The organism is Actinoplanes sp. NPDC049802 (assembly GCF_040656595.1).
Lineage (GTDB): Bacteria > Actinomycetota > Actinomycetes > Mycobacteriales > Micromonosporaceae > Actinoplanes.
Genome location: NZ_JBFAMR010000002.1, coordinates 115,344 through 166,583 on the forward strand (window position 1 = coordinate 115,344; position 51,240 = coordinate 166,583).

45 protein-coding genes and 4 pseudogenes (1 of these 49 cut by a window edge) are annotated in these 51,240 nt (G+C 72.2%); 26 read left to right on the top strand and 23 right to left on the bottom strand.

Annotation, left to right across the window (positions count from 1 at the left end; translation table 11 throughout):
* From AB0I88_RS01965 to AB0I88_RS01995, 7 genes are all read left to right on the top strand, one after another.
* Window positions 1-221, top strand: partial view of a globin domain-containing protein gene (locus AB0I88_RS01965; protein WP_361017282.1) — the 3' portion only. It extends 985 nt beyond the left edge of the window; only the last 221 of its 1,206 coding nucleotides appear in the window; its start codon lies beyond the left edge, outside the window; the stop codon is at window positions 219-221.
* 36 nt (window positions 222-257) lie between these two features.
* Window positions 258-1,706: a PAS domain S-box protein gene (locus tag AB0I88_RS01970; RefSeq protein WP_361017283.1), complete on the top strand. Its 1,449-nt coding sequence runs from the start codon at window positions 258-260 to the stop codon at window positions 1,704-1,706.
* Window positions 1,703-3,391 carry a bifunctional diguanylate cyclase/phosphodiesterase gene (locus AB0I88_RS01975; protein ID WP_361017285.1) on the top strand — a complete coding sequence of 563 codons (1,689 nt, stop codon included), beginning with the start codon at window positions 1,703-1,705 and terminating at the stop codon, window positions 3,389-3,391. Before AB0I88_RS01970 ends, AB0I88_RS01975 begins: the two co-directional genes overlap by 4 nt.
* A 61-nt stretch (window positions 3,392-3,452) precedes the next feature.
* A complete protein-coding gene (locus AB0I88_RS01980; RefSeq protein ID WP_361017287.1) occupies window positions 3,453-3,842 on the top strand; it encodes a YbaB/EbfC family nucleoid-associated protein in 390 nt (129 codons plus the stop codon).
* Window positions 3,836-4,162 (top strand): hypothetical protein, encoded by a 327-nt coding sequence (locus tag AB0I88_RS01985; RefSeq protein WP_361017289.1) that lies wholly within the window; start codon window positions 3,836-3,838, stop codon window positions 4,160-4,162. Before AB0I88_RS01980 ends, AB0I88_RS01985 begins: the two co-directional genes overlap by 7 nt.
* On the top strand, window positions 4,159-5,169 hold the full coding sequence (locus AB0I88_RS01990) for a hypothetical protein (RefSeq protein WP_361017291.1): 1,011 nt from the start codon (window positions 4,159-4,161) through the stop codon (window positions 5,167-5,169). Before AB0I88_RS01985 ends, AB0I88_RS01990 begins: the two co-directional genes overlap by 4 nt.
* Before the next feature lie 11 nt (window positions 5,170-5,180).
* The gene (locus AB0I88_RS01995; protein ID WP_361017293.1) at window positions 5,181-5,765 is read left to right on the top strand and encodes a DUF6346 domain-containing protein; all 585 of its coding nucleotides are present in this window, start codon (window positions 5,181-5,183) and stop codon (window positions 5,763-5,765) included.
* Here the strand turns inward: AB0I88_RS01995 and AB0I88_RS02000 are convergent.
* Window positions 5,740-7,203, bottom strand: coding sequence for an NAD(P)/FAD-dependent oxidoreductase (locus tag AB0I88_RS02000; protein ID WP_361017295.1), 1,464 nt, complete (start codon window positions 7,201-7,203; stop codon window positions 5,740-5,742). The two genes, AB0I88_RS01995 and AB0I88_RS02000, sit on opposite strands and share 26 nt — an antisense overlap.
* Window positions 7,200-8,870 carry a GMC family oxidoreductase gene (locus tag AB0I88_RS02005; protein ID WP_361017297.1) on the bottom strand — a complete coding sequence of 557 codons (1,671 nt, stop codon included), beginning with the start codon at window positions 8,868-8,870 and terminating at the stop codon, window positions 7,200-7,202. The genes AB0I88_RS02000 and AB0I88_RS02005 overlap by 4 nt, the downstream gene beginning before the upstream one ends.
* Before the next feature lie 111 nt (window positions 8,871-8,981).
* Here AB0I88_RS02005 and AB0I88_RS02010 point away from each other — a divergent pair, with 111 nt between their 5' ends.
* The gene (locus tag AB0I88_RS02010; RefSeq protein WP_361017299.1) at window positions 8,982-9,842 is read left to right on the top strand and encodes an alpha/beta hydrolase; all 861 of its coding nucleotides are present in this window, start codon (window positions 8,982-8,984) and stop codon (window positions 9,840-9,842) included.
* Window positions 9,843-9,994: 152 nt separating this feature from the next.
* On the opposite strand, the gene AB0I88_RS02015 is transcribed toward AB0I88_RS02010, so the two are convergent.
* Complete coding sequence (locus AB0I88_RS02015; RefSeq protein ID WP_361017301.1) at window positions 9,995-11,221, bottom strand: cytochrome P450; 1,227 nt, start codon at window positions 11,219-11,221, stop codon at window positions 9,995-9,997.
* A 95-nt stretch (window positions 11,222-11,316) separates the two neighbouring features.
* Between AB0I88_RS02015 and AB0I88_RS02020 the strand changes: the two genes are divergently transcribed.
* On the top strand, window positions 11,317-12,414 hold the full coding sequence (locus tag AB0I88_RS02020) for a steroid 3-ketoacyl-CoA thiolase (RefSeq protein ID WP_361017303.1): 1,098 nt from the start codon (window positions 11,317-11,319) through the stop codon (window positions 12,412-12,414).
* 12 nt (window positions 12,415-12,426) lie between these two features.
* Window positions 12,427-12,594 (top strand): hypothetical protein, encoded by a 168-nt coding sequence (locus tag AB0I88_RS02025; RefSeq protein ID WP_361017305.1) that lies wholly within the window; start codon window positions 12,427-12,429, stop codon window positions 12,592-12,594.
* Window positions 12,595-12,627: 33 nt separating this feature from the next.
* Here the strand turns inward: AB0I88_RS02025 and AB0I88_RS02030 are convergent, their stop codons facing one another.
* The 3 genes from AB0I88_RS02030 to AB0I88_RS02040 form a co-directional block, all read right to left on the bottom strand.
* On the bottom strand, window positions 12,628-13,680 hold the full coding sequence (locus AB0I88_RS02030) for a DUF3068 domain-containing protein (RefSeq protein ID WP_361017307.1): 1,053 nt from the start codon (window positions 13,678-13,680) through the stop codon (window positions 12,628-12,630).
* A 75-nt stretch (window positions 13,681-13,755) separates the two neighbouring features.
* Window positions 13,756-14,526, bottom strand: a complete 771-nt coding sequence (locus tag AB0I88_RS02035) for an SDR family oxidoreductase (protein ID WP_361017309.1) — start codon at window positions 14,524-14,526, stop codon at window positions 13,756-13,758.
* Window positions 14,523-15,698, bottom strand: a complete 1,176-nt coding sequence (locus tag AB0I88_RS02040; protein ID WP_361017310.1) for an acyl-CoA dehydrogenase family protein — start codon at window positions 15,696-15,698, stop codon at window positions 14,523-14,525. Before AB0I88_RS02040 ends, AB0I88_RS02035 begins: the two co-directional genes overlap by 4 nt.
* Before the next feature lie 48 nt (window positions 15,699-15,746).
* Here AB0I88_RS02040 and AB0I88_RS02045 point away from each other — a divergent pair, with 48 nt between their 5' ends.
* From AB0I88_RS02045 to AB0I88_RS02070, 6 genes and pseudogenes are all read left to right on the top strand, one after another.
* Entirely contained in the window at window positions 15,747-17,246 is a 1,500-nt protein-coding gene (locus tag AB0I88_RS02045; RefSeq protein ID WP_361017312.1) for a FadD3 family acyl-CoA ligase, read from the top strand.
* Window positions 17,243-18,079: an enoyl-CoA hydratase gene (locus AB0I88_RS02050; RefSeq protein WP_361017314.1), complete on the top strand. Its 837-nt coding sequence runs from the start codon at window positions 17,243-17,245 to the stop codon at window positions 18,077-18,079. Before AB0I88_RS02045 ends, AB0I88_RS02050 begins: the two co-directional genes overlap by 4 nt.
* Window positions 18,076-19,215: an acyl-CoA dehydrogenase family protein gene (locus AB0I88_RS02055; protein WP_361017316.1), complete on the top strand. Its 1,140-nt coding sequence runs from the start codon at window positions 18,076-18,078 to the stop codon at window positions 19,213-19,215. The genes AB0I88_RS02050 and AB0I88_RS02055 overlap by 4 nt, the downstream gene beginning before the upstream one ends.
* Window positions 19,212-20,408 carry an acyl-CoA dehydrogenase family protein gene (locus tag AB0I88_RS02060; RefSeq protein ID WP_361017317.1) on the top strand — a complete coding sequence of 399 codons (1,197 nt, stop codon included), beginning with the start codon at window positions 19,212-19,214 and terminating at the stop codon, window positions 20,406-20,408. The genes AB0I88_RS02055 and AB0I88_RS02060 overlap by 4 nt, the downstream gene beginning before the upstream one ends.
* Window positions 20,409-21,380: an acyl-CoA dehydrogenase family protein gene (locus tag AB0I88_RS02065; protein ID WP_361017319.1), complete on the top strand. Its 972-nt coding sequence runs from the start codon at window positions 20,409-20,411 to the stop codon at window positions 21,378-21,380. It begins immediately after the preceding gene.
* 239 nt (window positions 21,381-21,619) lie between these two features.
* A pseudogene (locus AB0I88_RS02070) lies at window positions 21,620-22,438 on the top strand (serine/threonine-protein kinase); the annotation flags it as partial.
* A 1,254-nt stretch (window positions 22,439-23,692) separates the two neighbouring features.
* On the opposite strand, the gene AB0I88_RS02075 reads toward AB0I88_RS02070, so the two are convergent.
* The 6 genes from AB0I88_RS02075 to hsaA form a co-directional block, all read right to left on the bottom strand.
* Complete coding sequence (locus AB0I88_RS02075; protein ID WP_361017321.1) at window positions 23,693-24,235, bottom strand: Uma2 family endonuclease; 543 nt, start codon at window positions 24,233-24,235, stop codon at window positions 23,693-23,695.
* 150 nt (window positions 24,236-24,385) lie between these two features.
* Entirely contained in the window at window positions 24,386-24,967 is a 582-nt protein-coding gene (locus AB0I88_RS02080; RefSeq protein WP_361017323.1) for a Uma2 family endonuclease, read from the bottom strand.
* Between the two features lie 145 nt (window positions 24,968-25,112).
* Window positions 25,113-25,658, bottom strand: coding sequence for a 3-hydroxy-9,10-secoandrosta-1,3,5(10)-triene-9,17-dione monooxygenase reductase subunit (gene hsaB / locus AB0I88_RS02085; protein WP_361017325.1), 546 nt, complete (start codon window positions 25,656-25,658; stop codon window positions 25,113-25,115).
* A gap of 14 nt (window positions 25,659-25,672) precedes the next feature.
* Window positions 25,673-26,581, bottom strand: a complete 909-nt coding sequence (gene hsaC, locus AB0I88_RS02090; protein WP_361017327.1) for an iron-dependent extradiol dioxygenase HsaC — start codon at window positions 26,579-26,581, stop codon at window positions 25,673-25,675.
* A 72-nt stretch (window positions 26,582-26,653) separates the two neighbouring features.
* The gene (hsaD, locus tag AB0I88_RS02095; protein ID WP_361017329.1) at window positions 26,654-27,451 is read right to left on the bottom strand and encodes a 4,5:9,10-diseco-3-hydroxy-5,9,17-trioxoandrosta-1(10),2-diene-4-oate hydrolase; all 798 of its coding nucleotides are present in this window, start codon (window positions 27,449-27,451) and stop codon (window positions 26,654-26,656) included.
* Between the two features lie 4 nt (window positions 27,452-27,455).
* Entirely contained in the window at window positions 27,456-28,622 is a 1,167-nt protein-coding gene (gene hsaA, locus AB0I88_RS02100) for a 3-hydroxy-9,10-secoandrosta-1,3,5(10)-triene-9,17-dione monooxygenase oxygenase subunit (RefSeq protein ID WP_361017330.1), read from the bottom strand.
* 81 nt (window positions 28,623-28,703) lie between these two features.
* Between hsaA and AB0I88_RS02105 the strand changes: the two genes are divergently transcribed.
* The 3 genes from AB0I88_RS02105 to AB0I88_RS02115 are packed head-to-tail and all read left to right on the top strand — an operon-like array spanning window position 28,704 to window position 31,014.
* Window positions 28,704-29,828, top strand: coding sequence for a Rieske 2Fe-2S domain-containing protein (locus tag AB0I88_RS02105; protein WP_361017332.1), 1,125 nt, complete (start codon window positions 28,704-28,706; stop codon window positions 29,826-29,828).
* Window positions 29,825-30,088, top strand: a complete 264-nt coding sequence (locus AB0I88_RS02110; protein ID WP_361017334.1) for a hypothetical protein — start codon at window positions 29,825-29,827, stop codon at window positions 30,086-30,088. The genes AB0I88_RS02105 and AB0I88_RS02110 overlap by 4 nt, the downstream gene beginning before the upstream one ends.
* Window positions 30,088-31,014 (top strand): ferredoxin--NADP reductase, encoded by a 927-nt coding sequence (locus AB0I88_RS02115; RefSeq protein WP_361017336.1) that lies wholly within the window; start codon window positions 30,088-30,090, stop codon window positions 31,012-31,014. The genes AB0I88_RS02110 and AB0I88_RS02115 overlap by 1 nt, the downstream gene beginning before the upstream one ends.
* 102 nt (window positions 31,015-31,116) lie before the next feature.
* Here AB0I88_RS02115 and AB0I88_RS02120 read toward each other — a convergent pair whose 3' ends face one another.
* Both AB0I88_RS02120 and AB0I88_RS02125 read right to left on the bottom strand, forming a co-directional pair.
* On the bottom strand, window positions 31,117-31,920 hold the full coding sequence (locus AB0I88_RS02120; RefSeq protein WP_361017337.1) for a 2-keto-4-pentenoate hydratase: 804 nt from the start codon (window positions 31,918-31,920) through the stop codon (window positions 31,117-31,119).
* Window positions 31,921-32,101: 181 nt separating this feature from the next.
* Window positions 32,102-33,757: pseudogene (locus AB0I88_RS02125) on the bottom strand (FAD-dependent oxidoreductase); the annotation flags it as partial.
* Window positions 33,758-33,801: 44 nt separating this feature from the next.
* Here AB0I88_RS02125 and AB0I88_RS02130 point away from each other — a divergent pair.
* The 5 genes from AB0I88_RS02130 to AB0I88_RS02150 all read left to right on the top strand — a co-directional run bounded on the left by AB0I88_RS02130 (window position 33,802) and on the right by AB0I88_RS02150 (window position 40,136).
* A complete protein-coding gene (locus AB0I88_RS02130; protein ID WP_361017339.1) occupies window positions 33,802-35,376 on the top strand; it encodes an FAD-dependent oxidoreductase in 1,575 nt (524 codons plus the stop codon).
* Between the two features lie 303 nt (window positions 35,377-35,679).
* Window positions 35,680-37,041 carry a hypothetical protein gene (locus tag AB0I88_RS02135; protein ID WP_361017341.1) on the top strand — a complete coding sequence of 454 codons (1,362 nt, stop codon included), beginning with the start codon at window positions 35,680-35,682 and terminating at the stop codon, window positions 37,039-37,041.
* Window positions 37,038-38,012 (top strand): transporter substrate-binding domain-containing protein, encoded by a 975-nt coding sequence (locus AB0I88_RS02140; protein ID WP_361017343.1) that lies wholly within the window; start codon window positions 37,038-37,040, stop codon window positions 38,010-38,012. The genes AB0I88_RS02135 and AB0I88_RS02140 overlap by 4 nt, the downstream gene beginning before the upstream one ends.
* Before the next feature lie 87 nt (window positions 38,013-38,099).
* Window positions 38,100-38,633: a hypothetical protein gene (locus AB0I88_RS02145; RefSeq protein WP_361017345.1), complete on the top strand. Its 534-nt coding sequence runs from the start codon at window positions 38,100-38,102 to the stop codon at window positions 38,631-38,633.
* The gene (locus AB0I88_RS02150; protein WP_361017347.1) at window positions 38,634-40,136 is read left to right on the top strand and encodes an SPFH domain-containing protein; all 1,503 of its coding nucleotides are present in this window, start codon (window positions 38,634-38,636) and stop codon (window positions 40,134-40,136) included.
* 57 nt (window positions 40,137-40,193) lie between these two features.
* Here AB0I88_RS02150 and AB0I88_RS02155 read toward each other — a convergent pair whose 3' ends face one another.
* The 6 genes and pseudogenes from AB0I88_RS02155 to AB0I88_RS02180 all read right to left on the bottom strand — a co-directional run.
* Window positions 40,194-40,808, bottom strand: coding sequence for a hypothetical protein (locus AB0I88_RS02155; RefSeq protein WP_361017348.1), 615 nt, complete (start codon window positions 40,806-40,808; stop codon window positions 40,194-40,196).
* A gap of 44 nt (window positions 40,809-40,852) precedes the next feature.
* A complete protein-coding gene (locus AB0I88_RS02160) occupies window positions 40,853-42,001 on the bottom strand; it encodes a lipid-transfer protein (RefSeq protein WP_361017349.1) in 1,149 nt (382 codons plus the stop codon).
* A complete protein-coding gene (locus AB0I88_RS02165; RefSeq protein WP_361017531.1) occupies window positions 41,998-42,366 on the bottom strand; it encodes an acyl dehydratase in 369 nt (122 codons plus the stop codon). The genes AB0I88_RS02160 and AB0I88_RS02165 overlap by 4 nt, the downstream gene beginning before the upstream one ends.
* Window positions 42,358-43,200, bottom strand: a pseudogene (locus AB0I88_RS02170) (OB-fold domain-containing protein); the annotation flags it as partial. The gene AB0I88_RS02165 and the pseudogene AB0I88_RS02170, both read right to left, overlap by 9 nt.
* Before the next feature lie 7 nt (window positions 43,201-43,207).
* On the bottom strand, window positions 43,208-44,350 hold the full coding sequence (locus AB0I88_RS02175) for an acyl-CoA dehydrogenase family protein (RefSeq protein WP_361017533.1): 1,143 nt from the start codon (window positions 44,348-44,350) through the stop codon (window positions 43,208-43,210).
* Window positions 44,351-44,572: 222 nt separating this feature from the next.
* Window positions 44,573-45,520 (bottom strand): annotated as a pseudogene (locus AB0I88_RS02180) (acyl-CoA dehydrogenase family protein); the annotation flags it as partial.
* Between the two features lie 102 nt (window positions 45,521-45,622).
* Between AB0I88_RS02180 and kstR the strand changes: the two are divergent.
* Entirely contained in the window at window positions 45,623-46,255 is a 633-nt protein-coding gene (gene kstR, locus AB0I88_RS02185) for a cholesterol catabolism transcriptional regulator KstR (protein WP_361017351.1), read from the top strand.
* Between the two features lie 183 nt (window positions 46,256-46,438).
* Here kstR and AB0I88_RS02190 read toward each other — a convergent pair whose 3' ends face one another.
* Both AB0I88_RS02190 and kstD read right to left on the bottom strand, forming a co-directional pair.
* The gene (locus tag AB0I88_RS02190; protein ID WP_361017353.1) at window positions 46,439-46,870 is read right to left on the bottom strand and encodes an SRPBCC family protein; all 432 of its coding nucleotides are present in this window, start codon (window positions 46,868-46,870) and stop codon (window positions 46,439-46,441) included.
* Window positions 46,871-46,883: 13 nt separating this feature from the next.
* Window positions 46,884-48,527 (bottom strand): 3-oxosteroid 1-dehydrogenase, encoded by a 1,644-nt coding sequence (gene kstD, locus AB0I88_RS02195; RefSeq protein WP_361017354.1) that lies wholly within the window; start codon window positions 48,525-48,527, stop codon window positions 46,884-46,886.
* 111 nt (window positions 48,528-48,638) lie between these two features.
* On the opposite strand from kstD, the gene AB0I88_RS02200 reads away from it, so the two are divergent.
* The gene (locus AB0I88_RS02200) at window positions 48,639-49,331 is read left to right on the top strand and encodes a PaaI family thioesterase (protein WP_361017356.1); all 693 of its coding nucleotides are present in this window, start codon (window positions 48,639-48,641) and stop codon (window positions 49,329-49,331) included.
* Window positions 49,332-49,459: 128 nt separating this feature from the next.
* On the opposite strand, the gene AB0I88_RS02205 is transcribed toward AB0I88_RS02200, so the two are convergent.
* Window positions 49,460-50,713, bottom strand: a complete 1,254-nt coding sequence (locus AB0I88_RS02205; RefSeq protein ID WP_361017358.1) for a hypothetical protein — start codon at window positions 50,711-50,713, stop codon at window positions 49,460-49,462.
* Window positions 50,714-51,240 lie beyond the last annotated feature (527 nt).

Sequence of the window (51,240 nt, forward strand, 5' to 3'; positions counted from 1 at the left end):
TCCTCTGGTACGAGCAGGGCGGTCACCCCGGCGCGCACACCGGCCTGATCGACACCGACCTGATCCCCGTCCAGCCCGGCACCGACGTGTATCTGTGCGGCCCGGCGCCGTTCATGCAGACCGTCCGGGCCGGACTGCACCGGCGGGGCGTCGCCGACGAGCGGATCCGCTACGAGGTGTTCGGCTCCGAGCAGTGGCGCGCGGCGCCGGTCGCCGCCTGAACTCAAGTGCGCCGCCGGCGGGCCGATATGCGGGGCGTGCTCACCGTCGAAGCCCCTCAGATCAGCGCCCCGCCGGCGCCCGGCCCCCGGGACCGTGCCGTGGACGCCTCCGGCCTGGCCTATCTGCAGATCGACCGGGCCGGAGTGATCCGCGACTGGAACCGGGCCGCCGAGCGGCTCTTCGGCTGGACCCGCGACGAGATCGTCGGGCAGCGCCTGACCGAGACCATCATTCCGCCGGCGTTGCGCTCGGCACACAGCGCCGGGTTCGCCCGCCGGCTGGTCAACGGTGACAGCGACGGCCTCGGCCATGCGGTCGAGGTCCCGGCGCTGCACCGCGACGGCGCGGAACTGCGCCTGTCGATGACCGTCGACTCGCTCGGCGACGACGGGTTCTTCGCGTTCATCACCGACCAGACCGACGTGCACCGGGCACAACAGGAACTCCAGCGCAGCAACACCCTGATCACCGCGATCCTGCAGCACACCACCGCGATGATCTCGGCGAAGGACCTGGCCGGGCGCTACCTGTTCGTCAACGGCGAATACGAGCGGGTGTTCCAGGTGACCGCCGCCGACATGGTCGGCCGGGTCGAGGCCGACCTGGTGTCCGCGTCGGTGGCCGCGGTCGGGCGCGCCCACGACGAGGAGGTCGCCTCCACCGGCTCGGCGACGACCGTCCGCGAGGAGATCCCGTTCGGTGACGACATCCGCCAGTACGTGGTGACCCGGGTGCCGCTGACCGACCCGGACGGCTCCGTCTACGGCGTCTGCAACATCGCCATCGACGACACCGAACGGCGGCGCAGCGAGGACGCCATCGCCGCCGGCGAGCAGCGCTTCTGGAACACCGTCAACAACGCGCCCGGCATGCTCTACCAGTTCCGGGTGGAACCGACCGGGGAGGCGTCGTTCACCTTCGTCTCCGAAGGCTGCCGCGAGATCTACGGCATGGACGCGGCCGAGGTCATCGCGTCGTCGACCCAGATCACCGGCCTGATCGTCGAGGAGGACCGCGCGTCCTTCGTGGAGAGCATCACACTGTCGGCGCAAACCCTGGAACCGTGGGTCTGGCGCGGCAGCATCACCCGGCGCGACGGATCCCGGCGCTGGCTGTACGGCACCTCCCGCCCGCACCGGGAGGCCGACGGCGCCACCGTCTGGGACGGGATGCTGCTCGACCGCACCCGCGAACAGCACACCGAACACGACCTGGAGGCCGTCCGCACCGACCTGGAAGACCTCGTCGGACGGCTCGCCGTACTGTCACTCACCACGGCCGCCGAGCCCACCCCGGCCGCCGCCCTGACATCGCTGATCGTCCCCGCCGACCGGGCGGCGCTCACCGGCCTGTGGCTGCGGGCGCTGCGCGGCGAACGAGCCGACGCGCTGCTCACCGGCACCGGCGGCCGCCTGCTGGTCCGGCTGCGCCCGCACGGCCGCGAGATCACCGTCTCCTGCTTCCCGCTGAGCGGCCCGTCGTGACCGCGCCACGCACGCCCCGCAAACTCGGCGAGATCGGCATCCCGATGACCCCGCTCCCGGCGGGCACCACGGTCGCCGGCATCGAGGCCGCCCTCGCCGCGAACCACCTCGCCCCCGGCGTGATCGTCGCCTCCCCGTACGGGCACCGCCTGGTCAGCCGGGCGATGCTCGACCGGTGGCGGCGCGCGGCCACCGGCCCGCCGCCCGGCGAGTCCCCGTCACCAGACGGTCCACTGGAGCCCGTCGAGGTTCTGGAGCTGCCCGCCGGCACCGACATCGACGTCGCCGCCGAAGCCGCCCTGACCCGGCCGGCCGCCGACCGGGAGGAACCGGTGCTGGTCAGCTGGCCCGACGGCCGGTACGGCATCGCGCCGATCGTCGACCTGCTCGCCGCCATGGCCGGCCGGTTCGCGCGGCTGTCACGCACCGACCAGCTCACCGGGCTGCCCAACCGGGCCACCGTCCAGGCCGAGGGGCAGCGCCGCCTCGACGCCGGCGAACTGGTCGCCGTCATCCACCTCGGACTGGACCGGTTCCAGGACGCCAACGACGTGCTCGGCCACCACGGCGCCGACACCCTGCTGCACCGGGTCGCCACCGCGCTGGGCGCCGCCCGTGGACCCGGCAACCTGGCCGCCCGGCTCGACGGCGACCAGTTCGTGGTGCTGCTGTCCGACCTGCCGCCCGGGCAGACCACACAGACCGTGAGCCGTCGCCTGGCCGCCGGCATCCGCGGGCCGCACCCGGTCGACGGACTGCCGATCAGCGTCGAGGCAAGCATCGGCATCAGCCACGCCGACCACCACGACGTCACCGTCCTGATGCGCCGGGCCGCGGCCGCCATGCGCCGCGCCAAACACGAGCGCACCGGCGTCGTCGAATGGACGCCGGCTCTCGACACCAACCAGCGGGTCGACCTGCGGCAGCTCACCGAACTACGGACCGGGCTGCGCTCCGGCAACCTGCGGCTGCACTACCAGCCGCTGCACGACGCCACCACCCGGCGCATGCACGGCGCCGAGGCGCTGGTCCGCTGGCAGCACCCGCAACGCGGCCTGCTGCCGCCGGGCGTCTTCCTGCCCGACGCGGAACGCTCCGACGTCATCCTGGAACTGACCGACTGGGTCCTCGCCGAAGCGCTCCAGCAGGCGGCGACCTGGCAGGCGGCCGGTCTGCACCTGCCGGTGTCGGTCAACCTGCCGGCCGCCTACCTGGCCCAGGACCGGGCCGTGCCGACCATCCTCACCCTGCTCGACCTGCAACGGGTGCCGGCCACCATGCTGACCGTGGAGATCACCGAGACCGCGGTGCTGACCCGCCCGGAACAGGTGGCGTCCCAGCTCGCCGCGCTGCGCGCCCGCGGCATCCGGGTGGCCGTCGACGACTTCGGCACCGGCTACACGTCACTCGGGCTGCTTCCCCGGCTGCCCATCGACGAGCTGAAAATCGACCGGTCCTTCGTGATGCGGATGCACGACTCCCCCGCCCACGCCACGATCATCGACTCGGTGATCGCCATCGCCAAGGCCCTCGGCCTCACCGTCGTCGCCGAGGGCGTCGAGGACGAGCCCACCGCCACCGACCTGGCCGTCGCCGGCGTCGACCTGCTCCAGGGTTTCGGCCTGAACCGTCCCCACCCTCCCGACCTGATCCCCACCCTCCCCGGATTGCCCGCCCTGGTGTGAACCAGACCGAGCCCGCGGGCGTGTACCAGCATGACCGGTACGCCCCCACGGGAGGGAAGCCATGCCACAGGACCCGGAGGACCTGCTCGCCGACTGGCAGTGGCGGGTCCAGCGGCAAACCGAGGCCACCCATGATCTGAGCAGGCGGATGCAGCAGGTATCCGGCTCGGCGGAGTCCCGCGACGGCGACGTCGTCGTGACCGTCGATCACGCCGGAGGGCTGAGCAGCCTGACGCTGACCGACGAGGCGATGCGACTCGCCCCGCAGGAGCTGGCGCAGCTCATCATGGCGACGAGCAGGCGGGCTCAGGCCCGGCTCTCCGAGGAGATGGGCGAGCTGGTCAAGGGCATGTTCGGCTCCGACTCGGACACGACGTCGTTCATCACCGGCACCTACGCCGACCAGTTTCCGGCGCAGCCGTCCGATCCGCGAGAGGAGCGTGATTGGTGATGGCTGAGCCTCTACTCCACCTCGACACGGACGCGTTGACAGGTCACGCGAACAAGGTGGATTCTCACGCGGAGAGGCTTGCCGAGGTCGCAGGGGCCGCCTCCCACCTCGATCAGCAGGACGAGATCTACGGCGAGTGGCCCAGCATCCTGATTCTGCCGATGCTCAACATCGCCCAGGAGGATGCCGTCCAGGAGTTGCGTGACGGAGCCGACACGACTTCGAACCTCGCCGATCTCGTTCGTGCTCTCACGGTTGACGTCAACCTCACCGATGCGGAGGCGGCACAGGTTCTGCGCTTCCAGGAGGAACGGCGATGAGTGACACCTACGGTGGCCTTGTCGCTCCCGCTACCGACACGAAGTTCCATGAGGGAGCCGGCATCTTCGAATCGGTCAGCGGCGCAGTGGAGAGCGTGATCAAGGGCGACATCGCCGCCGCGGGCGGCAACACGCTCGCCGCTGCGCTGGCGGCCCTCGGAACCATCGTCGATCCGCTTCAGTCGCTGTTCGCGGCCGGCGTCGGCTGGGCCATGGAACACGTCCGCATCCTGCGGGAACCGCTTGACAGGCTGATGGGTGACCCCAAAGCCATCGAAGGACATGCGAACAGCTGGAAGAATATCGAGAGGCGCATCTATGAGGTGACGGATTCCTTCGTCACCGAGGTGAAGGACACCGCCGCGATCTGGGCCGCCGAGTCGGCTGCCGCCTACCGCAAGCTCGCTCGACACCATGCCGAAGCCATCCAGGCGATGGGAAGCATCGCGGACGGGCTCAGCAAGGCGACAACCGCTTTGGGCGCGGTGGTGGGCATCGCCCGGAACACCATTCGCGACATCATCGCTCAGGTCGTCGGCGCCGTCATCTCCAAACTGGTCCAGGCAGCCACCGCCGTGTTGATACCGAAAGCGCTTACGGAGGTCGCGATTCTGGTGGCCAACACAAGCACGAAGATCATGAATACCGTCCGGCAGCTGATGGCAAGGATTCATGAGATCGGCGAAGGCATATGGAAGCTACGGCATCTCATGGCGAAGCTCAGCAGGTTCAGGACGGATCAGGCCCGGCACAACGCGGATATCACGATCCTGATGGTTCACCGAGTCGAGGCGGCCAACACAGCCCGGCAGGGTTGGACCGGCCCGTTCAAAGCCTACGGTGTGCTCAGCCAGGGGGATGCCAGCGTCTACGGCCCTCTGCAACAAACCGTCATCAACACCGGACGGGCCGCCTCTCAGGCGAACACCTCACAGAACTCGGGATCGGCAGCCGACAACGTGCGAGAGGACGACCCGGAGCCGATCCCGATCGATCTTCCCGACTGAGGAGGTCAGTCATGGACTCCGACAAGGATCCGCTGGCGAAATACCGCGCCCGGATGGAGGAGGCCAAAGCGGAACTCGCACAGGCAGAGGCGGCGTCGAGAGCGGCGGCCGCAGATCCGGCCAAGGCAGTCACGGAACGCGAGGGTGGCTGGCTGAGCACAATTGCGTTCTTCGGTTGCGTCATCGCACTGGGACTGGCTCTTCTCGGTGTGAGCGCTACCTTCGTCAGGTTGTCAGGCCATGACTTCGACGACGCCCGGGTCACCGGGTGGGCGACCGTCAACCGCTGTGACCGACAGGGTCCGGTCACCAACCGCGGTTTCGGCTACTGGGAGACCTGCCGTTTCGCCGTCCGCTGGGACGATGGGACAGCCGACGACAGGCTGACGAGCGACGTATTGTTCGGGTCAACCGACATCGGCCGCGACGTCCGCGTCGGCCGCCTCAGTGAACGTGGGCCCAGTATGGAACTCGCTCGTCAGGACACCCCAGCGCGGCCCTGGCTTCACTGGATCGGCATCGCGATCGGGCTGGTCGGCATGTTGCCTCTATTCGTCGCCGGATTGATGATCAGCCTGGCGCTCGGCCGGAGGTGACGTCCAATGGATCAGGCAGGAAGTCGGAGCGGTTGAGGGTGGCGGTTCGGCGGCGGTACTCGGAGGCCCTGCCCGGCCAGTTGGTGACGACGCGGCCCGCGGCCGTGCGGTACCAGCTCTGGCACGCCGTCCACACCGAATCCGCCAGGCGCGACTGGATCTCGGAGTCGTAGGCGGCCGCGACCTCCGGCCGTACCTCCAGATGGTCGCCTGCGGCGACCCGCCGGACGGCCTGCGTTATCCACCTGGCCTGCGCCTCGTGGAAGTAGATGACCGAGGTGTTGCCGGTGTTCGTGTTCGGCCCGTAGACCAGGAACATGTCGGGGAACCCGGGGACCGCGAGGCCGAGGTACGCGTGCGCGCCGTCCCGCCACTCGTCGGCCAGGTCCACCCCGTCGCGCCCGGTCACGCGGATCGGTGCCAGGAACTCGGTGGCGGCGAACCCGGTGCCGTAGACCAGCACGTCGCAGGGGTGCTCGGTGCCGTCGGCGGTCCGGATCCCGGTCGGCGTCACCGCGATGATCTTCTCGGTGACCAGGTCGACGTCGGGGCGGGCCAGCGCCGGCAGCCAGCCGTTGGTGAACAGGATCCGTTTGCAGCCCAGCGGCTCGTCCGGGGTGACCTTGGCGCGCAGCTCCGGGTCGCGGACCTGCCAGCGGCGCTGCGCCCAGGAGTAGCCGCGGATCAGGGCGCTTACCGGGCGGTTGCCGGTCACCGCGGCGCCCGCCACGAGGGTGAGACCCCAGGTGGCGGCCCGGGAGAGTCGCATGAGAGCGGGGAACCGGCGGGAGGCGGCCTTGCGCAGGCGACCGTAGCGGCGGTCGGGTTTCGGCACCGTCCAGGGCGCGGTGCGCTGGAAGACGGTGATGTGGGCGGCCGTACCGGCGATCGCGGGGACCAGCTGGATGGCGCTCGCACCGGTGCCGACGACAGCCACCCGGCGGCCCTCGATCGGTACGTCCGGGCTCCAGTGCGCGGTGTGGACGGCCACGCCCGCGAAGCCGTCGGCGCCGGGCAGGGCCGGGATCGACGGGCGCGACAGTTGACCGACCGCGGGGATCAGCACGTCGGCGCGTACCGTCTCACCGCCTTTGATCGTGATCTCCCAGCCGCCGCCGGACCACGTCGCCGAGGCGACCTCGGTGCCGAACCGGACCAGCGGGGTGACGCCCCATTCGGCAGCGCAACGGTGCAGGTAGGCGAGGATCTCGTCGTGCGGCGGGTAGCGGCGCGACCAGTCCGGGTTCAGGGCCCGGGAGTACGAGTAGAGCGGCGCCGGCACGTCACAGGCACATCCGGGGTACGTGTTGTCCCGCCACACGCCACCGATCCGGTCCGCCTTCTCCAGGACGACGACATCGTCGAAACCGGCCAGGAGCAGCTCGGCGGCGACCGCCACCCCACCGAACCCGGCGCCGATGATCACGATCCTGGTCATGGCCGCCGTCCGATGGTGATCCGCAGGGCGGCCGGGGCGGACGCCGGCACGACCGGGTTCACGGGCTCGACCGGTTCGACGGGCACGTAACCCGATGCGGGCCGGGGGTCCGGCTGACCGGCGTTCGGCCACAGCGCGACCGCCCGCTCGGCCAGGGCGGTGATCGTCAGCGACGGGTTGACGCCCAGGTTGGCGGCGACCACCGAGCCGTCGATGACGTGCAGTCCGGGATGCCCGAACAGCCGGTGGTACGGGTCGACGACCCCCTGTGACGGGTCCGCGCCGATCGCGCAGCCACCGATGAAGTGCCCGGTGACCGGCCGTCCCACCAGTTCGGTGTAGGAGCCGGTCGGCACCCCGTCGACCTCGGCGGCGACCCGGCGGGCCACGTCGTGCGCGGCCGGCACCCACACCGGGTTGGGTTCGCCGATGCCGGGCCGGCTGGTGATCCGCCGCCCGAACAGGCCGCGCCGGGTGTGCACGGTGATCGAGTTGTCGAGCGGCTGCATGGCCAGCAGCACCACGGTCTGGCTCGACCAGTTCCGTGGTGAGAGGTAGAGCCGCATGTCGCGGCCGGCTTTCGCGATCGTCTTGACGGCCTGCCACCAGCGGGGGCGGCCCTCGTCGACGAGCGCCGTGGCGAGCAGCGCGAGCAGGTTGCTGCCGGGTCCGTACCGGACCGGTTCGACGTGGGTGACCGGATCCGGGTGGATCGACGAGGTGATCGCGATCCCGTGACTGAAGTCGCGGTCGGTGCGGCGGGTGCGCGCTCCGAGGATCGACTCCGAGTTGGTACGGCTGAGCTCCCCCAGCCGTGGGGAGACGTCCGGCAGCAGCCCCCGGTCGCGCATCCGGTGCAGCAGTCGCTGGGTGCCGAGGGCGCCACCGGCGAGGACGACCTGTTCCGCGGTGAAGGTCCGCCGTTCGAGCCCGCCGGTGCGCCGGGTCTCCACCAGGTAGCCGCCGCCGTCGCGTGGCCGCACGGACCGGACCGTGGTGAGCGCGTGCACCTCGGCGCCGGCCCGCTCGGCGAGGTAGAGGTAGTTCTTGACCAGGGTGTTCTTGGCGTTGCCCCGGCAGCCGGTCATGCACGAGCCGCACAGGGTGCAGGTCCGGCGGTCCGGTCCGGCGCCGCCGAAGAACGGGTCTTCGACCTCCTGCCCCGGGCGGTCCCCGAAAAGCACGCCGACCGGGGTGTGCCGGAACGTGTGCCCCACACCCATGTCGTCGGCGACCGCGCGCAGGACCCGGTCGGAGTCCGTCTCGACCGGGTTGACGGTCACCCCGAGCATGCGTTTCGCCTGCTCGTAGTAGGGGGCCAGCTCGGACTTCCAGTCGGCGATGCCGGACCACTGCGGGTCGGCGAAGAACGCGTCGGGCGGCTCGTACAGGGTGTTGGCGTAACCGAGCGAGCCGCCGCCGACCCCGGCGCCCGACATGATCATCACGTCGCGGAGCAGGGTGAGCCGCAGGATGCCGTAGCAGCCGAGCGCGGGCGCGTAGATGTAGTCGCGCAGCCGCCAGGACGTCTTGGCGAACTGTTCGTCGGTGAACCGGCGGCCGGCTTCGAGGACGCCGACGCGATAGCCCTTCTCGGTGAGGCGCAGCGCGGTCACGCTGCCACCGAAGCCGGAGCCGATGACGAGGACGTCGTAGTCGTACGACATCGCCGTACCATCACACCCTTATTGGCAACATGTCAACAACTGGTTTCCGGTCTTGGCTCGCAGCGCCAATCACCTTCCGGTCCCGCCACCCGCGGTGAGAGGCTGGCCCCCATGAGCGAGCTTGCGAGCGAACCATCCGGCTCAGCGGTGACCGAGCTGTCCTACGAACGCCGCGGATCCGGCCCGCCTCTGCTGCTCATCCACGGCCTGGGCAGCCACCGCCAGGTCTGGTCCCCGATCATCGGCACTCTCGCCACCCGCTACGACGTGATCGCCGTCGACCTGCCCGGTTTCGGCGCCTCCCCACCCTGGCCGCCCGTCTCGCCCCCGGGCTCGGGCGATCACGACGCCGCGCCGCGACTCCCCGGTTCGGTCGCGCATCTCGCCGACCAGCTGGAGGAGTTCCTGGACCGGCTCGGTGTGGACACTCCCGCGGTCGCCGGCAACTCGCTGGGCGGCGGCATCGCCCTGGAGCTGGGCCGCCGCGGCCGCGCCCGGGCGGTGACCGCCTTCGCCCCGATCGGCTTCTGGACGCCGGCGGAACGCCGCTGGTGCCAGACGGCCGTCACCACCGCCCGCGCCGCCGCCACCCGCCTCGACGGATCCCTCCCCCGCATCATGGCGTCGACGGTGGGCCGGTCCGCGTTCTGCGCCCTCTTCTACGCCCACCCGGCACGCCTCGACCCGGCCGACGCCGTCGCCGCGGCCCGCGCCCTGGCCGCCGCGCCCGGCTTCGCCGCGGCCCGCGACGCCTCCACCCACCTTCGCCCGTGGTCCTTCGCCGAGGCGGGCTCACTCACCCGCATCCCGGTCACCATCGCCTGGGGTACGCGTGACGCGATCCTCCCGTTCCGCCAGTCCCGCCGGGCCCGCACGATCCTGCCGACCGCCCGCCACGTGGCCCTCCCGAGCGCCGGCCACCTCCCGTTCTCCGACGCCCCCGACCGCTGTGCCTCCCTCCTCACACCCTGAAACCACCCGCCGACGCGCCAAGGGCACCAGCGTGTGGAGTTGGGGCGCGCATCGCACCCGAAACCCACACACCGAAACCACCACCCGCGTGTGGACTTCAGGCGCACAGCGCACCCCAACCCCACACACCGAAACCACCACCCCCGCGAATGTCAGCGGTAACGGACGGGGAGGTGTTTGATGCCGTTGATCCAGCCGGAGCGGAGGCGCTGCGCCGGGCCGGCGAGGGTGATGCCGGGCATGTGGTCGGCGATCGCGTTGAAGATGAGGTCGATCTCCAGGCGGGCGAGGTTGGCGCCGAGGCAGAAGTGGGCGCCGCTGCCGCCGAAGCCGAGGTGCGGGTTGGGGCTGCGGGTGATGTCGAAGGTGTGCGGTGACGCGAAGACGTCCTCGTCGTAGTTGGCCGAGCCGTAGAACATGGCGACCCGCTGGCCGGCGCGGATCGGGACTCCGGAGAGGGTGGTGTCGCGCTGGGCGGTGCGCTGGAAGGCGTTGATCGGGCTGCCCCAGCGGACGAACTCGTCGACCGCCGTACGCGGGCGGGTCCGCTTGTAGAGCTCCCACTGTTCGGGGTTGGACAGCAGCGCGAGCATGCCGTGGGAGATGGCGTTGCGGGTGGTCTCGTTGCCGGCGACGGCGAGCATGAGGACGAAGAAGCCGAACTCGTCGATCGACAGGTGGGAGCCGTCGATCTCCGCTTTGACGAGGGTGGTGACGATGTCGTCGCGGGGGCAGGCCTGGCGTTCGTCGGCCATCTGCATGGCGTAGCCGAGCAGGCCCATCGCGGACTCCATCGGGTCGGCGCCGCGGAATTCGGGGTCGTCGTAGCCGATCATCGAGTTGGACCATTCGAAGACGTTGCGGCGGTCGTCCTGGGGGACGCCGAGCAGTTCGGCGATGGCCTGCAACGGCAGTTCGCAGGCGATCTCGGTGACGAAGTCGCCGGCGTCGGCGGTGGCGAGGGCGGTGTGCACGATGCGCTCGGCGCGGGTCTGCAGGGCGGCGCGCAAACTGTTGACGGCGCGCGGGGTGAAGCCGCGGGAGACGACGGCGCGCTGTTTGGTGTGCTGCGGCGGGTCCATGTTGAGCAGTACGGCCTGCTGCATCTCGATCCGGTCGCGGGTCATGTCGGGCTGGAAGCGGACGATCGCGGTGTTCTCCCGGCTGGAGTAGGTGTCGCTGTCCCGGGACACGGTCATCACGTCGGCGTGGCGGGTGACCGCCCAGTAGCCCTCGTCGTCGAATCCGGCGCTGCCGCGGGGCTGCGGGATCCAGCTGACCGGTTCGGCGCGGCGCAGTTCGGCGAACTCGGCGTGCGGGATGCCGTGCAGGTAGACGTCCGGATCGGTGGGGTCGATGCGGGTGCGCGGCTCGGCCACGGCTCCTCCTACAGCAACAAGTTCTACCGATTCAAACATGGCATCAGACAGATTTGGTAGGTTCAATCGAGAACAGGTTCTAGCTGGAGGTCGCGGTGGGGACACCGGTCATCGTCGATGCGGTTCGGACCCCGGTCGGCAAGCGCGGCGGGTGGCTGTCCGGCCTGCATCCGGCCGAGTTGCTCGGCGCCGCGCTGCGCGCGCTGCCACCGGCCGAGGTGGAACAGGCCATCGGCGGCTGCGTAACCCAGGGCGGGGAGCAGTCGAACAACATCACCCGTACGGCGTGGTTGCACGCGGGCCTGCCGTACGCCACCGGCTGCACCACGATCGACGCCCAGTGCGGTTCGGCGCAGCAGGCGGCGCATCTGATCGCCGGCCTGATCGCCGCGGACGCGATCAGCGCGGGCGTGGCGTGCGGGGTGGAGTCGATGAGCCGGGTGCCGCTGCGCGCCAACCTGGGCGACGCCGGCCTGCCCCGGCCGGGCTCCTGGGACATCGACCTGCCGAATCAGTACGTGGCGGCCGAGCGCATCGCCGACCGCCGCGGCCTGACCAGACAGGATCTGGACCGGTTCGGGGTGCGCTCGCAGGCGAACGCGGCCCGTGCCTGGGCGGAGGGCCGGTTCGACCGGGAGGTGGTCGCGGTCGGCGACGTCACCCGCGACCAGGGCTTGCGGGAGACCACGTTCGAGGGGCTGTCCGGGTTGAGACCGGTGCTGCCGGACGGACGGCACACGGCGGGCACGTCGTCGCAGATCTCGGACGGTGCGGCCGCGCTGCTGATCATGGACGCCGACCGGGCGCGCGCGCTGGGACTGCGGCCGCGGGCCCGGATCGTGGCGCAGTGCCTGGTCGGCGCGGAGCCGTACTACCACCTGGACGGGCCGATCGCGGCCACCGACCGGGTGCTGTCCCGGGCCGGCATGAAGATCGACGACCTGGACCGGTGCGAGGTGAACGAGGCGTTCGCCAGTGTGGTGCTGTCCTGGATGGCCGTGCACCGCGCCGATCCGGACCGGGTCAACGTCAACGGCGGGGCGATCGCGCTCGGCCATCCGGTCGGCAGCAGCGGGGCCCGGCTGCTGACCACCGCGCTGCACGAGCTGGAGCGCATCGACGGCACGACCGCGCTGGTGACCATGTGCGCCGGCGGGGCGATGTCGACCGCGAGCGTCATCGAACGGCTGTAGAGGAGCTCTGTCATGGTTCCGTTGCGGTACATGCTGCTGAGCGCGGTGGTCGCGGCCGTGCTCGCCGCCATCGGCGTCACCCTGGTGATGGCCGCCATCAACCCCAGCGCCTCCGAGGTCGCGTCGAACATGTCCGGGAACGACCCGGCCGTCCCGCCCGGTTTCTACGGCACCAGATGAAGATCAGAACCAGGCGGGGTACGGGCGGAGCGTTCAGTTGTGGGGCACCGGCGTCGGCAGCGGCTCGGTCGTGTCGGCCGCCCGGTGCCCGCCGCGCGGTGCGGCGCCCCGGGACAGCAGCACGCCGGCCGCGATCAGCAGCAGACCGAGGACGGCGAGCCCGATCGGGACGTACCGGCCGAGCAGGAGCAGCAGGTCGCGCCCGTGTTCGGCCTCGGCCCCGACGGCGTCCAGGGTGGCCTGGTCGTACTGCAGGTCGGCGTCGAAGATGACGACCCGGGCGCCGGTGTCCGGCACCAGCTCGCGGTGCTGCTGCTCGCGGTATCCGACGATGGCGCCGGTCATCGGCTCCACCCAGAGGGTGCGGGTGGCCCGGTAGGCGATGGTGCCGCTGGTGGCGCCGGGCGCCAGGAACCCGAGCAGCCCGGTGAGGGTCTGCGGGTCCATCTCGGCCTCCTGCTCGGGCACCACCTGCTGGAAGCGGTAGGTGGGCAGCCCGTTGAACTGCTCCTCGTCCTGGTACTCGATCGGCAGCGCCTCGCCGAGGGTGGAGTCCCAGTACTGGTAGGCGCGTTTCTCGGTGCCGAACGGGAAGAGGTAGAGCTGGCCTTCGAACTGGACGTTGCCGGGGGTGCAGCCGACGCCGGCGGCCGGGTCGGCCTTCTCCTCGAGGTGGCACTGCCCGGCCCACGGCACGGCCTCGCCGGTGGTGCGGTCGAGGGCGACCCGGCTCTCCGAACTGTTGATGGTCTCGTTGGTGTCGATCCGCTGGGTGGAGTGGTACACGTTCCAGACCAGGGTCTCGCCGGCCTGCTCGCCGGGGATCTCGGCGGCCGCCTCGAAGTCGGGTTTGATGCCGGTGACGGACCGCAGGCCGGCGTTCTCCACGACCACCTGCGGCGTCCCGTTCGGCAGTGTCTTGGCCTGTACGAACGACGCGCCGGCGGCCTCCACCACCACGTCCGGCGGCACCAGGTCGAGCGGCACTCTCTCCTGCGAGGGCACGATGATCCAGACCAGGGCCATCGCGAGGAGGAGGCTGAGGATGCCGAGTCCGAACAGTGCCGCGCCGGTGATCCGCTTCATCGCGGCCTCCCATCGCAGAAATTAGAACGCGTTACAATCTACTGCTCCGTAACATCGATGAGAACCCCTGGATTCTCACGGGTGCCGGCTGCTCACCGAGATGACCTCGCCGGTCAGATAGGAGGCGTAGTCACTGGCCAGGAAGGCGATCACGGTGGCCACCTCCCACGGCTCGGCGGCCCGGCCGAACGCCTCCCGCCCGGCCAGCTCGGCCAGCTCCGGCTCACTGATCACCCGGCTGAGGTACGGGTGCGCGGCCAGACTCGGCGCCACCGCGTTCACCCGGATGCCGTGCCCGGCCACGTCCAGCGCGGTGCACCGGGTGAACGCCATCACCCCGGCCTTCGCGGCGGCGTAGTGCGCCTGCCCGGCCTGCGCCCGCCAGCCCAGCACCGACGCGTTGTTGACGATCGCCCCGCCGCCGCCCTGCGCGATCATCCGGCGCAGCGCGGCCCGGGTGCAGCGGAACGTTCCGGTCAGGGTGACGTCCAGAACCCGGTGCCACTCGTCGTCGGACATCTCGGTGACCGGCCGGCTGCCGCCCAGCCCGGCGTTGTTGACCAGCACGTCGATCCGCCCGTACCGGGAGACCGCGCCGTCGATCAGCCGAGCCACCCCGGCCTCGTCGGTGACGTCGCACGGGATCGCCCACACCCGGCCCGGGAACAGGCCGGACAACCGGTCGCGGGTTTCGCCGAGGCGGCGCTCGTGGCTGTCGCCGACCACCACCCGGGCACCCTCGTCCAGGCTGCGCCGGGCCACCGCCGAGCCGATCCCGGCCCCGGCCGCCGCGGTCACCACGACGACCTTTCCGGCCAGCAGCCCGCGCCCGGCCGGGCCGGTCATCCCCGGGCCTGACGGGGCAGCCCGAGCACCCGCTCGGCCACGATGCCGCGCTGGATCTCGCTGGACCCGCCGTAGATGGTGTCGGCCCGGCTGAACAGGAAGTACCGCTGCCAGCGCCCGGTCGCCTCCGGTCCGGCGTCACCGGCGGCCAGCACGTCCATGGCCAGTTCGCCGAGACCCTGCCGCCAGCGGGTCCAGAGCAGCTTGATCACCGACGAGCCGGCCGGCAGGTCCTCGGTGAGACTGCGCAGCGTGTGCGCGCGCAGCACGGTCAGGTCGATCCACGCGCGGGTCAGCCGGTCCCGCAGCGCCGGATCGGCCGTCGCCCCGGTCCGCCGGGCCACCGCCACCAGCTCGTCCAGGTCCCGCTGGAAGCCGACCTGCTGGCCGACCGTGGCGGCGCCCCGCTCGAAGGCCAGGGTGGCCATCGCGACCCGCCAGCCCCGGCCCGGCTCGCCGACCACCAGGCCCGCCTCGGTGGTGGCGCCGTCGAAGAACACCTCGTTGAACTCGCTGTCGCCGGTCAGCTGCCGGATCGGCCGCACCGTCACCCCCGGCTGCCGCATCGGCACCAGCAGGTAGGACAGTCCGGCGTGGCGCGGGCCGCCGAGCGGGACCGGCGCGGTGCGGACCAGCACGAAACACCAGTCGGCCACGTGAGCCAGGGAGGTCCACACCTTCTGGCCGGTCAGCACCCAGCGGCCGCCCTCCAGCCTGGCCCGGGTGGTGACACCGGCCAGGTCGGAACCGGCGCCCGGCTCGGAGTAGCCCTGGCACCACAGCTGGTCGACAGCGGCGATCGCGGGCAGGAACCGGTCACGCTGCGCGGGCGTGCCGAGGGCGATCAGGGTCGGGCCCACCATGGTCGTTCCGATGTGGTCGACGCGGCTCGGGGCGCCGGCTCTCGCGTACTCCTCATGGAAGATCACCTGCCGGGTGAGCGGCGCGCCGCGCCCACCGTGGGCGACCGGCCAGGCCAGCGTGGTCCACCCGGCTGCGGCGAGCCGCCGGGCGAAGGCGAGACGGGCGGCGAAGGCCTCGTTCTCCCGGCCCGGGCCGCCGGCGCCACGCAGATCATCGGTCAGCTCGGCGGCCAGCCAGTCCCGGATCTCGCGCCGGAACACATCGTCGTCGGTCACTGGCGTCACCTCCGGGAGCACACGTAGGCTCACCCTAGGCGACCAAGCACTTGCTTGGTAAGAGTTCTCGATGGGGGTTCCATGGAGACCGTCCCGGCGGCGCTGGCGCGGGCGGCGCACGAGTACGGCAGAAACGCGGCCCTGGTCGACCCGCACGTGCGCCGGTGGAGCTTCGCCGAGTTGCACGACGAGGTCGTCACGGTGGCCCGCGCACTGATCGCCGCCGGGATCGAGCCCGGTGACCGGGTCGCCGTCTGGGCCCCCAACAGCGCGAAGTGGATGCTGTCCGCGCTCGGGATCCTCTACGCCGGCGCCACGCTCGTGCCCGTCAACACCCGCTACACCGCCGTCGAGGCGGCCGACGTGATCGGCCGCAGCGGAGCCCGCGGCCTCATCGTCACCGGCCCGTTCCTCGGCACCGACCGGCTCGCCGCCCTGCGCGACATCGGCGCCGAACCGCCGCCGTTCGTGCTGCCGCTGCCCGACTGGGACGCCTTCCGCGAGCGATCCGGCCGGGTGCCGCGCGCCACGGCCGAGAAACGCGCCACGGAGGTACGCCCGGACGACGTCAGCGACATCCTCTACACGTCCGGGACGACCGGCCGCAGCAAAGGGGCGATGAGCGCGCACCGGCAGTCGCTCGCCGTGGCCCGGGCATGGGCCGAGATCGGCGGGCTCGACCTCCGCGACCGCTACCTGATCGTCAACCCGTTCTTCCACAGCTTCGGCCTGAAAGCCGGGATCCTCGCCTGCCTGGTCAGCGGGGCCACCGTGATCCCACAGGCCGTCTTCGACGTGTCCCGCGCCCTCGACCTCGTCCAAGCCGAACGGATCACCGTGCTGCCCGGCCCGCCGACCCTCTACACCGGGCTGCTCGACCATCCGGCGCGATCCGGGCGCGACCTGCGGTCCCTGCGCCTGGCCGTCAGCGGGGCGGCCACCGTGCCACCGGTCCTCGTCGACCGGATCCGCGACGAGCTCGGGTTCGCGACCGTGCTCACCGCGTACGGGCTGACCGAGGCGGTGGTGGCGACCATGTGCCGGCCCGGCGACGACACCCGGACCGTGGCGTACACCAGCGGGCGCGCCGCCGCCGGCTTCGAGGTGCGGATCGCCGGCGAGGACGGCGAGATCCTGCTACGCGGCCCCAACGTGATGCTCGGCTACCTCGACGATCCGGCCGCCACCGCGGAAGCCGTCGACCCGGACGGCTGGCTGCACACCGGCGACGTCGGCACCCTCGACGCCGCCGGCAACCTGACGATCACCGACCGGCTCAAGGACATGTACGTGTCCGGCGGCTTCAACGTCTACCCCGCCGAGGTGGAACGGGCACTCGCCGCCCTGCCCGGTGTCGCCGAGGCGGCCGTGGTCGGGGTGCCGGACGAGCGGCTCGGCGAGGTCGGGAAGGCGTACGTGGTGGCCCGCCCCGGACATCGGCTCACCGCCGACCAGGTGCTCGGCCACTGCCGGGAACGGCTGGCCGGCTTCAAGGTCCCGCGGTCCGTCGCCTTCCCGCCCGGCCTGCCGCACAACGCGAGCGGCAAGGTCCTCAAATACCGGCTCCGGGAGAACCGATGAGCGAAGTCGTCCGCTACGAACGGCGGGACGCGGTCGCGCTCGTCACGATGAACCGGCCCCGGTACCGCAACGCCCAGAACTCGGCGATGACCTACGCCCTCGACGACGCGTTCACCCGGGCCGTCGACGACCCCGCCGTGGCGGTGATCGTGCTGGCCGGATCGGGCGACCACTTCTCCGCCGGCCACGACATCGGCACCCCCGAACGTGACGCCGACGTGCCCTTCCCCCGTCGTGCGGTGACCTGGTGGGACCACACCGGCCGGGACGGCGCCGACCGGCGGTACGCCCGCGAGATGGAGGTCTACCTGGGCATGTGCCGGCGGTGGCGGGAGATCCCCAAGCCGTCCGTCGCCATGGTGCAGGGCGCCTGCGTGGCCGGCGGGCTCATGCTGGCCTGGGTGTGCGACCTGATCGTGGCCGCCGACGACGCGTTCTTCGCCGACCCGGTGCTGCGGATGGGCATCCCCGGCGTCGAATACTTCGCCCACCCGTGGATGCTGGGGCCGCGCTTCGCCCGGGAGGTGCTCTTCACCGGGAAACGCTTCGGGGCACGGCGGGCGTACGAGGTGGGCATGGTCAACCGGGTCGTCCCCCGCCGCGACCTGGAGTCCGAGACGCTCGCCCTGGCCGCCGAGATCGCGGCGATGCCGTCGTTCGGGCTGGCGCTGGCCAAGCGGGCGATCAACCTGTGCGAGGACCAGATGGGCATGCGCGCCGGGATGGACACGGTCTTCGGTCTGCACCACGTCGCCCACTCCCACAACGCGGAGACGACCTCCGACCCGCTGGCCGGCCTGGACGCCACCGCCATGAAGAAGGCCGCCGAATGAACCTGGACCTCGACGCCGCGGCGGTCGCGTTCCGCGACGAGGTCCGGGGCTGGCTGGCGGCGAACGTCCCGGCCGGCCCCCTGCCCGGGGTGGACACCGCCGACGGCGACCGCGCGCACCGGGCCTGGGAACGGCGGCTCCACCGCGCCGGGCTCGCGGCGGTGACGTGGCCGGCCGAGCACGGCGGCCGGGCGGCGCCGCCACTGCACGCGCTGCTGTTCGACGAGGAGTATCACGCGGCTGGCGCGCCCGTCCGGATCGGACAGAACGGTCTGTTCCTGCTGGCGCCGACCCTGCTGGCGCACGGGACGGCGCAACAGTGCGCCCGGATCCTGCCGCCGATGGCCCGCGGCGAGCAGGTGTGGGCGCAAGCCTGGTCGGAACCGGACGCCGGCAGTGACCTCGCCGCCCTCCGCTCCCGGGCCCGGCGGGTGCCCGGCGGCTGGTCGCTGTCCGGCCAGAAGACGTGGAGTTCCCGGGCGGTGGTGGCGGACCGGGCGTTCGGCCTGTTCCGTTCGGCGCCGCGGGAGCGGCGGCATCGGGGCCTCACCTATCTGATGTTCGACCTGCGCGCGCCCGGTGTGACGGTCCGGCCGATCCGGCAGCTCGACGGGGCGGCCGGGTTCGCCGAGATCTTCCTCGACGACGTCTTCGTGCCGGACGCCGACGTGATCGGCGAGCCGGGCGACGGGTGGCGGGTGGCGATGAGCACCGCCGGGCACGAACGCGGGCTCGCCCTGCGGGGTCCGGGCCGTTTCACCGCCGCGGCCGGCCGCCTGGTCCACCTCTGGGCCGGTCAGCATCCCGGCGCCGCCTCCCCGCCACCGAACCGGCTCGATGCCGGTGGGGAACGGGTGGCGGACGTGTGGATCAAGGCCCACGCGTACCGGATGGCGGCGTATGCGTCGCTGGAGCGGCCCGTGCCACCGAGCGCGACCAAGCTGTTCTGGTCCGAGCTGGATGTCGAGCTGCACGAGACGGCGCTCGACGTGCTCGGGCCGTTCGCCGAGGCGGATCCGGAGTGGGTCGCGGGTTACCTGTTCGCGCTGGCCGGGCCGATCTATGCGGGCGCCAACGAGATCCAGCGGGACATCCTCGCGCAGCGGGTGCTCGGGCTTCCCCGGGAGCCGCGATGAGGCTCGCGCCTTCGCAGGAGCAGCTGGCGTTCGCGGCGGTGCTGCACGCGATGCTGGCCGGCGCGGACCTGCCGAAGGTGGCGGCGGCGTGGGCGGACGGCGATCCCGGCCCGGGCCGGGCCCTGTGGTCGGCGCTGGCCGGGGCCGGGGTGACCGGGCTGCTCGTCCCGGAACACCGGGGCGGGGCGGGCGCCGGTCCTGACGACCTGGTGATCGCCTGCGAGGAGCTGGGCCATCACGCCGTGCCCGGGCCGGTCGCGGAGTCTCTCGCCGCCGTCCCGTCGCTGCTGTCCGCCGCCCCACCCGGCGCGACGGAGTGGCTCCCGACGCCGGCTCAGGGACGGGTCATCGCCTCGCTGGTGGCGCCGCCGTGGCTGCCGTTCGCGGTCGACGGGGACAGCGCGGATCTGATCCTGGTGGTGGACGGCGCCGACATCCGGCAGGGCCGGGCCGGGCGGGTGCGGCCGTCCCTGTACCCGGCCCGGCGGCTGTCCGAGGTGGACCGCGGCCCGGTGATCGTTACCGGACAGGATCCGGGACCGGCCTTGGAGCTGGGGACGCTCGCCTGTTCGGCGCAACTGCTCGGCGCGGCCCGGGCGCTGCTGGAGATGTCGGTCGAGCACGCCCGGAAGCGGGCGCAGTTCGGGCGGGCGATCGGCTCGTTCCAGGCGGTCCAGCACCGGCTCGCGGACGTGTCGGTGGCGATCGAGTTCGCGCGCCCTCTGCTCTACGCGGCGGCCGCCGCGACGGGACGGAGCACGGTGACGACCGCGACCGGACCGGGCACACCGGCGACCGCTACCGGACCGGGTGCGGTGACGATCGCGGTGGAAGCCGGGGCGGTGGGGTCGGCGCGAGTGGACGTCTCGGCCGCCAAGGTGGCCTGCGGGGCGGCCGCCCGGCAGGCCGCGCGGGCGGCGCTGCAGGTCCACGGGGCGGTCGGGTACACGCGGGAGCACGGGCTCTGGCGCTGGCTCGGGCTGGTGCGGGTGCTGGACCTCGGGTGGGGCACGCCGTCCTGGCATCGAGCCCGGATCCTCAGCGAACTCGCGGACGGGGCAGCCGGTGACCACACGGATCAGCCCGGCGGCCGCCGGACGGCCGGGAGTGGGCAGACGGCCGCGTGGAGCAGGCGGGACGGTGTCGATCCGGTGGGGAGCAGGCATGCCCGTACCGGGAAGGAAGGTCTTTGAATGATCGAGGAGCGTGCGGCCCTTCGCGCGGCGGTGCGGGCGCTGGCCGGGGAGCATTCGGCGCGGGCGGGGTTCGACGCCGCGCTGTGGGGGCGGCTCTGCAAGGAGATCGGGGTCGCGGGGCTGGCGGTGCCGGAGGAGCACGGCGGTTCCGGGGCGACACCAGCGGAGGCGGCCGTCGTGCTGGAGGAGCTGGGGCGGAGTCTGACTCCCGGCCCCATGCTGGGCTGCGGGGTCCTCGCCACACACCTGCTGCTGCGGGTCGGGGATGTTCGGCTGCTCCCGGAGATCTGTGCCGGGGAGCGGATCGTGGCGGTGGCCTGGGCCGGTTCCGGGACGGTCGAGGACGGGCTGGTCAGCGGGTCGTTCCGGGACGTGCTGGATCTGGCGATCGCGGACACCCTGCTCGTCGCGCTGCCCGCCGGCCTGTACGAGGTGGAGCCGCACGTCGTGGATCAGCGGACTCCGGAGCCGCTGGATCCGGCCCGGCCGGTGAGCACCGTCCGGCTGGACCGGGTGCCGGGGAGGCGGCTCGGCGAGGCGGCGCCGGTCCGGGATCTGGCCTGTGCGGCGCTGGCCGCCGAACAGACCGGCACGGCGGAACGGGCGCTGGAGCTGACCGTCGAATACGTACGGGTACGGCATCAGTTCGGGCGGCCGATCGGGTCGTTCCAGGTGCTGCAGCACCGGCTCGCCGAGGCGTACGTGCGGGTGCAGGCGACCCGGTCGGCGACCGAGGCGGCGGTCGCCGCGCTCGGGACGGACAGCCGGCTCGCGGCGGTGGCGAAGGTCACCGCGTCCGAGACGCTGCTGGCGGTGGCCGCCGAGATGACGCAGATGCACGGTGGGATCGCCATCACCTGGGAGCACGACGCGCACCTCTACCTGCGGCGGGCCTGGGCGTCGGCTCAGCTTTTCGGGCAGGCTTCCGGACATGTCGCACGGCTGTCGCCGGCCCTGCTGGACGGTTGACACGGCCGGACGATGATGGGCCGGCTGCCCGGCGGACGGACGGCAGGCGTCCGGAGCGATGTGTGCACTGAGAAACCGACACCCGTTGTGGGTGTGATGACACCCGTTGCGGGTGTCGTGCTTCCGGGACACCTATAGCCGTGATCCGTGTCCCGTCGGTCCTACTCGCCGATCTTCCTTTGAAGCGAACCCACCCATCGGCGGGCGTGCGGTGTGCGAGAGCCGACTAGCATGATCCGGTGCTCTCACCAGGTGTCATGCTCAATGGCCGCTACCAGTTGACCCAGCGCATCGCCGCGGGCGGTATGGGCGAGGTGTGGCGTGGTGACGACCTGCTGCTCCGGCGCGAGATCGCGGTCAAGGTGCTGCTCCCGGCGCTGATGTCGGACTCGGACTTCATCACCCGGTTCCGGTCCGAGGCGCGGATGATGGCGGCGCTGCGGCATCCGGGGATCGTGCAGGTCTACGACTACGGCGAGAACGCGGCCGTCGGCGCGCACCGGCTCGACTACCTGGTGATGGAGTACATCGACGGGACCCCGCTGTCGAAGCGGATCCAGCAGGCCGGCCGGCTCGGCGCCACCGAGACGATGACGATCGTGGCGCAGGTGGCGGGTGCCCTCCAGACCGCTCACGAGGCCGGCATCATCCACCGCGACGTCAAGCCGAGCAACCTGCTGGTGCGCCCGGCCGGCGCGATCGTGCTGGTCGACTTCGGTGTCGCCCGGTCCGTCGGGGTCACCGGCATCACCAGCACCAACGTGGTTCTCGGCAGCGCGCACTACATGGCGCCGGAGCAGGCGGAGGGCCGTCCGGTGACGGCCGCCACCGACGTGTACGCCCTCGGCGCGGTCGCGTTCTGCTGTCTCACCGGCCGCCCGCCGTTCGTCGGCGAGAACCCGCTCGCGGTGCTCGCCCAACTGGTGCACGGCAAGCCTCCGGTGCTGCCGCCGGACGTGCCGCCCGCCACGGCCGCGGTGGTGATGCGGGCGCTCGACCGCGATCCGGGCCGGCGTTTCGCCGACGCCGCGGCGATGGCGGCGGCCGCGCAGGCGGCGTCCCAGCCGGGTGCGCGGGCTGCGGGGATCCCGTCGGGCCGTCCGGGTGCAACCCATTCGGGGTACGCGGTGAGCGCACCGAATCCGCCGCACCCCGCCGGGCCGGCGTTCGGGACGGCGCAGGGGCGTCCGGGCGGCGGCTCGCAGGGGCCGGCGTTCGGGACGGCGCAAGGGCCGTCATCCGGGACGGCGCAGAGGCCGCCGTTCGGGACCACGCAGGGACCGTCGTTCGGAACCGCGCAAGGGCCGTCATCCGGGACGGCGCAGAGGCCGCCGTTCGGGACCACGCAGGGACCGTCGTTCGGGACCACGCAGGGACCGTCGTTCGGGACCACGCAGGGACCGTCGTTCGGGACCGCGCAGGGTTCGGGCGGCGGTGCCGCGCCGCAGCAGCAGGCTCCCCGATTCGGGACGGGGCAGGCACAGATTCCGTCGTTCGGGGCCGGGCAGGCTTCGTCGTTCGGGGACGGGCCGGGTTCGGCCGGTGGGACGGCCGTGTCCGGGGCGGTGTCGCTCGGATCGCTGCGGCACGAGACCGGGACGGGCACGATGACCGCCACCGGGGCGCGACCCCGCAAGACCCGCCAGCTGACCGTGGCCCTGGCCGCGGTGGCGGTCGGCCTGATGCTGGCCGGCGGCGGCATCCTCCTGGGCGACCGGTGGACATCAGACAATTCGGATAATTCCCCCGGAATTACCGGCGGCGATCAGCCCGGAGCGGGCGGCGCGACGGCCCAGCGTCCCCGCGACCAGGTCACCGACAAGCCCATCGAACAGCGGGAGACGCCGAAGAACGACGATGCGCCGGCCAAGCCGACCGAGCCGGTGGACGAGTCGTCACCGACCGACCCGGACGCGCCCACCGATCCGGAGGCGTCCGCGAGCGCCGACCCGGACGCGTCGCCGGGCACGACGAATCCGTACAAGCCGGCCGAGATCTGCGGAGACGGCTACTCGGTGATCGACAAGCACCCGCTGACCACGGCGGCCGGGGTGAAACGCGGCGTCGTCTACCTGCTCCACGCGGCGGACGGCTCGAACTGCGTGGTGACGGTCAAGAGCACCGATCTGGACCAGCAGACGGCGATGGCGGCCTCGCTGGAGGTCCAGGGCGGCAGCCAGGTCGCCGACAAGGGCACCTTCCACCACTACGCGGGCCCGGTGACGGCTGTCGCCGGGGGCGTCTGCGTCAAGTGGGGCGGCGCCGTCGGCGGCCTGTCCTGGCAGAGCACCTTCGAACACTGCGACTGACGGTCACATCCGGTCGATTTCTGTGAGGTCGATGTCGATCTCGAACGGAACCTTGAGAACCACTCGATCGTGGAAGATTCCCAGAAGGCCATACGACTGGGTCGCCGGGTCACGTTCGTATGCGTAAACGACCGGCGCGCCCTCGGCTTCCTCTACCCGCCACAGGTACGGAATTCCGGCTTCGGCGTAGAGCTGAGGCTTGCGCTTGCGGTCCCGCACGGCGGACTCGGGGGAGACCACCTCAACGGCAAGCACCACGGCCTCCGCCGGATACCAGGTCGCGGCCCGGTCGGTGACCGCAGCCGCGTGCACGACAGCGACATCAGGCTCTGGGCGCTGCTTCTGGTCCAGAACCACCGACATCTCCCGCACCACTCGATATCCCACCCGGGGCGCGACCGCTCGGAGAGCATTCACGAGCATGTCGACGACAAGCGAATGGAACAACTTCTGCGGGCTCACAAGAATGAGACTCCCGTCGATGAGCTCCGTGTGCGGCGGCAGGTCGGGAATCCGATCAAGATCGTCCGCGGTGTATCCCTCCACCGGTGGACGGTGCCACTCTGCAGCCGGTTCGGCGCTCACGGGCCCTACCCCCTCCGCGGAATCTCGCTCATCCCGCAGCCTACCGGGGTGGACGTCCAGCGGCAGCGGCGAAAGAGCAGCGGCGCCGCCTTCGAACGCTGCGAGCGACGGTCACATCCGGTTGATCTCGGTGAGGTCGATGTCGATCTCGAACGGAACCTTCAGGGTCACCCGGTCGTGGAAGATCCCGGTCGGCACGTACTGGCGCGTCACCGGCTCGATCTCGAAGACGTAGACGACCGGCTCCTTGCCGTTCTCCTCCACCCGCCAGAAATGCGGGATCCCGGCGCCGGCGTAGAGCAGCGGCTTACGCACCCGGTCGCGCTCCCGCGACTCGGGCGAGACGACCTCCACGGCGAGCACGACCGCCTCCACCGGATACCAGGTCGCGTCGTCGTCGATCTCCGCGTCCGCACGCACCACGATGAGGTCCGGCTCCGGCCGCTGCCGGAGGCCCAGCGCCACGGACATCTCCCGGCTCACATGAAACGAGTCCCGCGGCGCGGACTGGACGAGCGCATTCTCCAGCAGGCGCAACATCTTCATGTGAAAGCGCTTCTGCGGGCTCACGATGACGAGACTTCCGTCGATGAGCTCCGTGTGCGGCGGCAGATCGGGAATGCGATCCAGGTCATCCGCGGTGTACCCCTCCACTGGCGGAATGTGCCACTCGGCCGCCGGTTCGGCGCTCATGAAGCTACCTCCTCGAGGGAATACTGGCTCACCCCCGTAGCCTACCCATCCGGCTGCCCGAACAGACCGCACCGCTGCTCGGCGGCCCTGCAACAGGCAGATCAGCGCCAAGATCCCGGACCGGATTCCATGCGAACGGGTGATCTCAGATCCAGTCGGTGTGACGGGGCCAGGACAGCAGGGTGTCGACGACCTCGGGTGGCTCGTAGGGCGAGCCGGGCGCCGTGGACGTGTAGCGGCTGCGGTAGAAGAGCAGCGGCGCGACGTCGCGGCACGGGCCGAGCGTGGTGACCCGCCCGATGACGACGGCGTGGTCCCCGCCCGGGTGGACCGCCTCGACCGCGCAGTCCGCCCAGGTCAGCACGTCGGCGAGGACGGGCGCCCCGGACGGCGCGGGCCGCCAGTCGAGGGCGGCGAACCGGTCGTCCCCGGCGGCGCCGAAGAGCCGGGAGACCTCGCGCTGGTTCGCGGCGAGCACGTTGACGCAGAAGACGCCGGACGCCCGGATCCGCCGCCACGTCCCGGAGCCGTTCCGGGGGCAGAACAGCACGAGCGGCGGGTCCAGCGACAGCGGCGCGAAGGCCTGGCAGGCGAATCCGGCGGGTCCGTCGCGGTCGGCCGTGGTGATGACGGTGACCCCGGTTCCGAAGTGCCCGAAAACCCGGCGGAACCGTGCGGGCTCCAGGTCCACGGCCGTCACCTCGGTCAATGGCCTCCCCCGCCGGAGAAGCGGTGGCCCCACACGCTGTGCGCGGTGGTCTGCCGGGCCACCCAGGTGTGGTCGTCGACGGTGCGCCCGCCGTACCCGTACTCGATGTCGAAGCCGCTGGGCGTGCGCACGTAGAAGGAGACCATCTCGTCGTTGGCGTGCCGGCCCAGCGTGGAGATCATCGGGGCTTCGTGGCGGCCGCACCGGTCGATGGCCCGGCCCACGTCGTCCAGCGACGACGTCTCGATCATGAGGTGGATCAGGCCGGTGGGCGCCGGGATGGGGGCGAGGGCGACGCTGTGGTGGCGGGGCCCGCAGCCGAGGAACCGCATCCACAGTGGCTTGTCGCTCGCCGGCAGGCCGAGGTGTTCGGGGAGGAGCCGCATCGAGTCGCGCAGCCGGAAGCCGAGAACCTCGGTGTAGAAGCGCAGTGAGGCGGCGTCGTCGCGGGCCGGCAGGACGGCGTGTCCCATGCCCTGGTCGCCGGTGACGAATCGGGTTCCGGTGGCGCTCAGGAACGGCCGGGTGTCGAGGGCGGCGCCGCAGAAGAATTCGAGCCGGTTGCCGGCCGGGTCGTCGACGGTGATCAGGTGGGAGACGCGCCGGTCGGCGAGTTCGTCGGCGCCGGCCGGTTTGACCGCGTGCCCGGCCTCCTCGAGCGCCGCGGCGAGGCGGGTCATGGCGGCCGGGTCGGCGAGTTCCCAGCCGGAGGCGGCCAGCCGGTCCTTCTCGCCGGGCACCACCACGATGCGGGCCGGAAGTTCGTCCATGCGCAGGTAGACGGCCTGCGGGTCGGGCCCGCGGCCCTCGGCCATGCCGAGCACCTTGACGCCGAAGTCGCGCCAGGCGGGCGGATCGGTGGCTTCGACGCGCAGGTAGCCGAGGGAGCGGATGAGGTTGGTCACGGGACGGTCCCCTCTCGAGAAGGCGTGAACCGAATTCCGGGGCGGGCGCGATAGGGAGAGTGAAGGCGCTGTTCAGGAGGTGAGGAAGTCGATGGTCAGGCGGTTGAATTCGTCGAATTTCTCCAGGTGGGCCCAGTGGCCGCAGCCTCCGAAGACGTGCAGGCGGGCGTTGCGCAGCAGTTTGAGGGCGACGAGTGCGCCGTCGAGCGGGTTGACCCGGTCCTCGCGCCCCCAGACGAGCAGGGTCTCGTGGCGCAGGCGGTGGGCGTCGCGCCAGAGCATCCCTTCCTCGTATGTCGAGGGGTCGCTGAAGGAGGCGCCCATCTCGCGCATGGCGCGCATGGCGGCCGGGTCGGCGGCGGCCCGGAAACGTTCCTCGATCAGCTCGTCGGTGATCAGGGAGGGGTCGAAGACGAGGGTGCGGAGGAAGGCCGCGAGTCTTTCCCGGCTGGGGTCGCGGCCGAAGGCGCCGAGCCGTTTGACGCCTTCGGTCGGGTCGGCGGAGAAGACGTTGAGCGACAGGCCTCCGGGTCCCATGAGCAGCAGCCGCCGGGCCCGTGTGGGGTGCTGCAGGGCGAAGCGCACGGCCGTGCCGCCGCCGAGCGAGTTGCCGATGAGGTCGACCTTCTCGAGGCCGAGTTTGTCCAGCAGCGCGGCCAGTTCTCCCGCCGCGTGGGTGAAGTACTGGCCGGTGATCGGGTCGCCGAGCGAGCCGCCGTAACCGGGCTGGTCGACGGCGATGACGTCGAAGTGCGGCGCGAGCGCGGGGATCGTGCGCCCGAAGTTGCTCTTGGCGGACGCGCCGGGACCGCCGCCGTGGAGCAGGACGACCGGTGAGCCGGCGCCGTCGCGGTGAAATGCCAGGGCCATGTGATCAAACCATCGCGTCGTTGAGCGGCATGCCGAATTCACCGCGGCCGAACATGGACAGTGCCCGCTCCGGGTCGTTGATCGCGTGGACCCGGCCGGAGTGGGCGTCGCGCCAGAACCGCTGGATGGGGGTGCCGACGGCGAGGGCGCGGCCACCGGAGTTCTCGAAGAGGCGGTCGACGGCGCGGATGGCGAGTTCGGTGCCGCGCACCTGGTCCCGGCGGACCCGTAGCCGCAGCGGCATCGGCAGTTTCGCGCCGGCGGTGGCCAGGTCCATCAGCTCGCGCATGTTGGCCTGGAGGGCGAACCAGGCGGAGTCGATGTCGCCGGCCGCTTCGGCGACGCGCACCTGCGAGTGCGGGTCCTCGGCGGCTTTGACTCCGACGTAGGACGCTCGCACGCGTCCGCGGGTGTAGTCGACGTGTGCCCGGTAGGCGCCGGTGGCCATGCCGATGATCGGTGTGGTGATGGCGTAGGAGAAGATCGAGGCGTAGGGGATCCGGTAGAGCGGTCCCGGATTCTGCTGCTGGCCGGGGCACACGCAGCGGGCCGTGTCGTTGAAGCTGAGCGTGCGGTGATCGGGGACGAAGGCGTTGTCGACGACGATGTCGTTGCTGCCGGTGCCGCGCAGGCCGACGGTGTGCCAGACGTCCTCGATGGTGTAGTCGGTGGCGGGCAGCAGGAAGGTGCGGAAGTCGGCCGGTGTCCCGTCCTCGCCGGGCGGGACGATGCCGCCGAGCAGCACCCAGGTGGCGTGGTCGCAGCCGGAGGAGAAGCTCCAGCGGCCGGTCACCCGGAAGCCGCCGTCGACCCGGGTGATCTTGCCGGTGGGCGCGTAGGACGAGGACATGCGGGTGCCGGTGTCGGCTCCCCACACGTCCTGCTGCGCGCGGTCGGGGAAGAGGGCGAGCTGCCAGTTGTGCACGCCGATGACCGAGGCGACCCAGCCGGTGGAGCCGCAGGCGGAGGCGATCTCGCGGACGCCGGTGAGGAAGTCGAGCGGGTGCGCCTCGTGGCCGCCGAACCGGGCGGGTTGCAGCAGGCGGAAGAAGCCGGTCTCGGCGAGTGCTTTGACGGTCTCCGGGCCGAGGGCCCGGCGATCCTCGGTCTCCTGCGCGTGTTCCCGCAGAACCGGTAACAGTTCTCGAACTCCGGCGAGGACCGCTTCCATGAGATCCCTCCAGGCTGGTTGGCCGCGTGTCGAGCGACCCCTATACTAGAACACGTTCTAGCTAGGGACCAGGAGTGGGACATGGGCATCAGCCAGCAACCACGCACCATCGACGCCGGGAGGCCCCCGGCGAGGTTCGCCCGGGGGTGGCACTGCCTGGGCCTGGCCGACACGTTCCGCGACGGGCGGCCGCACGCCGTCCAGGCGTTCGGCACGAAACTCGTGGTCTTCGCCGACTCCGGTGGGGCGATCAGCGTGCTCGACGGCTACTGCCGGCACATGGGCGGCGACCTCACCATGGGGACGGTCAAGGGCGACGCCATCGCCTGCCCGTTCCACGACTGGCGGTGGGACGGTGACGGCCGCTGCGTCGAGGTGCCCTACGCGCACCGGATCCCGATGCGGGCCCGCACCCGCTCGTGGACCACCTGCGAGCAGAATCGTCAGCTCTTCGTCTGGAACGATCCGCAGGGCAATCCGCCGCCGCCCGAGGTGGCGATCCCCCGCATCGAGGGCGCCTTCTCCGACGAGTGGAGCGACTGGACGTGGGACTCGGTCCGGATCGACGGCGCCAACTGCCGCGAGATCATCGACAACGTGGTGGACATGGCCCACTTCTTCTACATCCACTTCGCCTTCCCCACGTTCTTCAAGAACGTGATGGAGGGGCACGTGGCGGCACAGTTCCTGCACACCCGGCCACGGCCGGACGTGCCGAGCACGGCCAGCCAGTCCGGCGAGTCGACGCTGCGCTCCGAGGCGGCGTACTACGGGCCGTCCTACATGATCGATTACCTGCACAACGACTGGAACGGGCTGAACATCGAGTCGGTGCTGATCAACTGTCACTACCCGGTGTCGCCCGACTCGTTCGTGCTCCAGTGGGGCCTGATCATGAAGCGGCTACCCGGCCTCAGCACCGAGCAGGCAGCGAAGGCGGCCGCCAAGTTCGCCAAGAGCATCGGCGTCGGCTTCCTCCAGGACGTGGAGATCTGGCAGAACAAGTCCCGCGTCGACAACCCGCTGCTCTGCGCCGAGGACGGCCCGGTCTATCAGCTCCGCCGGTGGTATGAGCAGTTCTACGTCGACGTGGAGGACGTCACCGACGACATGGTGGCGCGCTACGAATTCGAGGTGGACACCACCCGGGCGGTGCGCACCTGGGAGGCCGAGGTCGCCGCCAACCAGGCCCGGGCGGCCACGTGACCAAGTCGAACGCGGCCGACGGCGAGCGGCGCGACCATCTGGAGGGTGGCCTCGCCGACATCGGCTGTGACGGCTGCGGGATCGGGGTCCGGGCCGGTAAGCGCAGCGCCATGCAGACCAGCGTGCAGTGGCGGGGCCACGCGTGCGAACTGATCGCCGAGGTGGCGGGCGGGCGGCCGACCGCGCTGGTCCCGACCTGCCCGCAACTGCGCGAGAGCATCGACCGCGCGATTCGTGAGGGCCGCCTGGAGGTGAGCTGATGCCGACGTTCCGCCCGATCCGGATCTCGGACGTGATCACGGAAACCGCGGACGCCCGCTCGCTGGTGCTCGACGCCGGCTTCGGTTACCGCCCCGGCCAGTACCTCACCGTGCGGACACCGGCCGGGGCACGCTGCTACTCGCTGGCCAGCGCGCCGGGGGTCGACCCGGCGCCGAAGGTGACGGTCAAGCGGGTGCCCGGCGGCCAGGTGTCGAACTGGATCTGCGACCACGTCCGCGCCGGGGACGTGCTGGACATGTCGGAGCCGGCCGGCACGTTCACCCCGGACTCCCCCGACGACGATCTGCTGCTGCTCGCCGCCGGCTCCGGCATCACCCCGATCATGGGGATCATCAAGTCGATGCGGGGCGGCAGCCAGGCGTTGATCTACGCGAACCGGGACGCCGACTCCATCATCTTCAGGGACGAACTGGACGGCCTTCTGCCGGTCACGCACTGGCTCGACAGCGAGCGCGGGGTGCCGACGGCCGACGCTCTTCGGGAACTGCTCACGGCGTACCCCGATCGGCCGGCCTTCGTCTGTGGCCCGGAAGCGTTCGTCGCGGTGGCGGAGAAGGCGCTGCAGTCGGCCGGCGTGCCCGCGTCCCGGATCCGGGTGGAGCGCTTCGAGCTCGAACCGGCGGGCTCGCGAACCGCCGTCGCCGAGGTCGAACTCGACGGGCGGACCCACGTGCTGTCCTGGGCGCCCGGCAAACGCCTGCTCGACGTGATCATCGACGCCGGGCTGAACCCGCCCTACTCGTGCCGGCAGGGCCAGTGCGGCGCGTGCGCCTGCCGCCTGCTCAGCGGCGAGGTCACCCTGGTCAACAACGAGATCCTCGAGGAGGAGGACTTCGCCGAGGGCTACATCCTGGCCTGCCAGGCGGTCCCTCTGACCGATTCCGTCACCGTCACCTACCAATAGATTTCGTACGCCGTACCCGAAGTGCCGTGGCTGCCCCGCGAGCCGCTGCCGGGTCCGGGCCGTGCCGCGCCCGCCGGGCTTGAGCGGGTGGTCCCGCCGCCTTCACGGTCGCTCCCGCCTCGGCCCTGTCCCGGTGAACGCGAGGCGCACCTCGCCCAGCCCGCTGAACTCGGCGCGGAACTCATCGCCCGGCCGCACGTCCACGGCCCGCGCGCACGCGCCCGGCAGGATCAGATGGCCGGCCCGCAGCCGTACCCCGAATCTCGCGACGGTCCGCGCCAGCCACGCGACCGCGGTGACCGGATTGCCGAGAACGGCGTCCGACCGGCCCGCCGTGACCACCTCCGTTCCCCGGCGGAGCACCGCGTCGATGCCGCGCGGGTCGATCGCGTCCGGCGGCACACGCCGAGCCCCCAGCACGAACCCCGCCGAGGACGCGTTGTCGGCGATCGTGTCGGCCAGGCTGATCCGCCAGTCCGCGATCCGGCTGTCGATCAGCTCGATCGACGGGGCGAACGCCTCGGTCGCCGCGAGCACGTCCGCCTCGGTGCAGCCGTCGCCCGGCAGATCGTCCCCGAGCAGGAACGCCACCTCGATCTCGACCCGCGGACAGCAGTAACGCCCGGCGTCGGCCCGGGCGTCCTCGGACAGCCGCATGTCGGCGAGCAGATGCCCGTAGTCCGGCTCGTCGACGCCCATCATCTCCTGCATGGCCCGCGACGACAGGCCGATCTTGTGCCCGACGACCGCGGCCGTACGGCGCCGGATGTTGTAGAGCTGGATCTCGTAGGCGTCCGCCGCGCCGAGCCCCGGATGATCCCGGGTGAGCGGCGGGATGGGCGCCCGGTCCCGTTCGGCGTCCCGCAGCCGGTCCGCGAGACCGCGCAGTTCAGCGCCGGTCAGCACGCGCGTCCCCGATCGCGCCCGGGCGCGTGGGCTCGGCGGACAACCCGGCGCCACGACCCACATCCGGGCGCGAGGTCCCGGCGGACAACCCGGCGCCACGACCCACATCCGCGTGCGAGGTCCCGGCGGACAGCCCGGCGCCACGACCCACATCCGGGCTCGAGGTCCCGGCGGACAGCGCGGCGTCGCGGCTGGCCCGGCGGCCCGAGAAGACGCAGTCGGCGAGGGAGAGACCGCTGACGTACGACCCGGAGCAGATCCCGACGGCGGTGCGGCCCGCCGCGTAGAGGCCCGGGATCGGGGTCGTGTCCGGGCGCAGCACCCGCCCGGTCTCCTCGTCGACGGTGAGCCCGCCGAGGGTGAGCATCGGCGCGGGCGACGCGCGCAGTGACATGTCCAGCAGCGAGAACGGCGGCCGTTCCAGCGGCCGGACCAGCTCCGGCGGCTTTCCCATCGCATCGGCTCCCGGCTCGTTGTAGGCGGCGACGGTCTCGGCCAGGCCCGCAGGGTCGATGCCGGCCCGCCGGGCGAGATCCGCCGGCGTGGCCGCTCGCACCCGCCTGGCGAGCAGCGACCGGGCCTGGAGGCGCTGGAACCAGAGGGTCTGGGCACGCAGCTGGCGGCGGGCCTCGGCGAGAACGGTCGCGTCGACGAGCAGCCAGGCCCGCCCGCCGGCACGGTTCAGGATGGCGTCGCCGGTCGCCGCGCCGTACCGCGACTCGTCGCAGAACCGGCGGCCGTCCCGGTCGACGAGCACCCCGGCGAGCAACGCCGACGGCGGTGTCAGGAAACGCCAGAGGGAGACCCGGCCGAGATGCCGCACGCCCGCCCCGGCGCCGGTGCCGAGCCGCACACCGGAACCGTCGTCGCCGGGCGTGCCCAGACGCAGGCCGTGATAGCCGGGGGCGTGCTCGCGCATCATCTCCCGGTTGAACACGAACCCGCCCGCGGCCAGCACCACCGCGCCCGCCTCGATGCGCAGCGGGCGGCCGTGCCGGTCCTCGATCCGGCCGGCCAGCCGGTGCGCCGCCCGGCCGAACCCCGGCAGGTAGAGCCCCGGTTTCACGGACCAGCGGTGCAGCCACCGATGTGCGAGACGCGCCCATCCGGGCGCGTCCCGTAACGTCCGGCACTCCACCCCGACGACCCGTTCCACGCCGCCGCCGGACGGTGCCGGAGGCTGCACCCCGGACGGAGACTCGGACGGCATCGCGGACGAGGACTCGGACGGCGCCGCGGACGAAGACTCGGGCGGAGACTCGGGCGGAGACTCGGGCGGAGACTCGGGCGGGGACAGGATCAGGGACTCTGCCCTGGTCTGGGGCAGGAAGTGGACGCCGCGGGCGCGGGCCGCCTCGGCCAGACGGGCGTGGAGCGCGCCGCCGGAGGTGCCGCGCGCGTGGACGCGGTGGCCGCGCGGGGCCGGATCGGGATAGGCGTGCTCACTGCCGGACTGGTACAGGTAGTGGCGGTTCGTCGGGTACGACGTCTTGTACGGGCACAGCCGCCCGTCGAACGGGACGCCGTGATCCTCCAGCCAGGCCAGCGTGTCGGCGGACTCGTCGCAGAACCGGCGCAGGGTGGACGGTGTGACCGCGTCGCCCACCTCGTGGCGCAGGTAGGCGTACATCGCCGTGGGGGTGTCGGTGACGCCCGCGGCTCGCTGCTGCCGGGTCCCGCCGCCCGCGTAGACGACGCCCCCGGAGGCGGCGGTGGCCCCGCCGCCGGTGAACCGGTCGATGACCAGCACGTCGGCTCCGGCTTCGGCGGCCTCGATGGCGGCGCACGCCCCGGCCGCGCCGAAGCCCACCACCACGATCGTCGCTGACGTGTCCACCGCACCTCCCGGATCCAGCCGGATAACTATAACCTGTTCTAGTGATGACCGAGGAGGAGTACGACGTCGTCGTGGTCGGCAGCGGCGCGGCCGGGATGACCGCCGCTCTCGCCGCGGCCCACCATGGGCTCAGCGCTGTGGTGATCGAGCAGGAGAAGGTGTACGGCGGCTCGACCGCCCGCTCCGGCGGCGGACTGTGGCTGCCTGGACCGGAAGCCTCCACCTATCTGAAACACGTTGCAGGTGACGAGGTGTCGCCGGCCCGGCGGGACGCGCTGCTGGCGCACGGCCCGGCGGTCCTCGCGTTCGTCCGGGAGCACACGCCACTGGAGTTCGCCCGGGTGCCGGGCTATCCGGACTATCACCCGGAGGCGCCGGGCGGGCTGGCCGAGGGCCGGACCGTCGAGCCCCGGCCGCTGGACGTGCGCCGGATCGGCGAGGACCTGGCGACGCTCGCCCCGCCGTACCGGGCCGCGCCGAACGGGATGGCGGTGACCGCCGTCGACTACCGCTGGATGTCGCTGGGTATGCGCCATCCACGGTCCGCGCTGACCGCGGTCCGCCTGGCGGCGAGCCGCTTCCGGGGGCGGCGGCTCACCATGGGCCAGGCTCTCGCCGCCGGGTTGCGGGCCGGGCTGCGCACGGCCGGTGTTCCGGTACGCCTGGACACCCCGATGACCGGCCTGGACGTCGACGGCGGCCGGGTAACCGCGGTCCGCTGCGGTGACCTGCGGTTGCGCGCCCGGCGCGGAGTGGTCCTGGCCGGCGGCGGATTCGAGCACAACGAGCGGATGCGCCGCGAGCACCAGGGCCTGGGCGTGGCGTGGACGGTCGGGGCGCCCGGCAACACCGGCGCCGGCATCGAGTTCGGTCACCGGCTGGGCGCCGCTCTGGATCTGATGGACGAGGCGTGGTGGGGGCCGTCGCTGCCGCTCACCGGTGGCCCGTATTTCTGCCTGGCCGAGCGGAACCTGCCGGGCAGCCTGATCGTGGACTCCTCCGGGCGACGGTTCGTGAACGAGGCGGCGCCGTATGTGGACGTCGTGCACGTCATGCTCGGCCGGAGCACCGGCACGCCGCACCTGCCCGCCTGGCTGATCACCGATCGCACCTACCGGGACCGGTACCTGTTCGCCGGCCGGGCTCCGCGCACGCCGCTGCCGCGCCGCTGGTTCGACGCCGGGGTGGCGCACCGGGCGGACTCCCTGGAGGAGCTGGCCGCCGGCATCGGGGTGCCGCCCGGGGAGCTCCGGCGTACGGTCGACCGGTTCAACGGCTTCGCGGCGACCGGCCGGGACGACGACTTCGGGCGGGGCGACTCGGCCTACGACCGCTACTACGGCGATCCGCGGCAGCGCCCGAACCCGTGCCTGGGCCCGCTGCGCAAGCCGCCGTTCCACGCGTTCGCCCTGGTCCCCGGCGATCTGGGCACGAAGGGCGGGCTGCGCACCGACGAGCGGGCCCGGGTGCTGCGCCCGGACGGCGCCCCGATCCCCGGCCTGTACGCGGCCGGCAACACCTCCGCCTCGGTGATGGGCCGTGGGTACGCGGGCGCCGGCGCCACCCTGGGCCCCGCGATGACGTTCGGCTACCTGGCGGCCCTGGACCTGGCGGCCTGACACGCGACGGCACGCCCTCGATCCCGGCGCACGACACGCAAACGGCGGCACTCGACCCGACCACACGACGCGGAACGGCGGCGCTCGGCCTGGCGACCGAACGCGGAACGGCGGCACTCGACCCGACCACACGACGCGGAACGGCGGCGCTCGGCCTGGCGACCGGACGCTGGACGGCGGCACTCGACCCGACCACACGACGCGGAACGGCGGCGCTCGGCCTGGCGACCGGACGCTGGACGGCGGCGCTTACCGTGACGGTGTCGCCGTTCGGCGTCTCCTAAGTGGATCGAAGGGGTGAGCGTGCCGACCCAACTCGCGCCTGCCGAGGTCAGAACCGCCGAGACACCACCGCACCCCGCCGCGGTGACCCCGGCCCGGAGGGCGGGTCCGCTGTCCCGGGTCCGCGACCGGATGAACACCCCTCGGCTCTACCGGCTGGTCGCGACCGGTCTGGTGGTGCTGGGACTGCTCGCCGGCGCGGCGACGGTCGCCGCCGTACGACAGAGGTCCGCACTGACCGAGGGCGTGGCCGCGGTGGGCGGCCCGGTGAGCGTGGACGCGCAGACTCTCTACCGTGCGCTGGCGGACGCCGACGCGACGGCCGCGACCGCCTTTCTGACCAGCGGCGCCGAGCCGGCCGAGCTGCGGCAGCGGTATCTGGACGACATCGCGAAGGCGACCGCCGCGCTGACGGTGGCGCTGCGCGACGCCGACGACGGTGACGCCGGCCGGCTGCGGGTGGTCGCCGATCAGCTGCCGGTCTACACCGGGCTGGTGGAGACGGCCCGGTCGTACCAGCGGTTGGGGACGCCGTTGGGTGGCGCCTATCTGCGGGAGGCGTCGGCGCTGATGCAGCAGACCATGCTGCCGGCCGCGGCCGTGGTGTTCGACAGCACGCAGCGGCGGGTGGCTGCCGAGCAGGACGACGCGTCCGGGTTCCCGTGGCTGGTGGCGCTGCTCGCGCTGGTCACGGCGGGCGCGCTGGTGGCCGCGCAGGTGCTGGTGGCCCGCCGCAGCCGGCGGGTCTTCAACCGGGGGCTGGTCGCCGCGACTCTGGTGCTGGTGGTGGCGCTGGTCTGGTCGGCGGTCGCGCTGACCGTGTCGGCGAACCGGCTGGAGACCGGGCAGCGGGAGGGCACCGGCCTGGTGTCGTCGCTGGCGAACGCGGGCCGGGCCAGCCTGCAGGCGCGGGCCAACGAGTCGCTGACCCTGGTGGCGCGGGGCAGTGGCGCCGATTTCGAGAAGAAGTCCGCCGCCCAGATGGTCGAGCTGATCGGCGCGGACGGGCAGGGCGGCTGGCTGGCCCAGGCGCTGACGCGGGCCCCGGAGAGTGACCGGTCGCTCATCCGGGCGGCCCGGGACGAGGCGCTGCGCTGGCGGGAGATGCACGGTCAGGTGCGTGCGCTGGACGACGGCGGCGACTGGGACAAGGCCGTCGCGCTGGCCACCGCGAATGGTGAGAACAGCCTGTCGGCGGTGTTCGGCCGGGTGGACGCCGCGATCACCGGCGCGCTCGGCGCCGCGAACGAGCGGGTGGAGCGGCAGGCGGAGGCGGCGGCGACCGCGTTGCGCGGGCTGGCCGCCGGGCTGGTTCTGCTGACCGCGGGCCTGGTGGCCGCGGTCGTTCTGGGTTTCCGGCCGCGAATCGGGGAGTACCGATGAGGATGACGCGGGTCGCCGCGACGTTGCTGCTGGTCACGCTGGCCGCCGGGTGCGGCTCGTCCGGGGAGGCGGCACGGCCGGTGGCCGCCGACGCCACGGCGGCCGTTCCGCGGCCGGTGAACGTGCAGGATCCGGCGGACGTGCCGAGCGCCGCCCCCGCGCCGAACTGCGACCCGCGGGCCAGTCTCCGCCCGCGGGGCACGCTGCCGGCGCCGGGCGCGATGCCGTCCGGCACGTCGATGGCGCGGATCGCGGCGAACGGGCGGCTGGTCGTCGGCATCGATCAGAACGCGTACCTGTTCGGTTTCCGGGATCCGGAGTCGGGGGAGCTGGTCGGTTTCGAGATCGACATGGCGCGGGAGGTGGCGCGGGCGATCTTCGGGGATCCGGGCAAGGTGCAGTTCCGGGCGATCACGACGGCCGACCGTATTCCGGTGCTGCAGAGACGCGAGGTCGACATGGTGATCCGGACCATGACGATGACGTGCGAGCGGTGGCAGCAGGTGGCGTTCTCGACCGAGTACATCGCCTCCCGGCAGCGGCTGCTGGTCCGCAAGGGTGAGGGCATCAAGGACTTCGCCGACCTGGGCAACCGGAAGGTGTGCGCCACCCGGGGCAGCACCAGCATCCGTACGATCGCGGCGCAGCCGTCCAAGCCGGTCCCGGTGAGCACCGACAGCACCCTGGACTGCCTGGTGTTGCTCCAGCAGCGGCAGGTGGACGCGGTCTCGACGATCGACATCCTGCTGGCCGGGCTGGCCGCGCAGGACCCGACGACCGAGGTGATCGGGGCGCCGGTGTCCGACGAGCCGGCCGGGATCGGCATCCCGAAGGAGAACGAGGACATGGTCCGGTTCGTCAACGGGGTGCTGGAGAAGATGCGGGCCGACGGCACGTGGACCCGGGTCTACGACAAGTGGCTGCGAAGCCGGCTCGGCCCGGCGTCGCCGCCGGTGGCGGTCTACCGCTGACGGGTCGTTCGGCCGAAGCGCGGGTGGCCCGGCTGGTCTACCCTGGCGCAGCCGGTTCATTACCGGCGTGAACTGGGAGGATGGCCGGTGCTGACGGCGACCGTGGTGTTCCTGGTGATCGGCGGCGTGGCCTTGGCGGTCCTGGCGCTCGCGCTGCTCGGCGGCGAGTTGCTGCACTTCGGTCATCCGGACGCGGGCGGGCCGGTGTCACTCGAGGTGGTCGCCGGTTTCCTGGGGGCGTTCGGGTTCGCCGGGGCGGCCGCTTCGGAGCTGTTCGGCGCCCGTACCCCGGCTTTGATCGCCGGGTCGATGGCGCTGGGCGTGCTCGCCGCCGTGCCCGCCGCCTGGCTCGCGTGGCGTCTGTCGCGCGCCGCGCGCAACATGCGGACCGACGCCACCCCGCAGCGGGCCCATCTGGTCGGCTCGCTCGGCGTCGTGATCACCCCGGTGCCCGCCGGTACGGGGTACGGCGAGGTCAGTGTCCGGCTGGGCGGGCAGCCGGTGAAGCTTTACGCCCGCGCCGAGCGGGCCATCGCGGCGGGCGCCCAGATCTTCGTGGTCGAGGCGCCCAGCGAGACGAGTGTCGTTGTCGAGGAAACCCCTCACACTGGGAAGGCATAGATGTCTGGATTGTTCTACGCGATCGGCGGCGCCGTGCTGCTGGTCGTGCTGCTGATCATTTTCGTGCTCTCCCGGATCAAGGTGGCCGGCCCGAACGAGGCCTTCATCATCACCGGCCGCAAGGGCAAGACCACCCAGGGTCTGGACGGCACCAGCAGCACCGACATGTCGGGGCAGAAGGTCGTCATGGGCGCGTCGGTGTTCGTGCTGCCGATCGTGCAGAAGCTGCAGTCGCTGGACCTGTCCAGCCGCCGCATCGACGTGAGCATCAAGGGCGCGGTGTCCAAGCAGGGCATCCGGGCCGACCTGCACGGTGTCGCGATCGTCAAGGTGGGCGGCACCGAGGGCGCGATCCGCGCGGCCGCCCAGCGGTTCCTGCACCAGCAGGCCGAGATCGAGGACTTCACCCGTGAGGTGCTGGCCGGCGCGCTGCGGTCGATCGTCGGCCGGCTCACCGTCGAGGAGATCATCCGGGACCGGGCGGCGTTCGCCAGCGCGGTCGCCGAGGAGGCCGAGCACTCGATGACCAACCAGGGTCTGGTGCTCGACACGTTCCAGTTGCAGGACATTCTGGCCGAAGGGTCGTACCTGCAGGATCTGGGCCGGCCGGAGGCGGCGCGCGTGCTCAAGGACGCCGCCATCGCCGAGGCCCGCGCCCGGCAGGCCGCCGAGCAGGAGCGGCTGCTCGCCGAGGAGGCGATCGCCGAGGCGAACCGGAACCTGTCGCTGAAGCAGGCCGCCATCCAGGCCGAGATCGACGCCGCGAAGGCGCAGTCGGCGGCCGCCGGCCCGCTCGCGCAGGCCGAGCGGGACCAGAAGATCCTGGCCGAGCAGCAGAAGGTGGCCGAGCAGAACGCCGAGCTCAAGCAGCGTCAGCTGGACACCGAGGTGCGCAAGCCGGCCGACGCCGCCCGGTACCGGGTGGAGCAGGAGGCCGAGGCGGCCCGCAGCGCCGCGGTGCTGCACGCCGACGCGCAGCGGCAGGCCACCATCGCGGGCGCGCAGGCGCAGGCCGAGCAGGCCCGCCTGGTCGGTGAGGGTGAGCGGGCCCGCCGTGCCGCACTCGCCGAGGCGCACGCGATCGAGGGCGCCAAGGAGGGTGAGGCGGAGCAGCGGCGCCGTACCGCCATCGCCGAGGCGATCGAGCGGGAGGGCACGGCCGAGGCCGCGGCCATCCTGGCGAAGGGTCAGGCGGAGGCCGAGGCGATGGCCCGCAAAGCCGAGGCGTACGCCCAGTACGGCGACGCCGCGGTGATGGACCTGCTGGTCAAGGTGCTGCCGCAGGTGGTCGAGGCGGCCAGCGCCCCGATCAGCGGCATCGACAAGCTGACCGTCATCTCGACCGACGGCGCCTCGTCGCTGACCAAGTCGGTGGCCAGCAACGTGGCGCAGGGTCTGCAACTGGGCACCGATCTGACCGGCATCGACCTGGCCGGGCTGCTGTCCCGGATGGGCGCGAACGCCAACGGGGGCCGGGCCGTCGAGGCGAAGCCGCAGGACTGATCGCCGGCGGTCACCGTGCCGCCGACGTCACCACCGGGTGACGTCGGCGGCACGGTGTCATTCGATCGTCAGGCAGGAGGCGGACTTGTCGGCGGCCCGGTCGGTCCGCACGAAGTCGGCGCCCTGCAGCTTGTACCGGTAGCTGAGCCTCAGCTTGGGGCAGGCGTTGCTGTCGGTGCTGTCCGTCCCGTACGCCTTGATGGTCACCGCGCCGCCCTTGACCGTCAGGCCGATCACCCACGGCTGGTCGGTGGGGCCGACGTCGGTGAGGATCGGCTTGCCGATCCGGGTGGGCTTCTCCACCGGCGACTTGCCGTCGAAGACCTCGATGGTCGACGGGAAGTAGGAGGTCGAGGCGTCGCAGGTGCGCGCGACCAGCGCGTCGGCGGTGTTGTCGCCGTTCACGTCGCCGACCGCCACGTTCTGGACGATCGCCTCCTGCTCGGCGTCGGCGCACGCGGTGACGTAGTTGTCCCAGTCACCGCCGTCGCCGACGGCGGCGAGCGTGCCGGTCGGGTCCTCGGCCTCCGGCAGCTTCTCCGGTGCGACGGGGCTGGCCGTGACGCTGGGCGCGGGACCGATCGGCGCTTCCGTGGCGCCCTTCTCGTCCGGTGTGCAACCGGCGAGCAGGGCCAGCGTCATCAGCGAGACGGCCGTGACTCTTGTGGACAAGTCGATCTCCCCCGTGCGTGACGTGATCACTTCCGCGCCACAGCCTAGGCGGTCGCCTCCAGCAGAAGGGCGCTGGTCGGAACCCCGGTGCCAGCGGTCACGAGCACCGGCCCGTCGCCGGGGATCTGGTTCACGGCGGTGCCGCGGATCTGCCGGACCGCTTCGGCGACGCCGTTCATGCCGTGGATGTACGCCTCGCCGAGCTGGCCGCCGTGCGGGTTCACCGGCAGCCGGCCGCCCAGCTCGATGCCGCCGTCGGCGATCAGGTGCCGGGCGTCGCCGCGTCCACAGAAACCCAGCTCCTCCAACTGCATCAGGACGTACGGGGTGAAATGGTCGTAGAGCACGGCGGTTCGCACCTCGTCCGGACGGTACCCGGACTGCCGCCACAGTTGCCGGGACACCACTGCCATCTCCGGCAGGGCGGCCATGTCCGGGCGGTAGTAGCTGGTCATCACGTACTGGCCGGGGCCGCTGCCCTGGGCCGCGGCGGCGATCACGGCGGGCGGGCGGGGCAGATCGCGGGCGCGTTCGGCGGACGTGACCACCACGGCGACCGCGCCGTCGCTCTCCTGGCAGCAGTCGAGCAGCCGCAGCGGTTCGGCGATCCAGCGGGAGGCGCGATGGTCGTCCACAGTGATCGGGCGGCCGTGGAACCAGGCGTACGGGTTGGTGGCCGCGTGCCGGCGGGCGGCGACCGCGACCCGGCCGAAATCGTCGGTGGTCGCGCCGGACTCGTGCAGGTAACGGCGGGCCACCATGGCGACCTGGGCGGCCGGGGTGGCCAGGCCCATCGGCACGTGCCAGCCGGCGTCGGCGTCCGGGGGCGCGTAGGCCCGGCCGAACCGGCGGCCGGACCGCTCGTTGAGCGCGCGGTAGCAGACCACCACGTCGGCGAGGCCGGTGGTGACCGCCAGCACCGCCTGCTGCACGACCGCGCAGGCGGCGCCTCCGCCGTACCCGATCCGGGTCAGGAAGGTCAGCTCGCCGATGCCGAGTTCGCGGGCGACGGCGATCTCGCTGTTGTCGTCCATCGTGAAGGTGACCAGGCCGGAGACGTCGGCGGGCCGCAGGCCGGCGTCGTCGACGGCGGCCCGGATCGCCTCGACGGCGAGGCGCAGTTCGCTGCGGCCGGAGTCCTTGCTGAACTCGGTGGCGCCGATCCCGGCGATCGCGGCGGTCCGGCTGATCACGGCGCCACCTCCACGGTTCCGCTGACGTGCACCCCCGCGGCGGTACGCCCGGTGACCTCCACGCGACGGCCGAAGACCTGCCCGGTGAAGGTGAGCGTGTCGTAGGCGTGGCAGGGGGTCCCGAGCCGGATCCGGATGCCGCGCACCACCGTGTCCGGGCCGAGCGCGTCGGTGACGAACCGCTGCACCAGCCCGGTGGTGGTGAGGATGTTGAGGAAGATGTCCTTGCCGCCGAGCCGGACCGCGGCGTCCCGGTCGTGGTGCACGTTCTGGTAGTCGCGGGTGGCCAGCGCCGTGCTGATGATCAGGGTGGGTGTCACCTCGATCGTCCACGGTCCGAGGACCGGCACGTCGGGGCGCCACACCGGCAGGCCGTCGTCGAAGGACACCCGGACCGGGTCGCCGATCTCGGGGCGGGGCCCGCGGTACTCGGCGACCACGCGAACGCCCTCCGGGAGGTCGGCCAGCACGACCGTGTAGGGGGCACGCCGGCCGGGGACCGGTGGATGGTGGTGGACCACGTAGCTGTGGATCCGCCCGGTTCCCTCGACCGGCGGGTGTTCCGGTTTCAGGCAGCCGCAGTGCGGGCAGGCCGGGCCGGGTGGGTGCCGGAAGGTGCCGCATTCACCGCACCGCTGGAGGCGCAGTTCGCCCGCTTCGGCGCCCGCCCAGAAGGCGGCGTTGTCCGCGGTGATCACCGGCCGCATCCGCTCGGGAGCCGGTTCGTCCTTTCTGGGCGACGGTTTGTAGCGCAGAATCCGGAAACGCATCTCCCCCACCGGCTCGTCGCCGACCAGCCAGGTGCTGACCGTGGTGACGAACCAGCCCTCGCCCAGGGAGGTCCGCTTGGGCCCGGCGGCGCCCTCCAGCCGGCTCCGGACACGGACGGTCTCACCGATCCGGAGCGGCCGGTGATAGACCTGATCGGAATCGGTCGCGACGACAGCACCGTACCCGGATCTGTCCAATTCATCGGACATCACCTGCAAGGGGTCCTCGTCGCTCGACGGCGCCGGCCCCCGCATCGTCCACACCTGGATCATCGCGGGCGGCGCCACCCCGTCACGCTCGTAGACCGGATTGCCGTCCCCCATCGCCTCCAGCCACGTGCGGATCATCGGCAGGTTCACCGGATCCCGCCCGGCCCGCGCCGCCGTCTCCCCCGCCTCGGTCAACCGCGTCACGACGTCCTCGATCATCCGCTACCTACCTGGGCACTCGGGGCAGGCCGAGGCCCGCGCTGGCGATGATCTCCCGCTGGATCTCGTTGACGCCGCCGCCGAAGGTCAGCACCAGATCCCGCTCGGCGTGCCGGCCGAGCCAGTCGAGCAGGTCCGCGGTGCCCGGATCGGCCGGATCACCGTGCCGGGCCACCAGCTCCTCCAGCTCCTGACCGAGCCGCAACAGCCACTCGGAGGAGAAGACCTTGGTGGCGGAAGCGTCCGCCGGGGCCGGCTCGCCACCGGCCACCTGCCAGTTGAGCAGCTCGTTCACACGCAGCGCCGCGTGGGTCCGGGCGAGCGCGCGGCGGACCTCCGCGATCTCCGAAACCCCGTTGGCGTACGCCCAATCGCGCACCCGATCGTGCAGTGCGCCGATCCGCCCGGCCGGGCCGAGCATGACGCGCTCGTGGTTGAGCTGTGCGGTGAGCAGCCGCCAGCCGCCGTTCTCCGGCCCGACCCGGCGGCTGACCGGCACCCGTACGCCGCTGAGGTAGGTGGTGTTGACGTGATGCGATCCGTCGCTCGTGATGATCGGCGTCCACGAGTAGCCCGGATCGCCGGTGTCGACGATCAGGATGGACAGTCCGCGGTGCCGGTCGGCGTCCGCGTCGGTGCGGCAGGCCAGCCACAGGTAGTCGGCGACGTGCGCGCCGGTGGTGAACGTCTTCTGGCCGTCCACCACGTACTCGTCACCGTGGCGCACCGCCCGGGTCCGCAGCGCGGCGAGGTCGGTGCCGGCCTCCGGTTCGGTGTAGCCGATCGCGAAGTGCAGCTCCCCGGCGAGGATCCGTGGCAGGAAGAACCGACGCTGCTCCTCGGTGCCGTGCGCGAGCAGGGTCGGCGCGACCGTCTGGAGGGTGACGGCGGGCAACGGTACGTCGGCGCGGGCCGCCTCGTTGACGAGGATCTGCTGCTCGACGGGGCCGAGGCCGCGCCCGCCGTACTCGACCGGGAAACCCAGGCCGAGCCGGCCGTCGCGGCCGAGCCGGGCCACCACGTCACGGTAGGCGGGCCCGAGCCGGTCGCGCCGCAGCTCGTCGCGCTCGGCGGGCGTCATCACCGTCGGCAGGTAGGCGCGCAGTTCGTCCCGCAGGGCGCGCTGCTCACCGGTCAGGTCGAGGAACAGCCCCGTCGTCCCGGCGCCGGTCCGTCCGGGAGTGGCCGACCGCTCCCGCCCCTCGGCGAGCCGTGTCTGCCGGTCTTCGGCACCACCCGAAACAGCGAGCCGCGTCTGCCGGTCTTCGGCGTCGCCCCAGACGGCGAGCCCCGTCTGCCGGCCTTCGGCACCACCCGAAACAGCGAGCCGCGTCTGCCGATGTTCGGCACCACCCGGAACGGCGAGCCGCTCGCCGAGCCGCGTCAGCCGATGTTCGGCGCCGCCGAGGAAACGGACCAGTTCGCGGATCAGCGTGGTGTGCCGGTGCAGCGGGTAGTCGATCGCCAGTCCGAGGCCGCCGTGCAGGTGGTGGCAGGTGCGGGCGGCGTGCGGGGCCTCGGCGGTGAGCCACTGGGCGGCGACGTGCAGGTCGTCGTCGGCGTTCCGGCCGGTGCCGAGCCGCCATGCCGCGGTCAGGCCGGCGAGGTGCAGCGTACGCGCGACGATGTAGACGTCGGCGATCTGCTGGGCGACGGCCTGGAAGGTGGCGAGCGGCCGCCCGAACTGGCGCCGGGTCCGGACGTGTTCGGCGGTCAGGGCGAGTGCCCCGGCGAGCGCCCCGTCACCGAGCGCGCAGGCGCCGGCCACGGCGTACCGGTGCAGATCGGTGTGGCAGTCGCGGCCGCCGAGCGGTTGTCCCGGTGCGCCGGTGAGACGCAGCACGCCGCCGGCGAGGGAGGCGCCGGGCCCGGCCGGGTCGATGACCACGATGCCCGGCCCGGCGACCGTGACCAGCAGCCGGTCGGCTGTGGTGACACCGACCTTGACACCGGAGGCAGTGGTTCGCGGCGTTTCCGGCAGGGGGTCACCCGGCTCGGCGACGGCGAGGCCGAGAATCCGCCCGTCGAGCAGCTCGTCCTGCTGGTCGGCGGTGCCCCACCGGGCGACGGTGAGGACGGCGGTCAGGTGCCCGAGTGCGGCGGGCAGGTCGAGGGCCCGGCGGCCGATCTCGGTGAGCACGAGCGCGGTCTCCAGGACGCCGAGCCCGGCGCCGCCGAGCCGTTCCGGGACCGCGAGGGTGAGCAGCCCGACCTGGCCGAGCGCGGCCCACGTCTTGTCCGGATCGCCGGCGGCGCCGTCCAGCACTTCACCGGCGAGGCGGATGATCGCCTGCTGCGACTCGTCCGGCTGAAAATCCATGACACTGATTAGAACACGTTTCAGTTTGCGCGTACCACGGTTAGGTGACACCGGGACGCAACGCGCCGTTGCTAGGCTTGATTCACAGGCGAGAGGGCGACCATGGCAGTCACGAGAACGAGTACCACCAACGGCGCGCGAGGAGCGCTTACCGGCGTCGATGTCGCGGGCTCAGCGGCGCAGCGCGACCGGCGGCGCCGCATCCTGGAGGCCACGCTGGCGCTGGCGTCCAAGGGTGGTTATGACGCGGTGCAGATGCGCACGGTCGCCGAGCGGGCCGGCGTCGCCCTGGGCACGCTCTACCGCTACTTTCCGTCGAAGATCCACCTGCTGGTGTCGGCGCTGGCGGGCGAGTTCGAGACGATCCAGGAGAAGATCGGGCGCAAGCCGATCCCCGGCGACACGCCGTATGACCGGACCCTCTACGTGCTCGGCCGGATGACCCGGACCATGCAGCGGGAGCCGCTGCTCGCCGAGGCGATGACCCGGGCGTTCATGTTCGCCGACCCGTCCGCCAGTGCCGAGGTCAACACGGTGGCCGGGCTGATGGAGGACATGCTCACCCGCGCCATGCACTCCGGCGACGACGGTGAGCCGACCGCCGACGACCGGGCCAAGGCGCGGGTGATCGGTGACGTGTGGCTGTCCAACCTGGTGGCCTGGGTGACCCGCCGGGCGTCCGCGAACGACGTCGTCAACCACCTCGAGCTGGCCACCCGCCTGCTGGTCCGCTAAACCAGTGTGTTGAGTTGGGGCGCGGAGCGCACCCCAACCCCACACGCTGATCTTCAGCACCCCAAACCCAGCGTGTGAAGTTCGGGTGCGGAGCGCACCCCAACTCAACACACTGGTTTTCAGCACCCAGATCCCGGCGTGTGGGGTTTGGGCGCGGAGCGCACCCAAACCCCACACGCCGGTTCAGCCTGCCAGGGCGGTCAGCTTCTCGACGGCCTGCTGTGCGGCGGGCCCGGCCTGTTTCTCCAGCATGGCGGCCATCGGCCCGTTGAGCGCCGGCCCGGCGAACTCCATCTCGTAGGTGACCCGGGACCCGGCGCCCTCGGGCTCGATGACGAAACGGTTCTTCGCCTTGACGCCCATCGGGCCGTCGCCGGCCATCTCCAGGCGGTTCGGGGCGTCCGCGGCGACGACCTTCCAGGCCATCTCGGCGGGCATGCCCATCAACTTCACCTTCTGCTTGTACGTGGTCCCCTCCGCCACCGTCGCCGGCACGTCGCCGGTGAAACCCTGGTGCATGCTGTTCCACTCGGGCGTCCGGGGCAGATCGGTGACGACCTGCCACACCTTGTCCGGCTCGGCGGTGGTGGTGACCGAGACGCTCACCTTGGGCATGTCTTCCTCCTCATCACGGTGTGGCCGCCACGTCGAGGCCGGCCACGTGTCCGAAGGTCATCGCGGGTCCGAGGGTGGAGCCGGCGCCGGCGTAGCTGTGGCCCATCACGGCGGCACCGGCGTTTCCGGCGGCGTACAGGCCGGGGATCACCGAGCCGTCCGGGCGCACCACCCGGGCGCGGGCGTCGGTGAGCAGGCCGCCCTTGGTGCCGAGGTCGCCGGGGACGATCGTGAAGGCGTGGAACGGCGGCAGCCAGATCGGTGCGAGGCACGGGCTGGGCTTGTTGGTGGGGTCGGCGAAGTAGGCGTCGTAGGCGCTGTCGCCCCGGTGCCAGTCTGTGTCGCGGCCGGCGCGGGCCTGGGCGTTGAACCGGTCGATCGTGGCTCGCAGCGCGCCCGCCGGCACGCCGATCTTCGCGGCCAGCCCGGCGATGGTCCAGTCCTTGACCAGGGCGCCGCTTTCGTACCACTCGTCGGGGTAGGGCAGCAGCGGGGCGAGGTCCTTGAACAGGTACCGGTTCCGGTAGTCCTGGTCGGTGATCATCCAGCAGGGGATGTGGCCCTTGTCGTACATCACGTGCACGACGTCGCTGTACGGCGCGGCCTCGTTGACGAACCGCTGCCCGGCGGAGTTGACGAAGATGGTGCCGGGCAGGGTGCGCTCGGAGAGGCAGAACCACGGCTCGCCCGGCAACGGGATCATCGGCCCCCACCAGGCGTCGTCCATCAGCGCGAGGGCGGCGCCGGCCCGCTGTCCGGCCTCGATGCCGTCGCCGGTGTTGGAATCGGCGCCGATGGTCCAGGCGGTGCCGATCGGCGCGGCCTGGTACTGCTTGCGCATCCGCTCGTTGTGCTCGAACCCGCCGCTGGCCATCACCACGGCACGCCGGGCCCGGATCAGGGTCTCGGCGCCGGCGCGCCGGGCCAGCACCCCGGCCACCCGGCCGTTCTCCACGTGCAGGTCGAGCAGCGGCGTGTTCAGCCAGACCGGCACGTCGGCGGCGATCAGCCCGGCCCGCAGCCCGCCGGCCAGCGCCTGACCCATGGTGACCGGTTTCTGCCCCTGGGCGGCGAGCTGGAGGTAACGCCAGACGATCTCGCTGGCCGTGGCGACGCCGCGCGGGTGCCGGGCGATCAGCGACAGCCACTTGTAGTCGACCGTGTAGACCACCGTCCCGGCGGGGCTGGCCTGGTACGGCCCGTTGAGGTGGGCCAGCTCGTCGCCGAGGACGTTGGCGTCGAGGGCCCGCGGCTCGATGGACCGGCCGGTGGGCATGCCGCCGGGCAGCTCCGGATAGTAGTCCGGGTAGTCCTTCATCCAGGCGAACCGCAGTGGCGTCCAGCGCTGGAGGAAGGCTATGGCGCGCGGCCCGTTGACCAGGAACGCGTGCCGGCGGGCGGCCGGCACCTCGGGCCCGACCACGGCCGCCAGGTAGGTGTCGGCCTTGCTGAACGTGTCCGGAACCCCGGCGGCGAGGATCACGTCGTTGTTCGGCACCCAGATCCCGGCGCCGGAGCGGGCCGACGATCCACCGTAGACGGGCGCCTTCTCGATGAGAACCGTGTTCAGTCCGCTGCGGGCGGTCGTGAGCGCCGCTGTCATCCCGGCGGCACCGGCGCCCACCACGACGACGTCGTATTCCACGGTGACCGCCATGGCCTCTCCATCCGCCGGGCGCTTTACCTCTCCGCAATAACTAGAACAGGTTATAGCAGTGTGATGAGATTCACTAGGTGCGACGAGGCCGCCGTATAGGAGCCTGACAGGGTGACCGAAAGTGAGAACGGCCGCCGGCTGCACGCCGTCGATGACGCGCTGCCGCGCCGGCGCGAGGCGATCAGCGAGCTGGGCGACGCGCTGCGGCTGCTCGTCGAGCACGCCACCGCCACAGAGGCGCCCACCGAGGAGTTGCTGCGTGCCGCCGAGCGGATCCGGCAGGCCGCCGCCCCGCTCGGCGTACGGGTCCGCGGCCGGCACGAGCCGCCGTCCGCCGACGACGTGCGCGCCGGGGTGCGCCTCTACAACCCGGTGACCGGTGCGGGCAGCGCCTTCGCCCCACCCCTGGAGATCCGCCAGGAGGGTGACGTCACGGTCGGCGAGTGCACGCTCGGGCTGGCGTTCGAGGGTCCGCCCAGCTACGCGCACGGCGGGGTCAGCGCCATGCTGCTCGACCAGATGCTCGGCTACGCGGCCGGCGCCTCCGGCAACCCGGGAATGACCGTCCGGCTCGACACCGGCTACCGCAAGCCGGTGCCGCTGCTCACCCCGCTGCGGCTGACCGCCGAGGTGGTCGACGTGGACGGCCGCCGGGTCACCGTGGCCGGCTCCATCACCACCGCGGCCGAGCCCGGCGAGATCCTGGTCGCGGCGACCGGCGTGTTCGTCGGCCTGCGCGCCGAGCAGGCCCGCCGACTGTTCGGCGCGGTCATCGGCCGCACCAAGGAGTCCCGCGCCGGCTGAGCCGGGCGGTCAACTCCAGCCGGCCCTGTCTCCCACGCGCCGAAGCAACACCCACGACCAGCCGGACGATCAACTCCAGCCGGCCCTGAGCGCTTTCTCGCGGGAGTTGAGGCAGCGCTCACGACCAGCTACTCGATCACGCGAGCCTGGTGGGCGTCACGGTCGCCGGGGGCGACATCCGGATGGATCAGACCTTCAGCGTACGGGCGGGCGCGCGCCACCAGCTCGGGAACGACGCCGTTGCGGGTCGCCAGCAGGTCCACCCAGGCCGGCAGCAGGGCGAGCACCCGGTCGGCGAACTCCTCGTCCAGGATGTACTCGTCGCGGATGTTCCGGACGGTCCAGGCCACCCGGTGCGGCGAGCAGCCGACCGCCAGCGACGGCACGTCCGACGGCCAGGCATCGAGCAGGGCTATGGCCTCGTCCCGCGTATCCGGGCACCGCCGCATCCACTCGGCGGCGAGTGCCGGGAGGTCCTCCCGCCGGCGCGGCACCGGGTGGGCGGGCAGTGACGCGACGACCGTCTCGGCCAGGCGGCGGCAGCGAAGGTACTCGGCGTGCTGCTCGACCGACTCGCCACCGAGCGCGGTCAGCCCGGACAGCGCCGGGAGCACATCCTTGAGCAGCTCCGGGTCGTCGGCCTCGCGCCAGCAGGTGCCGCCGGCCGCGACCGGGCCGACGCCGACCTGCCAGGCGGCCAGGGCCTCCTCGGGCGAGGCGTAGAAGCCGGCGTGCACCGGCAGCGGCATGATGCCGCAGGCGTCGATGTCCCACAGATACCAGCGGATCGGGCCGTCCGGCACGGCGAACGGCGCGACCACGGCGAACCGGGTGCCGTACCGGTCTGGGGTCCACAGCACCGCGCCGCCCAGCGCCGGGCCGGGCATCTCCAGGCCGGTCCGTTCGCGAAGCGGAGACGGCAGGATCGCGGCGACCGCGGCCCGCACCCGCTCGGCGCCGTGCTCGCCGCCGGTTTCGGCGGGCTCCACGCCGGTCTCGGCGGGCTCCACGCCGGTCTGGGCGACTGCGTCGGCCAGAGCCTCGGCGAACTGCTCCGGGCCGATGTGGTGGTCGTCCTCGGTGAAAGGCTCGCCGAGCCGCTCGCGGCCGTCCGCGGGACGGTCCGCCAGCTCGGTGAGCAGCGGGCCGAGCCGGGCGCACAGCTCGTCCTCCAGTACGGTTCCGGTCGCCGGTGACTCCCGCAGCGACTCGGCCAGGGCCCGGGCGTGCGGGCGGGCCGCCTCCACCCGGCGGGCGTGCGCCTCCGTCCAGCCGGAGACCAGATTGGCCAGCGACACCCGGCGGGTGTGGTCACGACGGCGGCTCGCCTTGGCCGCCGCCGCGGACTTCGATGACTTCTTGCGCTTACGAGAGACCGGCACGGGCCGAGAATAGGTGTCGTTCCCGGCTCCGGCTCGCCGTGGTCACCCGCACGGGCGGTTCGGTTCTGTCGCACGGATCACGCGGAGCCGCAGCGTGGCCCAGCAGGCGCCGCCTGGCCGCATCGCGACCTCGCCGCACTCCCACCCGATTCCCGCGACGGAAGCGACAACAAAACGCCCGGCCGGCACTGAGCGCGGCTTCCCCAACGCCGAAACAACCCCGACCCTGCTCTGGCGAAACCGCCCGCCTGTACGCCCGCCGGGCGTGCGGGGGCGCACAGCGCACCGACTGTGCGCCCGAACACCGCTGTGACACTCGTGAGCGACCCCGCAGGGCCCTGCATGCGTGCCCTGCATGCGTGCCGAATCGCTCGGCCCCATCTGCCGCCGGGCGGGCGCCACAGGCGCACCAACGGTGCGCCCCGGCACCCTGCCACCCCGGCGTCCCGGCGCTCTGCCGTCCGGCGTCCTGCCGTCCCGGCGTCCTGCCGTCCCGGCGCTCTGCCGTCCCGGCGTCCTGCCGTCCC

Bases quoted from the DNA above. Each gene is read 5' to 3' on its own strand.
- AB0I88_RS01980 (WP_361017287.1), top strand. From the start codon at position 3,453: ATGCCACAGGACCCGGAGGACCTGCTCGCCGACTGGCAGTGGCGGGTC.
- AB0I88_RS01990 (WP_361017291.1), top strand. From the start codon at position 4,159: ATGAGTGACACCTACGGTGGCCTTGTCGCTCCCGCTACCGACACGAAG.
- AB0I88_RS01995 (WP_361017293.1), top strand. From the start codon at position 5,181: ATGGACTCCGACAAGGATCCGCTGGCGAAATACCGCGCCCGGATGGAG.
- AB0I88_RS02000 (WP_361017295.1), bottom strand. From the start codon at position 7,203: ATGACCAGGATCGTGATCATCGGCGCCGGGTTCGGTGGGGTGGCGGTC.
- AB0I88_RS02005 (WP_361017297.1), bottom strand. From the start codon at position 8,870: ATGTCGTACGACTACGACGTCCTCGTCATCGGCTCCGGCTTCGGTGGC.
- AB0I88_RS02010 (WP_361017299.1), top strand. From the start codon at position 8,982: ATGAGCGAGCTTGCGAGCGAACCATCCGGCTCAGCGGTGACCGAGCTG.
- AB0I88_RS02025 (WP_361017305.1), top strand. From the start codon at position 12,427: ATGGTTCCGTTGCGGTACATGCTGCTGAGCGCGGTGGTCGCGGCCGTG.
- AB0I88_RS02030 (WP_361017307.1), bottom strand. From the start codon at position 13,680: ATGAAGCGGATCACCGGCGCGGCACTGTTCGGACTCGGCATCCTCAGC.
- AB0I88_RS02035 (WP_361017309.1), bottom strand. From the start codon at position 14,526: ATGACCGGCCCGGCCGGGCGCGGGCTGCTGGCCGGAAAGGTCGTCGTG.
- AB0I88_RS02045 (WP_361017312.1), top strand. From the start codon at position 15,747: ATGGAGACCGTCCCGGCGGCGCTGGCGCGGGCGGCGCACGAGTACGGC.
- AB0I88_RS02050 (WP_361017314.1), top strand. From the start codon at position 17,243: ATGAGCGAAGTCGTCCGCTACGAACGGCGGGACGCGGTCGCGCTCGTC.
- AB0I88_RS02055 (WP_361017316.1), top strand. From the start codon at position 18,076: ATGAACCTGGACCTCGACGCCGCGGCGGTCGCGTTCCGCGACGAGGTC.
- AB0I88_RS02060 (WP_361017317.1), top strand. From the start codon at position 19,212: ATGAGGCTCGCGCCTTCGCAGGAGCAGCTGGCGTTCGCGGCGGTGCTG.
- AB0I88_RS02065 (WP_361017319.1), top strand. From the start codon at position 20,409: ATGATCGAGGAGCGTGCGGCCCTTCGCGCGGCGGTGCGGGCGCTGGCC.
- AB0I88_RS02080 (WP_361017323.1), bottom strand. From the start codon at position 24,967: ATGAGCGCCGAACCGGCGGCCGAGTGGCACATTCCGCCAGTGGAGGGG.
- hsaD (WP_361017329.1), bottom strand. From the start codon at position 27,451: ATGGCCCTGGCATTTCACCGCGACGGCGCCGGCTCACCGGTCGTCCTG.
- hsaA (WP_361017330.1), bottom strand. From the start codon at position 28,622: ATGGAAGCGGTCCTCGCCGGAGTTCGAGAACTGTTACCGGTTCTGCGG.
- AB0I88_RS02105 (WP_361017332.1), top strand. From the start codon at position 28,704: ATGGGCATCAGCCAGCAACCACGCACCATCGACGCCGGGAGGCCCCCG.
- AB0I88_RS02115 (WP_361017336.1), top strand. From the start codon at position 30,088: ATGCCGACGTTCCGCCCGATCCGGATCTCGGACGTGATCACGGAAACC.
- AB0I88_RS02130 (WP_361017339.1), top strand. From the start codon at position 33,802: ATGACCGAGGAGGAGTACGACGTCGTCGTGGTCGGCAGCGGCGCGGCC.
- AB0I88_RS02140 (WP_361017343.1), top strand. From the start codon at position 37,038: ATGAGGATGACGCGGGTCGCCGCGACGTTGCTGCTGGTCACGCTGGCC.
- AB0I88_RS02150 (WP_361017347.1), top strand. From the start codon at position 38,634: ATGTCTGGATTGTTCTACGCGATCGGCGGCGCCGTGCTGCTGGTCGTG.
- kstR (WP_361017351.1), top strand. From the start codon at position 45,623: ATGGCAGTCACGAGAACGAGTACCACCAACGGCGCGCGAGGAGCGCTT.
- AB0I88_RS02190 (WP_361017353.1), bottom strand. From the start codon at position 46,870: ATGCCCAAGGTGAGCGTCTCGGTCACCACCACCGCCGAGCCGGACAAG.
- kstD (WP_361017354.1), bottom strand. From the start codon at position 48,527: ATGGCGGTCACCGTGGAATACGACGTCGTCGTGGTGGGCGCCGGTGCC.